This is a genomic window from Simplicispira psychrophila DSM 11588, from assembly GCF_000688255.1.
Taxonomy (GTDB): Bacteria; Pseudomonadota; Gammaproteobacteria; order Burkholderiales; family Burkholderiaceae_C; genus Simplicispira; species Simplicispira psychrophila.
Map to the genome: position 1 here is coordinate 111,279 of NZ_JHYS01000008.1, position 55,509 is coordinate 166,787.

Below are 55,509 nucleotides of genomic sequence, written 5' to 3' on the forward strand. Positions count from 1 at the left end.
CGCCGACCACTGGTTGCTGCGCGTTGAGCGCGAGTCGCTTAACCAACCGACGGCACGCGAGCGCTTGCGCACCGCGCTGGAGGCGGCGGGCCACACAGCGCAGATCCAAATTGAGATCGGGCCGGTCACTGACAGCCCGGCGCGGCGCAATGCGGTGGTCGAAAAGGAACGCCAGCGCAGGGCACATGAGACCGTCATGAACGACCCGTTTGTCCAGGCCATGGTGCAGGCGCACGACGCTAAAGTGGTGCCCGGCAGCATTAAGCCACCGCCTTTGCAAGCCTTGCCCCGCTGAATACGGGCAGAGATTTTGATATTTCCTATTTTTTCTTCTCCCACACGAAAGGTGACACATGTTCAATAAAGGACAACTCTCTGGTCTCATGAAGCAGGCCCAGGCCATGCAGGACAACCTGAAAAAGGCGCAGGACGAGCTGGCCACCATCGAGGTCGAAGGCGAATCCGGCGCCGGTCTGGTCAAGGTGCTGATGACCTGCAAGCACGACGTCAAGCGCGTCACCATCGACCCCAGCTTGCTGGCCGAAGACAAAGACATGCTGGAAGACCTGGTCGCCGCCGCTTTCAATGCCGCCGTGCGCAAGGCCGAGGAAACCTCCTCGGACAAGATGGGCAAGATCACCGCGGGCATGCCCGGTCTGCCCGGCGGCATGAAATTTCCGTTCTGATTTTTCTCCACGGCACTTTCAGACCGAGCCCTCGCCATGTCCAGCACCGATTCGCTTGACGCCCTGATCCAGGCGCTCAAGCGCTTGCCGGGGGTCGGCGTCAAATCGGCGGCGCGCATGGCGTTCCATTTGCTGCAGCGCGACCGCGAAGGCGCGCTGGTGCTGGCGCAGGCGCTGGCGCGGGCGGTGGACACCATGCAGCACTGCGCGCGCTGCCATACCTTTACCGAGGGCACGGTGTGCGCTGTGTGCCTGGACCCTGAGCGCGACGCGACCCGCCTGTGCGTGGTGGAAACCCCGGCCGACCAATCGGCGCTGGAGCGCACCAGCGCGTTTGACGGTCTGTACTTTGTGCTGATGGGGCGCATCAGCCCGCTCGACGGCATCGGGCCGCACGATATTGGGCTGAAAAAACTCTTGGAGCGTGCCTGTGATGGCGTGGTGCAAGAAGTGATTCTGGCCACCAACTTCACCGCCGAGGGTGAAACGACGGCGCATATCGTCAGCGAAGCCCTGAAAAGCCGGGGTTTGCGCGTGACGCGCCTGGCGCGTGGTGTGCCGGTGGGCAGCGAGCTGGAGTACGTCGATCTCGGCACCATTGCCCACGCGCTGGCGGACCGGCGCTAGTCGGTATTAAATATTTTTTGATAGCTTGAAGCGCTTATCTGGTAAGTGCTAGAGGCATAAAACACTGTCAATAAAGGACTGGGGCCATGGCACATTTCACGATCGCTTACGGGACTATTCTGGTGGCGGCGTTGCTGCCCATCGTCTGCGCCGGGCTGGCCAAGCGCGGTGGCTTTGGCCAGTCGCCCAAGGACGGCGGTTACGACAACCACAACCCACGTGCCTGGCTGGCGCACCAGGACGAGCGCAGTGCGCGCGCCAATGCGGCGCAGGCCAACAGCTTTGAAGCGCTGCCTTTTTTTATTGGCGCGGTGATCATGGCGCACCAACTGGGTGCGTCGCAGACGCTGCTGGACGGGCTGGCTGTTGCGTTCATCGCGCTGCGGGTGGTTTACATCGCCTTGTATGTGGCCGACCGGGCTGCGGCGCGCAGCATGGTCTGGGCGGTGGCGTTGCTGCTGAACATCGCGATTTTCTTCATCGGTTTTCGCTGACCAAGAGAACCTCCTTTTGGGCTACGTAAAAACACCTCAGGGAATGCACCGAGTGCGGTGCGGTGCAAGCTGCGGCACTATTGCTGCACTGCATCATTTCGTGTCGTCCCGTGCTCTCTTTGTTCTCTGCTTCTTTAACTCGTCGCCACGCCCTGGGGGCTGTGGGGGTGCTGGGCGCCCTGGCCGCGCCAGGCATGTGGGCGGCCTTGCCGGCCAGCGCGCCCGGGCGCGTCACGCTGGCCGTGGGCGCGCGCGCGGTGTTTGCGTTTCGTCACCTGCCGCTGACCATTGCCGAGCAGCTTGATTTTTTTGCCGCTGAGGGACTGCAGGTAACGCTGCAGCCCTACGCCAGCGATGCCTTGGCGCTGCAGGCCATGCGCGACGGGGTGGCCGATGTCTGTGCGCTTGATTTCGAGCAACTGCTGCGCCAGCCCGAGACCAGCGCCGGTACTGCGCGCTGCTTTGTCGTGCAGGGCCGGGCGGCGCAGGTGGCGTTGGGAGTTTCGTTGCGCTCCTTGCCGCGTTTCAAAACGCTGGCCGATGTGCGTGGTCGCAAGGTAGGGATTTGCGCACTGGGCACGCAGTCGCACACCGTGGCCTGCCTGGCGCTGGCGCAGGCCGGTTTGACGCCAGCGGACGTGACTTTTGTGGTGGTCGGTGAGGATGCCCAGGCGGCTGACGCCTTGCGCACTGGGCGCGTGCAGGCGCTGTGCCATGGCGATCCGCTGATGACGCAGCTGGAGCACCAGGGCGAAGTGCGCATCGTTGGGGATGCACGTACCTTGAGCGGTGCCCAAGCGCTGTTTGGCGACAGCGTGCCGGGGGGCTGTCTGGTGGCGCCGGTGGCTTTTTTACAGCAGCGTGCCCCGCAGGCGCAGGCTTTGGCCAATGCCGTCGTACATGCGCTCAAGTGGTTGCAGACGGCCGGCCCGGCAGACCTGGTCAAGGCGCTGCCGGCCAGCAGTTGGGGACAGAAGCGCAGTGTCTATCTGGCGGCGTTTGCGCGGGGGCGCGAAACCCTCTCGCCCGACGGCACGATGCCCAGCAACGGCCCGGCAACGGCCTTGCGGGCGCTGGCGCTGGCCGCACCCGAGGCGGTGTTGGCGCGGATCGATGCCGGACGCACCTTCACCCCTGAATTCGCACGCAAGGCCAAGCTCAAGTTCAGTGCCTGAAGTGCGCCGCCGCAAGCGGGGCGCGTTGACCGCGCCCGCTGGGGTCAGCGTTTGGCGACTTTTTTCGGTGTGCCGCCGCGGCTGCTGGTCTGGGTTGTGCGCTGCGCGGCACGGGCGGTCTTCTGGGGAGCTGATTTTTTGTCAACGCTCTTGTTTTTATGAGTGGCCTTGGCCTGGCGCCCGCGCCCGCTGGTGCTGTCGGTGTCCTTGGCCTGGTGGATACGTCCTCCCGCGTTGCCGGTCTTGACTTGCAGGGGCAGGAACAGCACCACCTGCTGGCCGGCCTTGAAGGCCGCGGCCGTCTTGGTGTTGTTCCAGTCGGCAATGCTGTTGGCGCTGAGGTGGTAGCGGCGTGCCATGCTGGCAACGCTGTCGCGCTTGCCGGCGCGCACGGTGGTACGACGGGTGATGATTTCAGGCGTCAGGGCCATCTGGCCGGTGTCGGCCACATGCTCGGTCACATCCTGGTGTATGGCGGTCGAGCGCGGCACGATCAGCGCGGAGCCGGCCTTGATCAACATGCGCGGCGGAATGTTGTTGACGCTGCGCAGGTCGCTCTCACCCATGCCTACGCGCTGGGCCACTTCTGCCACGCTCATGGTGCTGGGCAGCGTCCAGACCGTCCAACTGGCGTATTGGTTTTCCTTGTGCGCCAACAGGTTGCGCTCGAATACCTGGGCGTTGTCCCAGGGCAGCAGAATTTGCGGCGTGCCGGCCGCCAGAATGACCGGTTTGTGCAGCGAGGGGTTGAGCGCCTTGAAGTCGGACACCTGCACATCCGCCAATTTGGCGGCCAGGGTCACGTCGATGTCGCGGCCGATGTCCACCGTCTGAAAGTACGGGTGGTTTTCAATCAGCGGCAGTTCGGCACGGAAGGCGCCAGGGTCGGCCACGATATTTTTTACTGCTTGCAACTTGGGCACGTACAGGCGCGTTTCGGCCGGCAAGTTCAAGTCGGTGTAACGGATGCCCAGGCCGGCTTTTTGGTTGCGTGCAATGGCGCGGCTGACGCTGCCCTCACCCCAGTTGTAGGCGGCCAACGCCAAGTGCCAGTCGCCAAACATGCGGTGCAGTTTTTGCAGATAGTCCAGCGCCGCGCGGGTGGAGGCCAGCACGTCGCGCCGGTCGTCGCGAAAGGCGTTCTGCTTGAGGTCGAAATAATTGCCGGTGGCCGGCATGAACTGCCACATGCCGGCGGCTTTGGCGCTGGAGACGGCTTGCGGGTTGAAGGCGCTCTCAATGTAGGGCAGCAGCGCCAGTTCGGTCGGCATGTTGCGCCGCTCGAGTTCTTCGACAATGTGGAACAGGTATTTGCTGGAGCGCTCGGTCATGCGCTGGATGTAGTCGGGCCGGGTGGCGTACCACTGCTCGCGGTCCTGCACCAGGTCTTGCTCCAGGTCAGGCATGGCAAAGCCGCGGCGAATGCGCTCCCACAGATCGGCCGGTGGCGACAGCGAGACCACCTGGCCGCTGGAGGCCTGCGCCGCCGTGATCGGGCGCAAGGCCACCTGCGGCGTGCTGGAGGTGAAGTAAGGCTCTTTTTTCTGTTCGCTTGTCAGCGGGCTGGAGGGATCATCCGTGCTGGCTGCGGGGATGGAGCCATTGGTGGCGCAACCGGTGAGCCACAACATGCCCGTCAAGCAGGCAACATGCAAAATTTTCATCAGAACTCGTTTTTCCATTCACGCAACGCCGCAAATACAGTGACAGCGTCGGTGGGGTCGATAGAAGGATCGAAACCGCGTGCAGCCTCGATGACGGCGGCGACGTGGGTGCGCAAGAAAGGGTTGATTTGCCGTTCCAGCGCGATCGTCGATGGCAAAGTGGGCTGCTGCTGGGCGCGCAGGCGCTCACACAACGCGCTGTGGTGGAGTAGGGCGGCGTTGTCAGGTTCCACCGCCCGGGCAAATTTCAGGTTGGAGAGGGTGTATTCGTGGGCGCAGCAAACCTGGGTCTCGGCTGGCAGTGCGGCCAGCGCCTGCAGGGAGGTGAGCATTTGCGCTGGTGTGCCTTCAAAAACACGCCCGCAGCCGCCAGAAAACAGCGTATCGCCGCAAAACAGCAGCGGCGCACCGTCTGCGGGCGTGCCGTAATAGGCGATATGGCCGGCGGTGTGGCCGGGAATGTCGAGCACGCGCAGCGACAAACCCAGGACTTGAATCTGGTCATCCTGCTGCAAGGGCACAAACGGCTGTGGGATACGCTCGCGCGCTGGCCCGTAAATGACAGCGCCGCTGGCCTGGCGCAGGGCCGCTACGCCGCCAATATGGTCGGCGTGGTGGTGCGTGACTAGAATCGCTTGGAGTGTGACGCCGAGCCGGTCCAGTGCCTGAAACACGGGATCTGCAGCGCCCGGGTCCACCACGATGGCAGCATGTCCATCGTGCAGCATCCACACGTAGTTGTCAGAAAAGGCAGGCAGTGGCAACAGATTCATGAGCGCTCAAAATACAAGTTTGCACCATTGGTTTGATTCTCCGCCGGGTCGCTACCTGCTGGAGTGGGAGCAGGCACGTTTTGACGAAGCCGTAGCTGACGTTTTTGGCTATTACAGCCTGCAGCTGGGGATGCCGATGTTACCGGGCTTGCGCGCCAACCGGATGCCGCACCGCTGGCTGGCGCTAGGCGAAGGCCACGATGCACCGCTGCAAGCCCCGTCGCCGTGGTCACCGCACCTGCTGGCACACGCGGTGGCGCTGCCGTTTGCCGATAACAGCCTGGATCTGCTGGTGCTGCCGCACACGCTGGAACTGAGCCATGACCCGCACACTGCCCTGCGCGAGGCCGCCCGGGTGCTGGTGCCTGAGGGACGGGTGGTCATCAGTGGTCTGAACCCGGCCAGCCTGTGGGGGCTGCGCCAGCAGTGCGCCCGTCTGCAGCAGCGCGGGGCCAGCGCCGAGCTGTATTTACCCGAGCGCGGGCCGCTGATTGCGCCGTGGCGCTTGCGCGACTGGCTGCGGCTGCTCAATTTTGAGGTCGAAGAAGCCCGCTTTGGCTGCTACCGCCCCGCCGTGCGCACCGACCAATGGCTGCAGCGCTGGGCCTGGATGGACCGCGTGGGCGAGCGCTTTTGGCCGATACTCGGGGCCGCCTATTTTGTCGTCGCCATCAAGCGGGTGCATGGACTGCATCTGCTCAAGCCGGCTTGGCAGACAGCGGCACCGCGCGCGAGTGCGGCCGCCCCGGTCACCAGTTTTAATTCCCCGAGACAGGACCTGTGAGTGAATGAAGTTGTGATTTATACCGACGGTGCCTGCAAGGGCAACCCCGGCCCCGGTGGCTGGGGCGTGCTGCTGCGCTCCGGCGCTACCGAAAAAGAACTGTGCGGTGGCGAGTTGGACACCACCAACAACCGTATGGAGTTGACCGCTGTGATCGAGGCGTTGGTGGCCCTGAAACGCCCCTGCGCCGTCACTTTGTTCCTGGACAGCGAATACGTTCGCAAGGGCATTACCGAATGGATCCACGGCTGGAAAGCGCGTGGCTGGCGCACGGCGGCCAAGCAGCCAGTGAAGAACGTCGAGCTGTGGCAACGCCTGGATGCGCTGGTTAGCAGCGGCGGGCACCGCATTGACTGGCGCTGGGTCAAGGGCCATTCGGGCGATCCCGGCAACGAGCGCGCCGATGAGCTGGCCAACCGCGGCGTGGAGATGGCCCTAGGGCGTGCCTGAAAATGTGAGCTGGTAGCGCTTGATTTACAATGCTTTCAGGGTCTTTTGATGCTGAAGTTCAATGAATACAAGCGCTAGTAGCTATTTTTTTAATAGTAATTATTAGCCGTTATGCAACGCCACTGGTCGCCCTTTGCCTGGGTTTGTTTTGCGATGTGCGTCGGCGTCATGGGAACGGCGCTGGCCAGCCCGCTGTATCCGCTGTACCAAGCGCGCTGGGACTTGCTGCCCAGCCACATCACCGGCATTTATGTCGCCTACATGCTGGGCGCTCTGGCCAGCCTGCTGTTTCTGGGGCGTTTGAGCGATCGCTTTGGCTTTTTTCTCGTCCTGCGCAGCGGCCTGATGCTGGTCACCGCCGGGGTACTGCTGTCGGCGCTGGCGTGGAACGTGCCGTCGTTTGTCGTCAGCCGCGTGGTCATTGGCATGGCCTCGGGAATGATCACCACCTCGGCCTCGGTCGGCCTGACGCAACTGAGCCGCAGCGGCAACGTGCAGCACGCCTCGGCCATGACCAGTTTTGCCATGTCGCTGGGTTTTGGTCTGGGGCCGCTGGTCGGCGGGGTGCTGGCACAGTGGCTGCCGCAGCCCTTGGTGACGGCCTATGTGCCCAGCGTGCTGCTCGGCGCGCTGGCGGTGTATGCGCTCTATCAGGTGGAGGTGCCCGTGCCCGTGCCGACCGGTGCGGCGCAGCGGCTGCGCGACTGGCTGCCGCGCATCACCTTGCCGCTGCCGGCGTTGCGCCGGCCGTTTTTTATCGCCTGCTTCGGCGCGTTTGGCACCTTTGGCATTTTTGGCCTGTACGCCTCGCTGGCGCCGAGCTTCATGGGGCAGATGCTGCCCTGGCATGGGCCGGCCGTCAGCGGCCTGTCGATTGCCTTGATTTTGTTTTTATCCGCCGGCGTGCAGTGGCTGGCCCGGCCGGTGCACACCAAAACCTGCATTCTGTGGGGGCTGTGCCTGCTGGCGGCGGGCAATGGGTGGCTGATGGCCACCACCTATAGCAACTGGCCGCTGCTGTTTGTTTTCAGCCTGCTGACCACGGCGGCAGGGCACGGGCTGGTGAATCTGGCCGGCATTGCCATCGTTAACAAGGTGGCGCGCCCGGACACCCGCTCCGGGCTGCTGTCCACCTATCTGGTGGTCGGTTATCTCGGTACCATTGCGCCGATTTTGGGTGTGGGTTGGTTGTCTGACCATGTTGGGTTGCCGCTGGCCATCGTCACTTTTTGCGTTGGCATGGCGCTGTTGACCAGCAGTCTGGCCTGGCTGGCCTACCGCACGCCGGTGATCGAGGCGGCTTGAGGCGGCCTCAAGCGTCGCGCGAGGTTGCGGGCGCTGCGCTTTGCAAGGCCTGGGTGATGCTGGCGGCGTTGGCCGGGCGCACCAGCCGCGCCACTTCCTGACCGTGTTGTAAAACCACCAGTGTCGGCCACAGGCGCACGCTGTAACTGCGCCCCAGCGGCTGGCCTTTGCCGTCTTCCACCTTGACGTGTGCCACGTCGCTGTGCTGCTGCAAGGCTTGTGCGATCAGCGGCTGCGCGCCTTGGCAGTGGCCGCACCAGGGGGTACCAAATTCCAGCAAGGTGGTACCGGGCAAATGCTCGATGTCGGCGCGACTGGGTGTCTGCGCCAGGTGCTGTGCGGTGTAGGGCATGGAACAAACTCCGAAAAAAATTCATTCTGCGATCGGCTGCGGCGCTGGCGCGTCAGATAACGCCGTCAAATAGCATCACGCTGACCATCTCGCCTACAGCCACTGCGCCTTGCTCGTGCGCCAGCACGATCAGGCCATTGGCTTGCACCATGGAACTGAGCACGCCCGAGCCTTGCGGGCCGGTGGTACGCACCTGCAGCGTGCCGTCCGACGCGGTGCTGACCCAGCCGCGCTGGTATTCAGTGCGGCCGGGGTTTTTGCGCAGCGCCTCGGTGCAGACGGCGCGTAGCAGCGGCGGCGGTGCCTGCGTGCAGCCCATCAGGCGCAGCAGGGCCGGGCGCACAAACACCAGAAAGCTCACCATCGCCGCGACCGGGTTGCCGGGCAGGCCAAACAGCAAGGGGCCATTGGGGGGGGTAGAACTATTGTTTTTATAGCTATTAGCGCTGGATGCATAAGCGCTAGAGCCTGATTTCACTGTTATTTTGCTGGCGTCGATGCGGCCCACCGCCAGCGGGCGGCCGGGGCGTATGTTGATGCGCCAGAAGGCAGCATCGCCCAGTGGTGGCAAGGTGCTGCGCAGGTGGTCGGCTTCGCCAGCGCTGGCGCCGCCGCTGGTGATGATGGCATCGGCCTGGTTTGCGGCCTGCACCAAGGCGGCCTCCAGTTGTGCCGGTGCATCCGGCACCACGCCCAGGTCAATCACCTGCACGCCCAGGCGCGTGAGCAGGCCAAACAGGGTGTAGCGGTTGCTGTCATACACCGCGCCGGCGCGCGGCGGCTCGCCCAGACTCAAAATTTCGTTGCCAGTCGAAAAATACGCCACGCGCAAGCGCCGCACCACCGCAACGGTGGGCAGGCCCAGGCTGGCGATCAGCCCCAGCGCCGCGGGCGTCAGCAGCGCGCCTTGCTGCAGCGCCACACCGCCTTGCACCAGGTCTTCGCCTTGGCGGCGGCGGTTGTCGCCGCAGCGCAGCAGGTTGGCGGCGAGGGTGATGTGGTCTTTTGTGTCGGAGCGGGTCAGTTCTTGCGGCACCACGGTATCCAGCCCGGCAGGCAGGGCGGCACCGGTCATGATTTTTATGCACTCACCCGTGGCCACTGGGCCAGTCCAAGTGGCGCCGGCCAGCACTTTGCCGACCACGCGCAGTGTCAACGGCGCGCTAGCGACCAGCTGATTGCCAGCAAAGGCATAACCGTCCATGGCCGAGTTGTCGTGTGGTGGCACGTTCAAAGGCGACACCACATCGCACGCCAGCACCCGGCCCAGTGCCTCAAACATGCCGACGTCTTCACTGGCGGTGAGGGGTTGGACGAATTGCGCCAGCAGCGCGGTGACCTGGTCGGCGCGCAGGTGGAGGGGGTCGCAGGGCAAGGCGGCGGCCAGATCGGCCAAAGAGGGGGGCGTCATGCTGATTGTTCCAAGTGCTGCAATTCAGCCAGCGTGTTGGTGTTAAAGAAGGCGCGTGCACCGTCGCCGGGCTGGTCAAACGCCACTACCGAGCAGCGCTGCGCTAAAGCCCAAGCCTGAATTTTGCGACCGCCGTCTGTGGTGAAGTGCTGCAAGCTGGCCAGCAAGCGGACGTTGATCAGGCTGAAAACGGGTTGCGGGCGCACGCGCACGCCACCCGCACCGTCGTCTTGCGGTGCCGTGGCCATGGCGAGGTCGCTGCCGTCGCGTGTGGCGGCAGCGGCCAGGCGCACCACCAAGTCGCGCGGAAACAGTGGTGTATCGCACGGCACGGTCAGCAGCCAGGGGGTTTGGCAATGCTCCAGCCCGGTCAAAAAGCCCGCCAACGGCCCGGCGTAATCGGCCAGCCCATCGGGCCAGACCGGTGCGCCATGCGCAGCGCCCAAAGCTTCGTAGGTTGCTAGATTACGGTTGGCGTTGAGCACCAGCGTGCCGACCTGCGGCGCCAGTCGCTCCAGCGCGTGCTGCGCCAGTGGCACGCCGTGAAAGTTTTGCAGGCCTTTGTCCATGCCGCCCATGCGCGCGCCGCGCCCGCCGGCCAGCACCAAGCCGGTAATGTGTGAGGTGTCGATCATGGGGTGAAGGTGGCGCGCTCAGCCTCCGATGTAACTCATCTCGACCCGGCGCAGACCAGGGCCAGCGTCTGCTGCCAGTGTGCTGCGCAGCTCGGAATAGCGGTCGCTGCGGCCTTGCCAGATGGCAGCGATGGCGCTGGCGATCGCTGTGTCATCGGCACCGCCCCGCAACAAGCTGCGCAGGTCGTAGCCCTGGCCGGCGAACAGGCACAAAAACAATTGCCCTTCGGTGGACAGGCGGGCGCGGTTGCAGTCGCCGCAAAAGGCTTGGGTGACGCTGCTGATCAGGCCAATCTCGCCCAGTGCCGAGTCATGCACGCCGGCGCTGTTGGCCCAGCCCCAGCGCGCAGCGGTTTCGCCGGGAGCGCTGGGTGCCAGTGGCACCAGCGGCAGTTCGGCCTGCAGGCGCGTGAGCAGTTCGGCGGATGGCAGCACTTCGTCCATGCGCCAGCCATTGGTGGCACCGACGTCCATGAATTCAATAAACCGCAGCGTGACACCACTGCCGCGAAAGTGCCGCGCCATCGGCACGATTTGCTGGTCGTTGGTGCCGCGCTTGACCACCATGTTCACCTTGATCCCCGACAGGCCAGCGGCGTGCGCTGCCTCAATACCGGCCAGCACCTGCGCCACCGGAAAATCGACATCGTTCATGCGCCGAAACACCGCATCGTCCAAGCCATCCAGGCTGACGGTGACACGGTTCAGGCCGGCATCTTTCAGGGCGCGCGCCTTGCGTGCCAGCAGCGAGCCGTTGGTGGTCAGCGTGATGTCGGGGGCGGTGCCGTCGACGGTGCGCAACTGCGCCAGCTGGGCAATGAGTTTTTCGAGGTTCTTGCGGAGCAGTGGTTCGCCTCCGGTCAGGCGAATTTTGCGCACGCCGTGTGCTAGAAACAGCCGCGCCAGTCGGCTGATTTCTTCAAAACTGAGCAGGGCGTGGTGCTGCAGGTAGGCGTGGTCTTTGTCAAACACTTCCTTGGGCATGCAGTAATTGCAGCGAAAGTTGCAGCGGTCGGTGACGCTGATGCGCAGGTCGCGCAGCGGGCGCCCCCGAGAGTCCGACAGCAGGCCGGTGGACGCCAGGGGCTGTGGCACAGGGGGCAGGGCCAACCGGGCGTTGCGCTGCTGTACGAGAGGGATGACACGTTCAAGCATGGCGCGATTTTGCGCCACGACTGGGGGCGTGAAGAGGACCTTCGTGACTCCTTGAATTGATAGGGGTCAAGTTGCAGCGCTTCTGGGGCGGTGCGTGCCGTTGTCCTGCTTATTGACATGTGTCAGGTTGTGTCATGGCGCTTGGACCAAAATCAAACGCTCTTCCATCATCCGTTCTGATTAGTTTGTTGATTAATGAAAATACCAGTTTGTTCTTCCGACCGTTCTGCGACGCGTCGCACCCTACTGCAGGCCATGGCCGCCGCGCTGTTGGTGCCTACCTGGCAAACGGCGCAGGCCCAACTGGTGCTTTCTACCGCCATCAACCGCACGGCACGTTTTCGGGCGCTGTCGCAGCGCATGGCCAAAGCGTATTGCCAAATCCACCTGAACGTGCTGCCCGAACAGGCCCGCACTGTGCTGGTCACGGCACGCCAACTGGTGCACTCCGGTTTTGCCGATCTGGCCCAGGCGCAGTGGCCGCAGGACTTGGCGGAGCAATTGGCACAGGTACAAAAACTGGCGCTGGGTCTGGAGGCACTGCTCGATCAGCCGCCCAGCAAAGAGGCGGTGGCGGCGGTGTCCGTGCAAGCCGACAAAATGCTGGCCAGCGCCGATAACGCGACCCAGACCCTTGAAAAGCTATCTAAAACCAGTACGGCACGCCTGGTCATCACGGCGGGGCGCCAACGCATGTTGTCGCAGCGCTTGGCCAAAAATTACAGCCTAGCCGCGGCCGGCTTCAACAACCAGGCGGTGGCCAATCAGATGATCTCGGACGCGACCGAGTTCAAGCAGGCGCTGGTCATTCTGGGGGCTGCGTCCATTTCTTCGGCCGGTATTCGCAACGAGTTGGGCTTGGGCGCGTCGCAATGGATCTTTTTTGATGCGGCTCTGCAGCGCCAGCCTGATATGCGCGGCCTCCAAGCCGTGGCCACCACCAGCGAGCGTTTGCTCGAAGTGATGGACAAGCTCACCGGTTTGTACGACGTGGCCCTCAAGGAAGAGCTGGGATAGTCCGGCACGCCCTGGTTGCCTTGCGATAAAGTGGCAGCTCGCCACAATGCCTCGTTTCCAGGAACCCTCCCATGCGCGCTGCCGTCGGAATTCTTTCTCTGCTGCTGGCGCTGGCCGCTGTCGGCCTGTTAACCAAGAAACAGCTGGCGAGTACGCCCCTTGCGGTGCCCGCAGCCAGTGTGCGTGCGCAAAGCCAGCAGGTGCAGCAGGCCGTCGAAGGACTGATGCAGCCACGTGCCATGCCGGATACTGATCAATAAAATAGAGGTAAAAATGGCCTGTAACGCTTATGTAGCAAGCGATGATAGCTATCAAAATAATATTGCATGAATGAATCTGCCGACGGGCACTGGATGCGCTTGGCACTCGCCCAGGCGCGTGCGGCGGCGCAGGACGGTGAGGTGCCGGTGGGCGCCGTGGTGGTGCACCAAGGCCAGCTGATTGCCACCGGGCGCAACGCCCCGGTACAGGGACACGACCCGACCGCGCACGCTGAAATCGTCGCCCTGCGCGCCGCAGCGCAGCACCTGGGCAACTACCGGCTGCAGGACTGCACGCTCTACGTCACGCTGGAGCCCTGCGCCATGTGCAGCGGCGCCATGCTGCACGCCCGTGTGGCGCGGGTGGTGTTTGGCGCCGCCGATGCTAAAACCGGCGTCGCCGGTTCGGTGCTGAATCTGTTTGCCCAACCGCAGTTGAACCACCAGACCCAGGTGCAGGGCGGCGTATTGGCCGAGGAATGCGCAGCGCTGTTGGGTGCATTTTTTCGTGCCCGGCGCTGCCAGCAGCGCGCCCAGGCCATCGCTCGGCATCCGTTGCGCGACGACGCCTTGCGCACGCCGGAGGCGCGTTTTGCCGACTTGCCCGATTACCCGTGGGCGCCGCACTACGTCAATGACTTGCCGGCGCTGGCCGGCCTGCGTTTGCACTATCTGGATGAAGGGCCGCGCGAGGCTTCCCATACTTCTATCACTTGGCTGTGCCTGCACGGCACGCCGGCTTGGAGCTATGTCTACCGCCATTGGCTACCGGTGTTGACCGCTGCTGGCCACCGTGTGGTGGCGCCAGATCTGATTGGTTTTGGTAAGAGCGACAAGCCCAAGAAAGACAGTTTTCACACCTTGCAATGGCACCAACAGGTGCTACGCGAATGGGTCGAGCGGCTGGACTTGCAGCGCGCTGTGCTGGTGCTGCACGGCAATGCAGGTGAGTGCGGTGCGCAGCTGCCAGTGCAAATGCCCGAGCGCTTTATGGACACGCCTGATGCATCGTTACCCGCTGACCTCTCCCCCTTAGAGGTGTTGCCCGAGGGCGCGGCCTGCGATGCGCCCTTCCCCGACCGGGGCAGTCGCGCCGCGCTGCGCGCTTTTGAGCGGGTGCTGAGAGAGCGCAAAAAGCTGTGAAATACTTCAGCCCCTGATTTTTTCATTCCTTGTACGGAGCGGGCCGCAGCACGGCCCGAGCGCTTTGTCTTCTGACCACGACACCTGCCACTGCGGCCACGATCACGATCACCACCATGATCACGGCGCCAAGCACATCTACATTTATTCGCCCTCCAGCGCGGTGCGCGACAAGGCGGCGTTTCGGCGCGGCGTCAAGCGCCTGCAAAAACTCGGCTACGAGGTCGAAATTGATGTGGATGCTCTGTCCAGCCACACCCGTTTTGCCGGCGACGACGCCACGCGCTTAGCGGCTATCCACCGCGCTGCGGCTAGCGGCGCCGATGTGGCTTTGATCTCGCGCGGCGGTTATGGCCTGACGCGCATCCTGCCGGGCATTGACTATGCGGCGGTGGCGCGTGCTATCGATGGCGGACTGCGCTTTGTCGGTGTCAGCGACTTCACCGCTTTTCAGAATGCCGTGCTGGCGCAAACCGGCGCCGTCACCTGGGCTGGCCCGGCGCTGTGCCCGGACTTTGGCACCCAAGAGCTGCCCGACGACATCATGGAGGCCTGCTTTGACGATTTGATCTGTGGCCACGGTGAAGGCGCCGGCTGGCGTTTGCCGCGCGCCAAGCCGGTCACAGGCGCCGCGCCTGAAACACCCGCTGCCCCCGTCGAATTTGACATCCCTGCTGCGCGCCTGTGGGGTGGCAACCTGGCTGTCCTGGCTTCGTTGGTCGGCACGCCCTACCTGCCGCAGGTGCCGGGCGGCATCTTGTTCATTGAGGACGTGAACGAACACCCTTACCGTGTCGAGCGCCTGCTGACGCAACTGCTCTACGCCGGCGTACTGGCACAGCAGCAGGCGGTGATTTTTGGCCAGTTCACCAGCTATACCCTGGCGGCGCACGACAAGGGCTTCAAGCTGCAAAGCGTGGTCGATTGGCTGCGCCGCCAGATCACCACGCCGGTGCTGACCCAGTTGCCGTATGGCCACGTCGAGACCAAGGTGTGCCTGCCAGTAGGCGCGCAGGTGGAATTGTCCGTGCAGGGGCGTGATGCGCTACTGTATTGGGGTCATCCGTAAAGACGCAGCAAAAAACCAGCAACTGGCCCGGCGCCCGCCTTGAGCGCCTGCGCCATCAGTGCAGGTCGCCAGGATCGGTGGCCAAGTCGGTACGGGGCTGCGCCGCATACAGGCCCAGGCGCACCATGGTGCGGTGGTTCAGTTCGACCGCGACGGCCGCGCGTGTCAGCGCCGACTGGATGCGCGGCTTGCCACTGCTGGTGCGGTGCAGGCGCGGCTCGTTCAGCGGCTGGCCGGTGTCGTCGAGCAGGCTGGCTACCAGCGGTTGGTTGTGTTTTTCGCTGCGGCGCAGCACGATGGCGATGTCACCGTTGTCCAAGCGCACAAAGGTGCCCGGTGGGCACAGACCGACGCTGCGCACCAGCATGTAGCCGACCTCATCGCGCTGATCCACTTCTTTGCCCACCAGAGCACGCACCGAGTCGGTGGCGCTGCGCCCGGGGCGTGATTTGCGCGGGCTGATCATGGCGGCATAGCGGTCAATGGCGCCCAAAATGCGCGTCAGCCGGTCTTGCACGGCCAGGCTGGCCAGGGGGATGCGTTCCCCCAGAATGGTGTGGTGCTGGCCGACCACCTCCAGCCACAGGTCGTCGGTGATGTGCAATTGCTCCAGCAACTCTTGACTGTGCAGGGGGTGGTGCCGGATGGCCTCTTGCTGCCCGGCACTGGGTTTTTCGCGCTGATCGGCCAATGTGTCCTGCAGCGCGGTCATGCCAATATTCATGGTGAAGGCAGCCCGCACCAGTGCGTTGCGTTCGTGGCTGGGCAGTTCGAACTCGCGCGCCATCAGGTGGCACAACGTGGCGCACACCAGCGCGTGCGAGGCGCTGTAGCCGACGGTGGACGTGGCGGCGAGCTGGAACATCAGGTAGAGCGCAGCGTCTGTGTCGTGCGCCACCAGTTCTTGCAGCCACTGGTCGAACTGGCGCACCTTGGCCTGAAAGCTGCGTGCCTGCGTCGGGCGTGCCAGCAACACCGACAGCGCCGACTCCAGGTCGCCCCACAGGCTGAGCAAGTCTTCATATTCTTCGTTGTGCGCCGTGCGCGCCAGGGTAGGGGAGTGCATGGCAGGGTTCAAGGGTGCTTTTCCAGTATCAGTTGCTCGTTATTGCAGTGGCTTGCATTTGCGCAGTGGCACGGGATGTCGCACAGGCACAGAGTACGGCGGAGCTCAGTCGCGGAAGTTGTTGAACGACAGCGGCATGTCGGCAATGTCCTTGCGGATCAGGGCCATCGCCGCTTGCAGATCGTCGCGCTTGGTGCCGCTGATGCGCACTTTTTCTTCCTGGATGGCGGCCTGCACCTTGATCTTGCTGTCCTTGATGAGTTTTTGCAGCTTCTTGGCCAGCTCGCTCTCGATGCCGTTGCGCACCTTGATGACCTGCTTGACCTTGTCGCCGCCGATTTTCTGCGACTTGCCGATGTCCAGAAAGCGCACATCGACGTTGCGTTTGGTCAGCTTGTTGCGCAGCAGGTCTTCGACTTGGGTGAGCTGGAATTCGGCGTCACCGTACATGGTGATTTCCTTGTCCTTCAGCTCGACGGCCGCAGACGTGCCCTTGAAGTCAAAGCGCGTGCCGATTTCCTTGGCGGCGTTTTCAACGGCATTTTTCACTTCGACAAAGTCGGCTTCACAAACGGTATCAAAAGATGGCATGGTGGGTTTACTCTTCAAAAATCGCGTCGCACCAAGGGCCGGTGCGACAATCGGGTCGATGTTAGTCGAGAAAAACGCCTCCCTCCAACCCTACAACACCTTTGGCATCATGGCCCGCGCCGACACCCTAGTGCGCGTGCGCTCCAGTGCCGATATCGCTGCGCTGCGCGCCGACCCCGTGCTGGGTACCGCCCCGGTGCTCATCCTGGGCGGTGGCAGCAACGTGGTGCTGACCGGCGATGTCAGGCCGGTGGTGCTGAAGATCGAAATCAAGGGCCGCCGCCTGGTGCAGGAAACGGAACGCGCCTGGATCGTTGAGGCCGGCGCAGGTGAATCCTGGCACGACACTGTGGCCTGGACGCTGGCGCAAGGCTGGCCGGGCCTGGAAAATCTGGCGCTGATCCCCGGCACCGTCGGCGCCGCACCGGTGCAGAACATCGGCGCCTATGGCGTCGAGCTGCAAGACCGCTTTGACTCGCTGGATGCGGTCGATCTGCGCACTGGCCAGCGCTTCACGCTGGATGCGGCGCAATGTGCTTTTGGCTACCGCGACTCGGTTTTCAAACATGCGCCAGCTGCACCCCAAGCCGGCGAACAACTGCCGCGCGGCATGGGTCTGGCCGGGCGCGCGGTCATCACGCAGGTGCGGTTTCGCCTGCCCAAGCGATGGAAGCCTGAACTGGGCTACGTCGAACTGGAACGCCGTGCTGCCGAGGCTGCTGACGCCGGTGTGGTACCGCCCACGGCGCAGCAGATTTTTGACTGGGTTTGCGCCATTCGCCGCGCCAAGCTGCCCGATCCTGCGGTTATTGGCAACGCTGGCAGCTTCTTCAAAAACCCCACCGTCACGCCCGAGCAGTGCGCCGACATCATTGCGCGCGAGCCTAAAATTGTGCACTACCCGCTGGACGATGGCCGTATCAAGCTGGCCGCCGGCTGGTTGATTGATGCCTGTGGTTGGAAGGGCAAGACCGTCGGCCAAGCCGCGGTCTATGAAAAACAGGCGCTGGTGCTGGTCAATAAAGGACGCGGCGAAAGCAGCGTGACTGGTGGTGAAGTCATGACTCTGGCGCGCGCCATTCAGACCAGTGTGTATGAGCGCTTTGGTATCCGACTGGAGCCCGAGCCGGTAGTGGTCTGAGATAGAAATTATATAAATCGCGGACTATGACAATAATGAATTTAAAGCATTTAACAAAGTCCATTTTCATGGCCTTGGCGATAGCAATAAATACCGTTTCAATGGCGCAAGATAGCAGGCCTGCCCTGCCAGATCGCGAGAATGCTGATTACAGCACTGGGTTTGCTGGGTTGAAAAAATTAGCGGAAAAAGGGAATGCTGAAGCGCAGTTTCTTTTGGGAGAGATGTATTCCAAGGGAAAAAGCGTTCCTAAGGATGAGCGACAGGCGGTCGATTGGTATCGAAAAGCAGCTCAGCAAGGCAATGCCAGTGCGCAATCTAATCTGGGTTTCATGTACTCCAGTGGACTCGGTGTTGCCAAGAACGATCAGGAAGCTGCAGCCTGGTATCAAAAAGGGGCAGAAAATGGGGATAGCTATGGCCAGTTCACCCTTGCCAGCCTGTATTTAAAGGGCCTCGGTGTTCCCAAGAATGAGCAACTGGCGGCTGCCTGGTATCAAAAAGCGGCACAACAAGGCCACGCCAACTCGCAATTTCATTTGGGCACTCTGTATGAGCATGGCATAGGGGTTGCCAAGGAGACGCGCCAAGCGGTGGTCTGGTATCGAAAAGCCGCCGAAAAAGGCCAGGCAGAGGCGCAGTTGGCGCTCGCTAAAATGTATAAAAATGGAATTGGTGTCGCCAATGATCCGCAGCAAGCTCAATATTGGTATACAAAAGCTGCCGAGCAAGGCAGTTCCGAAGCCGCGATGGCTTTGGACGTGAAGTAAGCGCTGCAGCAAAAATCATCAACTGAAGATCACTCTGACCCTCCACAGGCCCCGCCTGCCTTCGGTCGATTCCTGCCAAGCGCGTGGCAGCAAATAGGCGCCCAGTGCGGCAGCGGTCAGAACTACGGGCGCGTGCGGCTGTCGCAGCTCACCAAGAATAAAAAAACCGCCCGATCGTGTGAGCGGGCGGTTTGCTGAGGTGGGGAGCTCAAATACTATTGTTTTTATAGCTATCAGCGCTTGCTAAGAAAGGGCTAGAGGCTGTTTTTACTCTGTATTTTAGCGCGCGCTCGGTCTGTGCTCTCAGCGCTTGCTGTCATCCGACAGGTGCGCTAGTGCCGCATTGCCGCCCAGTGACAGCAGCCCGGCGTTGGCGTAGATCCCCAGTTTGGCACGCGTATCGACGATATCGAGGTTGCGCATGGTCAGCTGGCCGATGCGATCGAGCGGCGAGAACGGTGCGTCTTCGACCTTTTCCATCGACAGGCGCTCGGGCGCGTAGGTCAGGTTCGGGCTTTCGGTATTCAGCAGCGAGTAATCGTTGCCGCGGCGCAGCTCCAGCGTCACGGTGCCGGTGACGGCGCGGGCAATCCAGCGCTGGGCGGATTCGCGCAGCATGATGGCTTGCGGGTCAAACCAGCGGCCTTGGTACAGCAGGCGACCCAATTTGAGGCCGTTCATGCGGTACTGCTCGATGGTGTCTTCGTTGTGGATGCCCGTCACCAAGCGTTCGTAAGCGATGTGCAGCAGCGCCAAACCGGGGGCTTCGTAGATGCCGCGGCTCTTGGCTTCGATGATGCGGTTTTCGATCTGGTCGCTCATGCCCAAACCGTGGCGGCCGCCGATGCGGTTGGCTTCCAGGATCAGTTCGACCGGGTCGTTGAATTCAACACCGTTCAGCGCCACCGGCTGGCCTTCTTCAAAGCGCACCGAGACTTCCTCGGCTTTGACGGCGACGTCTTCTTTCCAGAAAGCCACGCCCATGATCGGGTTGACGATGCGGATGCCGCTGTTCAAAAACTCCAGGTCTTTGGCTTCGTGCGTGGCGCCGAGCATGTTGCTGTCGGTGCTGTACGCCTTTTCGGCGCTCATCTTGTAGCCAAAGCCATGCTCGGTCATGAAGGCCGACATTTCAGACCGGCCACCCAGCTCGTCAATGAACAGCTGGTCCAGCCACGGCTTGTAGATTTTGAGCGCCGGGTTGGTCAGCAGGCCGTAGCGGTAGAAGCGCTCGATGTCGTTGCCCTTGTAGGTGCTGCCGTCGCCCCAGATGTTGACGTCGTCTTCCTTCATCGCGGCGACCAGCATGGTGCCGGTGACGGCGCGGCCCAGCGGCGTGGTGTTGAAGTAGGTGGCGCCGGCGGTGCTGACGTGGAAGGCGCCGGCTTGCAGCGCGGCAATGCCTTCGTGGGCGAGTTGCGTGCGGCAGTCGATCAGGCGGGCTTTTTCCGCGCCGTATTCCATCGCTTTGCGCGGGATTTCGTCGTAATCGGGCTCGTCGGGCTGGCCGAGGTTGGCGGTGTAGGCGTAGGGCTGTGCGCCCTTGAGCTTCATCCACAGCAAGGCGGCGCTGGTGTCGAGGCCGCCCGAAAAAGCGATGCCGACTTTTTGACCGATGGGGAGGTTTTGCAGAATAGTGGCCATGAGGTATCTCTCAAAAATGATAGCTGCTTACGCTTGCCTGGTAAAGGCTAGAGGCTGAAAATACGTTAAATTTCAACCGAAGTGGCAGATGTAGTGGTAGGCGTCGGTGACACGGATGTCGAATTTGGAGTTACCGGGAATGCTGAATTGCTCGCCCGGTGTGCTGGTCAGCCAGGTGTCTGAACCGTCTAAACGGTATTCGCAACGACCGGCCACGCATTCCATGATTTCGGGCGCGCCGGTGTTGAAGGTGAGCGCGCTGGGCAGCACCACGCCGACCGATTTTTTCGTGCCGTCGGGGAAGGTGATGCCATGGCTGACGCACTTGCCGTCAAAGTACACGCTGGCCTGGGTGGTGACGGAGACGCCGTCGATTTTTTCGGTGGTCATGGAAGAGGGTGTTTCTACAAGGACAAACCGGCAATTTTAGGCCACCGGCTGTCTGGTGTTGCGCACTCAGGCTATGGGCGCAGGGCGCAAAAAAGAGCCCCGAAGGGCTCTTGGCGATCAGTGGATCAGTGCGTGTCGTTTTCAGCGCCAGCGGTGGCGAGGTGCGTTGCCGCCACGGTAGTAGTAGTCGGATTCAATGATGACCGGCGTCACGTACTGCGGCTGCTGCTGGTACGGCGGCGGATAGGGGTTGTCTTGGATAACTACGCCGTTGGGGTTGTAAGGGTTGGACTGCGTTGAGTAGGTGTGCCCATACGGATAGGGCATACCGTTGCTGTTGCTGTTGCTGTTGCCGTTGGCGTTGCCCAGTGGCTGTACCTGCACGGGGATCGTGCGGCCAGGGTCGGTTTGCGTCTGCGTGGTGTATTGGCGTCCGGCGTATTCATACACCACGGTGTAGCCGACGGTGCGGTTTTCGTAATAGGTCTGGGTATTGCAGCGCTGCACGTTCTGGTAGGTGGGCCGGCCGTTACCCTCGATCTGATTGCCCAGTAGCGCGCCACCGATCACGCCCAGTGCGGTCGCTGCCGCGCGGCCACTGCCGCCGCCAATGGCATTGCCCGCGGCGCCACCGGCAAGAGCGCCCAGCACGGCACCGCCGCCCGTGGTCTGTTGGCCGGTGTAGACGGTCTGGTTGTCGCACACCTGCTGGGGTACGGCCACTTGTTGCACGACGGGCGTGGCCGAGAGCACACGTGCCTCCTCCTGTGCATTGGCCAGCGTGGCTGCGCCGGCGAGGAGAGAGAAGAGTGCGATTTTTTTCATGGAGAAATCCCTTTCGGATTTGGCGAAATTGAACCGCTTCTTAACGCGCCAGACCCACATAAAGTTTATGCGCCAGCTGCAAAGGGGGTGCTGGGACACCGTAAATCTGCGTAAAGATACGGCAAGGGTGGTGGGACAGTTGATTTGCATCCGTCAGCCTGCGCCGTGCAATAGCTGTGTCCACAGGGCTGCATCGAAGCCTACGGTGGTGCGAGTTTCGGCGCTGCGACGCCATTCGACCACCGGGCGCTTGATGGCGCTGGCGTGCGCCTGCAGCAAGGCGTTGGCGCTGGCGGCATCACATACGGCGGCTTGGGTGGCGGTGTCCAGCTTGCGCCAGGTGGTGCCCTGGCGATTCACGAGCTTTTCCCAGCCGACGGCAGCCATCCACTGCGTCAGCCGGTCAGCAGGCACGCCGTGTTTTTTGAAATCGTGAAATTGGTACTCTAGCCCTTGGGCGCTGAGCCAGGCACGGGCTTTTTTTACGGTGTCGCAGTTGCTGATGCCGTACAGGGTGATGTCAGGGGTAATCATGTTGGGCATCATGCGGCAAGCCCGCGCTCGGCGACAATACCGCCCTGTATGCACACTACTATTGACACCTTGGAAGGCTGGCTGGCACATTGCGAGCGCCTGCATCCGCACCCCATCGAGATGGGACTGGAGCGCGTCAGTGAGGTCGCGCGCCGCATGGCGCTGCGCTTTGACTGCCCGGTCATCACCGTCGCTGGCACCAATGGCAAGGGTTCGACCTGCGCCATGCTCGAAGCCATTGCGCGTGAGGCGGGTTACCGTACCGGGGTGTATTCCTCGCCGCATCTGGTGCATTTCGAGGAACGCTGCCGCCTGCGTGGTGAGGCGGTCGATGCATCTGATTTGATCGCGCATTTCGCCGCTGTGGAAAGCGCCAGAACCCAAAATAGCGCGGAGATTTCGCTCAGCTATTTTGAATTTACCACCCTGGCCATCCTGCACCTGATGAGCCAGGCGTCGCTGGATGTAGTGATTCTGGAAGTCGGTCTGGGCGGGCGGCTCGATGCCACCAACATCATCGACGCCGACTGCATGGTGATCACCAGCATTGATGTGGACCATGTGGAATACCTCGGCCCCGACCGCGAAAGCATTGGCCGCGAAAAGGCCGGCATCATGCGCACCGGCAAACCGGTCATCGTCAGTGATCCCATGCCGCCGCAAAGTGTGATCGACCATGCCCGCGAGATGGGGGCCGATCTGTGGCGCTTTGGCGAGGACTTCAATTTTTCTGGCGACAAGCAGCAGTGGGGCTGGGCCGGGCGTGGGCGGCGCTATGCCGGGATGGCTTATCCGGCGTTGCGCGGTGCCAATCAGCTGATCAATGCGTCGGGCGCGCTGGCGGCGCTGGAGGCGTTGCGCGATCGTATTCCGGTAACGGCCCAAGCGGTGCGCAATGGTTTGTCGATGGTCGAGCTGCCGGGGCGTTTTCAAATCATTCCCGGGCAACCGGCGCTGGTGCTGGATGTCGCGCACAACCCGCATTCGGTGGCGGCACTGACGGCCAACCTGGATGCCATGGGCTACTTTCCGACCACACACGCCGTGCTCGGCGCCATGGCCGACAAAGACCTTGGGCCGATGTTGGCCAAGGTGGCGCCGCTGGTGGATCGCTGGTATTTCACCGATCTACCGACGGCGCGCGCGGCCACTGCAGCTGGTTTGCAACAAAAATGGAATGCTTGGCAAATGGTGGCCGGTGGCCGGCGCACCGTGCCCACGGCGACCTTTGCCAGTCCACAAGCAGCACTCGATGCTGCCGTGGCCGCAGCCGCCCCCACTGATAGAATCGTCGTCTTTGGCTCGTTTTACACAGTGGGCGGCGTTTTAATCAACGGGACGCCGCGCCTGCACTCGAAGCACTTGGGCTGACAGGCACGCACGGGTTTTTGCAACTTCATGGCATTTTTCAAGTTTCGCTGGCCGGGTCAAAAGCGGCAAGACGATAAGTCGACAAAACCTTCGCGTGAGCAGCGCACCGAGAACATCGATGTGATGCGCCGGCGCGCCCGCCATCGCCTGATCGGTGCCGGGGTGCTGGTGCTGCTCGGTGTCATCGGCTTTCCGATGTTGTTTGATACTCAGCCACGCCCGATTCCTGTCGATATCCCTATTGAAATCCCTGACCGCAACCGCGTAGCCCCACTGGTGGTGCCTGATGGCGCGCCTGCAGCCGTGGCGCCAGCGCCGGCCAGCCGTGCCGCAGCGGTGGCCAGTCTGTCTGACGGCGAAGAGGTGCTGGAGTCGTCTCCCGGACGCAAACCTGCTGCCGCTGTAGCCCCTCTGGTGCCAGCCAAGTCAGAGGTGCGACCTGAGCCGAAACCAGTGCCTAAGCCTGAGCCGAAACCAGTAGCCAAACCCGAGCCCAAGCCGGAGCACAAGCCCGATCCCAAACCAGTGCCTAAGCCTGAGCCCAAGCCTGAGCCAAAACCAGTACCCAAGCCTGAGCCCAAGTCTGAGTCAAAACCAGTACCCAAGCCAGAGGCGCCCAAGCCGGCACCACATAACGATGATGCTGCACGTGCGCGTGCGCTGCTAGAAGGGCGTTCTCCGCCACCGCAGTCCCCCGCTGCAGTTGCATCTATAGGGGCACAAGAGGGACGTTTCATTGTGCAGATTGGCGCTTTTGCTGATGCCGACAAAGCCCGTGAAGCACGCCAGAAAGTCGAACGCACCGGACTCAAGACTTATACCCAGGTGGTGGAGACCAAGGATGGCAAGCGTATTCGGGTGCGGGTCGGGCCGCTGGTGAACCGAGCCGAGGCAGAAAAAGCAGCTGCGCGCATCAGGGCTCTAGATTTGTCTGCCTCTATCCTCACCTTATAGAGCGTATGTGCCCGCCATGGCTGCGCTGGATTTGATTTTTGTCGGGGTATTACTGGTGTCGATGCTGATCGGCGCTTGGCGTGGATTGGTATTTGAATTGTTGTCTGCATTGAGTTGGGCTGCAGCGTTTGTGCTGGCGCAGTGGTTTGCTGCCGACCTGGCAGCGTTGCTGCCGCTGAGTGGATGGCCCAGTGCGGGACGCTATGCGGCAGGTTTTGCTGTCGTATTTGTGCTGGCCTTGTTTGGCTGTGGCATGGTGGCCGCGTTGGCCAGAAAATTGGTCGAGGCGACGGGCTTGCGTCCTGCCGACCGTGCACTGGGGGCGCTGTTTGGTGTCGTGCGCGCTGGGGTGCTGCTGCTGGTCATGGCCGTGCTGGCCCAGCTGACGCCTTTGCACGAAAGCGACTGGTGGCATGAATCGAGCGGTGCGCCCTGGTTGTCAGTGGCCTTGAAAGAGCTCAAACCGGCATTGCCGGAAGAATTTGGCAAGTATCTGCCGTCATAAATAAGAACGTGTTCACGATTTAAGGATTGGCGGGAGGGTATCGGCTGTCGGCCGAGCTTCTTGCTCAAGGTATGCGGGCCTGGCCCCGCGAATCAACGAGAGTCAACTATGTGCGGAATCATTGGCGTTATCAGTAGCGCCCCGGTCAACCAACTGATTTATGACGCGCTGTTGTTGTTGCAACACCGTGGGCAGGATGCTGCCGGCATCGTCACCCAGCAAGGGCGCAAGTTCTTCATGCACAAGGCAAAAGGCATGGTGCGTGACGTGTTTCGCACGCGCAATATGCGCGCGCTGCCCGGCAGTGCTGGTCTGGGGCAGGTGCGTTACCCCACCGCCGGCAATGCCTACAGTGAAGAAGAGGCGCAGCCGTTTTATGTGAATGCACCTTTCGGTATCGTGTTGGTCCACAACGGTAATCTGACCAATGCCCATGCCTTGCGCTCTGAACTGTTTTCTACCGACCATCGCCATACCAATACCGACAGCGACTCTGAAGTGCTGTTGAACGTGTTTGCCCACGAGCTGGAGCGCTCCACGCATGGCGTTCCGCTGCGAACCGAGGACGTGTTTACTGCCGTAAGCGCGGTGCATCGCCGTGTCAAGGGTTCGTATGCAGTGATCGCCTTGATTGCTGGCCACGGGCTGGTAGCGTTTCGCGACCCGCACGGCATTCGTCCGCTGGGCATGGGCCGCAGCCAAGACGGCACCGTGATGGTGGGCAGTGAGTCGGTAGCGCTGGAAGGCACAGGCCATGTGTTCGAGCGCGATATCGCGCCAGGCGAGGCGGTATTCATCACGCTCGACGGCCAAGTGCATGCGCGTCAGTGCGCCGAATCACCCAAGCTGCAGCCGTGCATTTTTGAATTTGTCTATCTGGCGCGGCCCGACTCGGAGATGGACGGCATCTCGGTGTACCAGGCGCGCCTGAATCTGGGTGCATCGCTGGCCAAGCGGGTGGTGTCCACCGTGCCACCCAACGAGATTGACGTGATCATTCCGATTCCTGAGTCTAGCCGCCCCAGCGCTACCCAGTTGGCTCATCTGTTGGGTGTGCCGTACCGCGAAGGTTTCGTTAAGAACCGCTATGTCGGTCGCACTTTCATCATGCCGGGCCAGGGCGTACGCAAAAAATCAGTGCGCCAGAAGCTCAATGTCATTGCCAGTGAGTTCAAAGGTCGCAATGTGCTGTTGGTGGACGACTCTATCGTGCGCGGCACCACCAGCCGCGAGATCGTGCAGATGGCGCGCGATGCGGGTGCGCGCAAGGTCTATCTGGCCAGTGCCGCGCCGCCGGTGCGCTTTCCGAATGTGTATGGCATCGATATGCCTACCAGCGGTGAGTTGGTGGCCCATGGCCGCACGGTCGAAGAAATCCGTCAGTCGATTGGCTGCGATGCCTTGATCTATCAGGACGTCGAAGGCATGAAAAAAGCCATTGGCTCCCTTAATCCAAAGCTCGATGGTTTTGATGCTTCCTGCTTTGATGGCGTCTACGTCACTGGCGACATCACCGCCGAGGACATCGAGCGTCTGAATGAAGGCCGCGTGGGTGTGCAAGAGGACGAAGAAGATACCTCGCGCCTGGCATTGCCCAATGCCCAGGAGGCGTAAGGCGTGATGCCCAGCATGAACCACCAACTTGCCCCCGGTCTGCACCCCGATACGCTCGCGGTGCGCCAGTCCGTGCCGCGCAGCCAATACGGCGAGCACTCCGAGGCCCTGTACCTGACCAGCAGTTTTGTACAGCCTGATGCTGCCACGGCTGCACGCCGTTTTGCTGGCGAAGAAGACGGTTACACCTATTCGCGCACCGCCAACCCGACGGTGACAGCCTTTGAGCAGCGCTTGGCGGCGCTGGAAGGAACTGATTCGGCGGTGGCGACGTCCAGTGGCATGTCGGCCATTTTGTTGCTGTGCCTGGGCTTGCTTAAGGCGGGTGACCATGTGGTGTGCTCACAGTCGATGTTCGGCTCGACCATGCGGCTCATCGGCACCGAGTTTGCGCGCTTTGGCGTGCAGTCCACCTTTGTGCCGCAAACCGATGCCAGCGCTTGGCAGGCCGCCATGCGCCCCGAAACACGTTTGCTGTTTGCCGAAACGCCCACCAACCCGCTGACCGATTTGTGCGACATCCAAGCGCTGGCCGACATCGCCCACGCGGCCGGTGTGCTGCTGGCAGTGGACAACTGTTTCGCCTCGCCGGCCTTGCAGCGCCCGACAGCCTTCGGCGCCGATCTGGTGATTCACTCCGGCACCAAGTTTCTCGACGGGCAAGGGCGCGTCATGGCTGGAGCCGTGTGTGGCCCGCGCGCGCTGATCGACAACATCCTGGCGCCGCTGATCCGCAGCGCCGGGATGAATCTGTCGCCGTTCAACGCCTGGGTGGTGCTCAAGGGAATGGAGACGCTGTCGATTCGCATGAAGGCGCAAAGCGCGACAACGCTGACGCTGGCGCAGTGGCTGGAGGCGCACCCCGCTGTAGCGCGCGTGTACTACCCCGGCCTGCCATCGCACCCGCAGCACGCACTGGCCATGCGCCAGCAGTCGGGTCTGGGCGGCGCGGTGCTGGCGTTTGATGTACGCGCCAGCGATGCTGTGGATGCGCGCAGCCGCTCTTTCCATGTCATAGACAGCACGCGCGTGTGCAGCATCACCGCCAACCTGGGTGATACCAAAACCACCATCACCCACCCTGCCAGCACCTCGCACGGGCGCCTGAGCGAAGCGCAGCGCCAAGCCGCTGGCATCGGTCAAGGCCTGATCCGCGTCGCCGTGGGCCTGGAATATATTGACGATTTGAAAATCGACCTCGCACGGGGTCTGGATACCTTGCCATGACAGAAAAAAATACTTCGGCGCCAGTGCATGTGCGCACGCGCTTTGCGCCGTCACCCACGGGTTTCATCCACTTAGGCAACATCCGCTCGGCGCTGTATCCATGGGCGTTTGCGCGCGCCACGGGCGGCGATTTTATCTTGCGTATTGAAGATACCGATTTGGAGCGTTCGACCCAGGCAGCAGTGGATGTGATTTTGGAAGGCATGAGCTGGCTGGGCATGGATCCCGACGAAGGGCCGTTCTACCAGATGCAGCGCATGGATCGCTACAAAGAAGTGCTGGCACAACTGCAGGCTGCTGGTCATGTTTACCCGTGCTACACCAGCATGGCTGAACTCGATGCCCTGCGGGAAGCGCAAATGGCCGCCAAAGAAAAGCCGCGCTACAACGGCACTTGGCGCCCTGAGCCCGGCAAAATTTTGCCTCCGGTGCCCGCAGGCGTACCACCGGTGCTGCGCTTTAAAAACCCGCAAGGCGGCGTGGTGGCGTGGGACGACAAGGTCAAGGGGCGCATTGAGATCCGCAACGACGAACTCGACGACTTGGTGATTGCGCGGCCTGATGGCACACCGACCTATAACTTCTGCGTGGTGGTAGACGATATTGACATGGCCATCACGCATGTGATTCGCGGTGACGACCACGTCAACAACACGCCGCGCCAGATAAACATCTTTCAAGCGTTGGACAAAGTACCGCCGATCTATGCCCACCTGCCGACCGTGCTGAACGAGCAGGGCGAGAAGATGAGTAAGCGCAACGGCGCTAAGCCGGTGACGCAGTATCGCGACGAAGGCTATCTGCCCGAAGCCATGGTGAACTATCTGGCCCGCTTGGGCTGGAGCCATGGTGATGACGAGATTTTCAGCCGTGAACAATTCCTGGAGTGGTTCAACTTGGATCACCTCGGTCGCAGCGCCGCGCAGTTTGACGAAGCCAAGCTGCGTTGGGTGAATGCCCAGCACCTTAAAGCCATGGACGACGAGGCGCTGGCGGCGCTGGTGGCACCGCAACTGGAAAAGCGTGGCATGGCCGCTGCTGATATAGCGGATGGTCGTCTGCCTCGCATTTGTGCGCTGTTCAAAGACCGCTGCGATACCACGGTCGCGCTGGCCGATTGGGCGGTGGTGTTCTATGGCGACACGGTGCAGGCGGTGCAGGAAGAGCGCGACAAGCATGTCACACCAGCCGCCGGCCCAGCGCTGGCTGCTTTGGCCGAGGCGTTGCAAGAAGGCGCTTGGGATAAAGCGTTTATTGCTGCTGCCATCAAACAAGTGCTGGCCGCACAGGGACTGAAAATGCCCCAACTGGCCATGCCGGTGCGCGTGTTGGTGGCAGGTACGGCACACACGCCATCTGTGGATGCGCTGCTGGAATTGATGGGCAGAGAAAAAGTTATTGCAAGATTGAAAAATCGCTAAAAAACCTGTCTATAATTCAAGGCTCAGGTGGTGACGATAAAAACATAATATGTGTTGTCATTAATGGGGGTATAGCTCAGCTGGGAGAGCGCTTGCATGGCATGCAAGAGGTCATCGGTTCGATCCCGTTTACCTCCACCAAGATTTTTGTCAGTCGGAAGTTCCAAGGTTTTGACCCCATCGTCTAGAGGCCTAGGACACTACCCTTTCACGGTAGGTACCGGGGTTCGAATCCCCGTGGGGTCGCCAAGTTGTAGCGCTTGGTTTGCATGAAGATGCAAGCAAAAGCTGCCTACCAGGAGTGGTAGTTCAGTTGGTTAGAATACCGGCCTGTCACGCCGGGGGTCGCGGGTTCGAGTCCCGTCCACTCCGCCAGTTAAATGTTGGTCATGCCAAGGGCAAGCCAACCAGTGGGGGTATAGCTCAGCTGGGAGAGCGCTTGCATGGCATGCAAGAGGTCATCGGTTCGATCCCGTTTACCTCCACCAAGATTTTTGTCAGTCGGAAGTTCCAAGGTTTTGACCCCATCGTCTAGAGGCCTAGGACACTACCCTTTCACGGTAGGTACCGGGGTTCGAATCCCCGTGGGGTCGCCAAGTTGTAGCGCTTGGTTTGCATGAAGATGCAAGCAAAAGCTGCCTACCAGGAGTGGTAGTTCAGTTGGTTAGAATACCGGCCTGTCACGCCGGGGGTCGCGGGTTCGAGTCCCGTCCACTCCGCCAGTTAGAAACCGCTGTAGTCGAAAGGCTGCAGCGGTTTTTTTATTTCTGATCTATGGTTATATGCCCACAGAGTAGAAAATTCCACTGGTGCAGACGAACACTGTGGTGGAATTTTTGGTCCAAAAGGCCGCTAATCCTTACGGATTCTGCGCTTCAAGCTCTATTTTTTGATGTGCAGATTTACTTCGGTGCCATACGAATAGCACCATCAAGGCGAATCACTTCGCCATTCAGCATGTCGTTTTCAAAAATGTGCTGCGCCAGTTTGGCGTAATCCTGGGGCGTGCCGAGGCGGCTGGGGAAGGGGACGCCAGCCGCCAGTGCGTCCTGCACTTCTTGTGGCATACCAAACAGCATCGGGGTGCCAAAAATACCGGGGGCGATGGTCATGTTACGGATGCCGCTGCGCGCCAGTTCGCGCGCAATCGGCAAGGTCATGCTGACGATACCGCCTTTGGAGGCCGCATACGCGGCTTGGCCGATCTGGCCATCGTAGGCCGCGATGCTGGCGGTGGAGATCATCACGCCGCGCTCGCCCGTGGCCTCGGGATCGTTCTTGGCCATGGCTTCAGCGGCCAGACGCATCATGTTGAAGCTGCCGATCAAATTAACCGTGATCGTCTTCCGGAAGGAATCCAGCGCGTGCGGGCCATTTTTACCCACGACTTTTCCTGCGGGCGCAATGCCGGCGCAATTGACCAAGCCCATTAGCTTACCCATCGATACCGCCCGGGCTACCACGGCCTGGCCGTCAGCTTCACTGCTGACATCGCAGCGCAGGAACACGCCGCCCATGTCTTTGGCAACCGCTTCGCCTTTTTCTACCTGCATGTCAGCGATGACCACCTTGCCGCCGTGTGCTGCCAGCATCCGCGCTGTGCCTTCACCCAGGCCCGAGGCCCCGCCGGTGACGATAAATATCTTGCCTTGAATATCCATGCCGTGTCTCCGATGTATGACGTTAACGTAAGCGTCAATTATGCGGGATGCCTATGCGAAAGCACTTAAAAAAAAGCCCGGCAGGTCCGGGCAGAGGAGACGGGTCGTGTTCAGGTGCGGAGCATTATTTAAAACCGACGCGATCAAGCATTTGCTGCACCTTGGTGGTGTTGGCACCCACCGCGCTGATGTGGATGGTTTCGCTCTTGAATGGCGCGTTTCCGGTCATGGCCTTCAGGGCGGGGTTGGCAATGGTTACACCTTTGGCGGCAGGCCACTCGTTATTACCGTTAGCAAAGTAATTTTGTGCCTCTGGGCTGGCCAGATATTCAAGGAATTTAACCGCATTAGCCTGATTTTTGGCATATTTGGCGACAGCGCCGCCGGCAATGTTCATGTGTGTGCCCCAGGACTGCTGGTTAGGGAACACTACGCCGACTTTGTTAGCCACCGCCACCTCTTCCGGCTTGGACGAACGCATCAGGCGTGCCAGATAGTAGCTGTTGGTGACGGCAATGTCGCATTCACCCGAAGCCACGGCCTTGATCTGGTCGGTATCTCCACCCTTGGGTGAGCGCGCCAAGTTGGCGACCATGCCCTTGAGCCATTCTTCGGTTTTTTGCTCACCCAGGTGCTCCGTCACGGCACCAAACAGGCTCAGGTTGTAGGGGTGCGAGCCGGAGCGAATACACAGCTTGCCTTTGTTCTTCGGGTCACCTAGCTCTTCATAAGTGTCCACGTCTTCCTTGTTGACCTTGACCTTGTTGTAGACGATGACGCGCGCACGGGTAGAAAAACCAAACCATGAAATACCGCCGTCAGCCTCTGGCTTGCTGCGCAGATTGGTCGGGATGGCTTCGTTCAGTGTCTTGGACTGGATCGGCTGAAACAGGCCATCTACTTCGCCGCGATACAGCCGCGCTGCATCCACCAGCAAAATTACATCGGCCGGCGATGCTGCGCCTTCGGCCTTCAGCCGGGCCAGAATGCCGGCATCGTCTGCATCGACACGGTTGATTTTGATCCCGGTGGCCTTGGTAAAGCCGCTGTAGAGCGCTTCGTCGGTCGAGTAGTGGCGTGCCGAATATAAATTGACGACACTGTCCTGGGCTTGCGCCTGCGTGACGCTGACGGCTGCCAATAGAGCGAAGGTGGTCAAGGCCGCGGTTATTTTTTTCGACATGGGTGAAGTGCTCGGATAGTGAAACAATTTTTCATCATAATTTAAACGCGAATTATTCGCAATCATCCAGTGCTTCTCAAGCGGATTAGCAGCTGTCAGACAGCCTGTAGAAAAATAACAGGCAAAAAAAAGCCCGGTGGGCACCGGGCTGTAAGGGATCTTTGAAACGGATGTTTCCAGAGGATCCAAGGAGACAATCTGTCGCTGACGGGCTGAGCGTTGGCGATAACTTGGCAGTTATGGCAACGACTCACCCGAAGCGTGTTCTGCAAGCAGCAGGAGAGGGCGCTTTTGCCCTCCACTGCATTAACGCTTGACGGTGGTGCGCGCCACAGCCGATTTGGCTGCTTCGTTGGCGGATTCAGCAGCAGCGCTGAAGTTGGCTTCTGCGGCTTCCGTGGCTTGCTTGACGGCTTTTTGCACGGAATCGAAAGCATTGGAGGCCACCGAAACAGCGTTCTTCATGGCTGCGACAGCGCTTTCAGAGCCGGCGGGTGCGTTCGCAGAAGCGGTGTCCACCAGGGAGACAAAATTCTTTTGTGCTTCAGCAGTCTGGGCTTCCAGGGCTTTGGTGAATTCAGCGCTGGCACCGGTAGCGATTTCGTACAGGTGACGGCTGTAGGAGGCTGCTTTTTCGGCCAGAGGCTGGAACAGGCTGGCTTGCAGTGCCATCAATTCTTGCGCATCTTTAGCGGCGAATGCGGCCTGCGCATTGCTGGCAGCTTCGTTCAGCGCAGTGCGTGAAGCGGTCAGATTCAATTCCACGAGCTTCTCAACGCCTTCAAAAGCCTTATTGGTCAAGCCAAACAGCATTTCGATGTTTGCTTTGTGTGCGGCCAGAAGTTGTTCGTTGGTCAGAGACATTTAATCACTCCAAAAATTAAGTTGAAAAAAACACGTGGTCTACAGTTAGCTGCTGTGACTTGATCAGCCTCATGTTGCACTGCAGCATAAAGAAGATTCTAAGTAGATAGGCAGTAAATGCAAGACTTTTATATTGCATTGCAGTCATTTAGAGGTATCTATTGGTATCTTTTATGCGCAAGCGCAGCAACCTTATGACGCAGTGCCCAGTCCTTCTTGTCAGCGCGCTTGCGATAGGGCCTGGCTGAACTCCATGACCGATGCGGTGCAGCATTAATATGCTATATAAATAGTAGCTTCCACTGCAAGCTCAGTAAGCTTGTAATACATTTTTGACGGTATGTTTACGGCCATGCTGAGAAGGCAGATCGTCGCCTCTGCTGGGTGCGCGCATGGCCTACACTTTGGCGCGGGCCTCGGGTACCGTGTTTTTACGGGGAACTTGCGTAGTTTCCACCTCATTTTTAAAAATTGCCAGGGAGATACGCCTATGAAACCGATGCATTGGCTGGTGGCGGCTGCGCTTTGGGCGTTGCCCGGTTGGGCGCTGGCCGCCGATATGGACGGCAGTGCCTTGCCGTTGTGGTGGGGCGTGCCCTTTGCCGGTATTTTGTTGTCGATCGCGTTGATACCGCTGCTGGCGCCGATTTTTTGGCACCACCATTTTGGCAAGGTGATTGGTGCCTGGGGACTGGCGTTTTTGCTGCCGTTTGCGGTGGTTTTTGGTCCTGGGGCGGCAGGCGTGAACTTGGTACATGCATTGATGGCGGAATACGTTCCCTTTGTCGTATTGCTCACGGCACTGTACACAGTGGCCGGCGGCATTTACATCCGTGGCAACTTGAAGGGCAGCCCGGTGCTGAACACCACGTTGCTGGCCCTGGGGGCTGTGCTGGCCAGTTTCATGGGCACGACGGGCGCCTCGATGCTGTTGATTCGCCCATTGATCCGTGCCAACGACAACCGCAGGCACAGCGTCCACGTGGTGGTGTTTTTTATCTTCATCGTTTCCAACGCCGGCGGTTCGCTGACGCCGTTGGGCGATCCACCGCTGTTTTTGGGCTTTTTGAAGGGCATTGATTTCTTCTGGACCGTGGCCCACATTTACCAGGAAACCCTGTTCCTGGTGGTGGTGCTGTTGGGGATTTTCTACGCCATTGACAGTTGGTATTTCCGCCACCCTGAGGACTTCCGGCGCGTGGACCCGACGCCGACCACGCTCAGCATCGGTTTTGATGGCAAGGTCAACTTTGCCTTGTTGGGCGTGGTCGTGGCGCTGGTGCTGCTGAGTGGCTTCTGGAAGTCGCCGGTGGTGTTTGACGTAGCCGGTACGCCGGTTGGTCTGCCCGGGCTGGTGCGCGATGTCGGTCTGGTGCTGGTGACGCTGGCCTCGCTGGCGCTGACGCCGCCCAAAGTGCATGTGGACAACCAGTTTGGCTGGGCGCCGATGCAAGAGGTGGCCAAGTTGTTTGCCGGCATCTTCCTGACTATCATTCCCGTCATTGCCATGCTTAAAGCTGGCGTCCATGGGCCTTTTGGCGCCATTGTGTCGGCCGTCACGCGGACCGACGGTACCCCTGACCCGGCAATGTATTTCTGGGCCACGGGATTGCTGTCCTCGTTCCTGGACAACGCACCGACCTATCTGGTGTTCTTCAATACCGCCGGCGGTGATCCGGTGACGCTGATGACGGCGCTGGCGCCTACCCTAGCGGCCGTGTCGGCGGGGGCGGTGTTCATGGGTGCCAATACCTATATTGGCAATGCACCGAACCTGATGGTGAAGGCGATTGCCGAAGACCGGGGCGTGCGTATGCCCAGTTTCTTTGGTTACATGGTGTGGTCGTGCGGAATTTTGCTGCCGTTGTTTGTCATCATGACCTTCATCTGGTTTCGCTGATTGAGCGCGCACGCTGCACACATAAAGGAAAACCTGCCATGCACAAGCCCCGCATCCTGATTGCCCGCGCGATTTTTCCGGAAGTGGTCGAGCGCCTGTCGCAGCACTTTGAGGTGGAGGCCAACCCGCAAGATGTTGTTTGGACGCTGCCCGAGCTGCTGGCGCGTCTGGCCGACAAGGACGGCTTGTTGAGCACCGGTAGCCAGCGCATCGACTCGGAGCTGATGGCGGTCTGCCCGCGCCTGAAGATCGTTGCCAATATGGCCGTGGGTTACAACAACTTTGATATTGAGGCCATGACCGCAGCCGGTGTGCAGGGCACCAACACCCCCGATGTGCTGACCGAGACCACAGCTGATTTTGGTTTTGCCCTGCTGCTGGCAGCCGCCCGGCGGGTTTCTGAAGCCGAGCATTACCTGCGCGCCGGCCAATGGCAGAGCTGGCGCTACGACCTGTTTGCCGGTGCTGAAGTGCATGGCAGCACGCTCGGCATCATTGGCATGGGCCGCATTGGCCAAGGCATTGCGCAGCGCGGTGCGCTGGGTTTTGGCATGGAAGTGATTTACCACAACCGCACGCCGCTGGAGCCCGCCGTCGAAGCCCAGTGCCAGGCGCGCTACGTTGGCAAGGAAATGTTGCTGCGCAGCGCCGACCACGTGCTGCTGGTGCTGCCCTATACCGCTGAATCCCACCACACCATCGGCGCGCCCGAGCTGGCACTGATGAAACCCACGGCCACGCTGGTGAACATTGCACGCGGCGGCATTGTGGACGATGCGGCGCTGGCCCACGCGCTGCGCACGCGCCAAATCGCTGCCGCTGGCCTGGACGTCTTTGAGGACGAGCCGGCGGTACACCCTGATCTGTTGGCACTGACCAATGTGGTGCTGACACCGCACATCGCCAGTGCTACCGTGACCACGCGCCTGGCTATGGCGAACCTGGCGGCCGACAACCTGATCGCCTTTTTTGCTGGCCGGGGAGCGCTCACGCCAGTGAACCGGGTGGTGGATTGAAAATCGGTATTTTTAGAGTAAAACAGGCCTTAAGCCCATACGGGATATGCGCTTCAAGCTATTAAAATAAGAGTGAATTGTCCATGACGACAGATGCCCTGGTACTCGCCGGTCTGCTGGTGCTCGTATTGATTTTGCTGGTGCTGCTGCTGTGGCGCCGTCCACGCGTCGATATGCCGGCCGAATGGCGCGAGCGCTTGCAGACACTGGCCAGCACCGCACAGGCGACGCAGCTGGCGGTAGCCAAAAACGATGGCGCGCTGGCGGGCATGGGCCAGCAACTGCGCAACCTCAGCCAAGCCGTGGAAGAGCGCCTGGGTCAGGCGGTAGCCGAGTCGCGCACCAGCCGCACCGATGCGCAGGCCACCCTGAGCGTGCTGGAGTTGAAGCTGGAGCGGCGCCTGCTGGGGCTGGAGGGCGCGACACGGCAAACGCTGGATTCGCTCAAAGGCGACATCCACAGCCAGTTGGTCAGCATGTCCAGCGCTCTCAAAGACCAGTTGCAGGGCCACGGCGCCCAGTTGCAGAACCAGTTTGCGGTGCTGCAGGATGCCGTTTCGCAGCAGCTGTCCGGTCTGGTGCAGGGCAGCCAGCACAACGCTGAACAACTGCGCACAGCGCTGAACGAGCGCTTGGCCGCCATCCAGATGGACAACGCGACCAAACTGGAAGAAATGCGCCGTACCGTGGACGAAAAACTCCACGCGACGCTGGAGCAGCGCCTGGGCGACTCCTTCAAGCTGGTCAGCGATCGGCTGGAGCAGGTGCACAAAGGCCTGGGCGAGATGCAGACGTTGGCCGCCAGCGTCGGCGACCTGAAGCGCGTGATGACCAACGTCAAGTCGCGTGGCACCTGGGGCGAGCTGCAATTGGGCGCGATCATCGAGAACGTGCTCACGCCCGGCCAGTACGCGCGCAACGTCAAGACCGTGCCGGGCAGCGCCGAGCTGGTTGAATTTGCCATCCGCTTGCCGGGCCACAGTGAAGATCAGCCGGTGTGGCTGCCGATCGATTCGAAATACCCGGTGGAGTCCTACCAGCGCCTGATGGACGCGCACGACAGCGCCGACAAGGCCGCTGTGGCAGCGGCCGGCCATGCGTTCGAGACCTCGATCAAGCTCGAAGCGCGCAAGATTTATGGCAAGTACGTCTCGCCGCCGCACACCACCGACTTTGCCGTGCTCTACCTGTCCACCGAGGGTCTGTTTGCTGAAGTGATGCGCCGCCCCGGTCTGGTCGAGGCGGTGCAGAACGACTGCCGCATGATGATCACCGGCCCGGCCAACTTGGCGGCGATGCTCAGCAGCCTGCAAATGGGCTTCAAGACGCTGGCGATTGAAAAGCGCTCGTCCGAGGTCTGGAACATGCTCGGCCAAGTCAAGACTGAATTTGCCAAGTTTGGCGAGGCCGTCGATGCGACGAAAAAATCCATCGACGCAGCGGCGAAGAAATTTGACGAAGTCGGCGTGCGCACGCGCGCTATCCAGCGCAAGCTGCGCGACGTCGAGGCTTTGCCGGCCTCCGACGCTGTGGCTGAGGTGGTGTTGCTGCCCGTGCCCGAGGAGGAGTGAGGGCGCGGCTGGCTTCTTCTGTCAGGGGCCGAGGTGGTAAAAATCGCGCACCAGGTGCCATGCCTCTACAGCAGTATCCACGTAGTGGAACAAGGACAGATCCTTGGCTGAAATGGTGCCTTCTTCGACCAGCATTTCAAAGTTGATGAAGCGCTTCCAGTAGTCGCTGCCAAACAGCACGATAGGCACCGGCTTGGCTTTGCCGGTTTGCACCAGCGTGAGCACTTCAAACAACTCGTCCATGGTGCCAAAGCCGCCTGGAAACGCCACCAGCGCCTTGGCACGCATCATGAAATGCATCTTGCGCAGTGCAAAGTAGTGGAATTTGAAGTTCAGCGTGGGGGTGATGAAACGGTTGCCGTTTTGCTCATGCGGCAGCACGATGTTCAATCCCACGGTCGGGGCGCCCTCGTCATGGGCGCCGCGGTTGGCCGCTTCCATGATGCCGGGGCCGCCGCCGGTGCAGATATACAAACAGTTTTCCGAGGTTTGGCGGTTGCTGTGCTGGGCGACCAGGCGTGAGAACTGGCGTGCCTGGTCGTAATAGTGGGCATTGCGCACGGTGCGTTCGGCCCGCGCCAAGCCCTCGGCATCGCCGTTGTTCTGGGCTTGTGCCAGCAGCGCGGCTGCTTCGTCGGGGGCGATAAAACGGGCGCTGCCATACACCACCACGGTGTGCTCTATGCCTTGTTCGACTTGGCCTAGTTCGGGTTTGAGCAGTTCGAGTTGAAAGCGGATACCGCGGGTCTCGCGGCGCAGCAGAAATTCGGGATCGGCAAAGGCCAGCCGATTGGAGTCGGCTTTCAGCGCGTTGCCGTTGATCGACTGCAGGTGCAGTTCTTGCCAGGCGTCGGCCAGTCGGCTTTCATTGAGTTGGGTGTTGGCTTCCATGGGGTGTCAGGTATCGCGGCGCAAGGGCCCTGAAAAATGTTGCGGCAGAGCCGCTGCACCGCAGGCGCCAGCCTGATTTTTTGCAGCGGAAGTCGCCATTATGCTTTCTGCTCATGCGCTGGCAGCTATGGAAAAGAGAGTGTTTCCCCTGACTGTGCTTGTATCCGTTTCGGGAGTGGCGGGGCACACCAGCGCTCAGGAATTGAGGTGCAGCACCAACGCCACCGATTGCAGCCCCAGATAGGTCAGCAGTAGCGAGCCGCCCAGGTGCAAGCTGGTGCTGCCCAGGGCCAGCAGGTAGCGTTGCTGCTGCAGCAAGGTGATGATTTCGGCAGAAAAGCTGGAAAACGTCGTCAGCGCACCTAAAAATCCGGTGATCAGCGCCAGCCGCCAGGCCGGGTCCAGATGCGGCAAGTTGTGCAGCAGCGCCAGGCCGACGCCGATGGCATAAGCACCAATCCAGTTGGCCGCCAGCGTGCCCCACGGCAGTGCGCCGCCAGGGCTGAGCCACAGCCCCAGACCCCAGCGGGCCAGCGCGCCCAGACTGGCGCCGCAGCAGATAGCAAAAACATTCAGCATGGGTGGTGATAATAGGGTCAAATGGCCTTCAAGCGCACTGTATATATGCGCTAATAGCTCACTTTTTAATAGTATTAAAAGCCTATGACTTCCCCCCATTTTGCCCGCTGGCAGTTCTGGATTGACCGTGGCGGTACTTTTACCGATGTCGTCGGGCGCCGACCGGACGGCACGCTGGTCACGCACAAGCTGCTGTCCGACAACCCGGAGCAATACCGCGATGCGGCGGTGGCCGGTATGCGCCACCTGCTCGGGCTGGCGCCGGATGCGCCGATCACGCCGGAGCGGGTGGAGTGCGTGAAGATGGGCACCACCGTGGCCACCAATGCCCTGTTGGAGCGCCAAGGCGAGCCAACCCTGCTGGTGACCACGGCGGGGTTTCGGGACGCGCTGCGCATTGGCTACCAAAACCGCCCACGCATTTTTGACCGCCATATCGTGTTGCCCGAGCTGCTGTACCAGCGCGTGATTGAAGCCCAGGAGCGCATGGGCGCGCACGGCGAGGTGGTGCAGGCGCTAGAAGAAGAGTCGCTGCGCGAGCGTCTGTGGGCCGCCTACGATGCGGGTCTGCGCAGCGTGGCGATTGTTTTCATGCACGGCTACCGCTACGCCGCGCATGAACAGGCGGCTGAGCGCCTAGCGCGCGCAGTCGGCTTTACGCATGTCAGCACCTCGCATGGCACCAGCGCGCTGATGAAGTTTGTCAGTCGGGGTGATACCACGGTGGTGGATGCCTATTTGTCGCCGCTGCTGCGCCGCTACGTCGATCAGGTGGCGGCCGAGCTGCCGGGCGTGCCGCTGTTCTTCATGCAATCGTCGGGCGGACTGGCCGATGCGCAAGCGTTCCAGGGTAAGGATGCCGTCTTGTCTGGCCCCGCCGGCGGCATGGTCGGCATGGCACGCACGGCGCAGTGGGCCGATCAGGTGCAGGTGATTGGTTTTGACATGGGCGGCACCTCGACCGACGTCAGCCACTTTGCCGGCGCGCTGGAGCGCGAGTTCGAGACCCAGGTGGCGGGCGTGCGGATGCGCGTGCCGATGCTGGCCATCCACACCGTGGCAGCGGGCGGCGGCTCGCTGCTGCGCTTTGACGGCGCGCGTTTTCGCGTCGGCCCGGACAGCGCCGGCGCCCACCCCGGCCCGGCCAGCTACCGGCGCGGCGGGCCGCTGACGGTGACCGATGCCAACGTGATGGTCGGCAAACTGCAACCGGCGCACTTTCCTCGGATCTTCGGCCCAAGGGCCAATGAGGCGCTGGACGCCGACGCCGTGCGCGCGCAGTTCACCGCGCTGGCGCAGCAGACCGGGCGCAGCGCAGCGGCGGCAGCGCACGGTTTCATCCAGATTGCCGTGCAGCAGATGGCCCATGCCATCCAGAAAATATCGGTGGTGCGGGGTTACGACGTGACTCGTTACACGCTGCAGTGCTTTGGCGGCGCGGGTGGCCAGCACGCCTGTCTGGTGGCCGATGCGCTGGGCATGGAAAGCGTACTGGTGCACCCGCTGGCGGGGGTGTTGTCGGCCTATGGCATGGGTTTGGCCGACCAGAGCGTACTGCGGGAGCAGGCGGTGGAAAGTCCATTCAGTGCGGCCCTGTGGCCGGAGATGACGGCGTGCTTGCAGGCATTGCAGGTGGTTGCGCAAGGCGAACTGGAGCGCCAACTGCACAGCGCGGGCACAGCGCTGGAGTCGTTGCGGGAGAACGTCCAGACACACCAGCGCATCCATGTGCGCTACGCCGGCACCGATACGGCGCTGGTGGTGCCGTTGGGTGACCCTGGCGCCGTGCTCGCCAGCTTTGAAGCCGCTTACCGCCAGCGCTTTGCCTTTTTGATGCCGGGCAAAGCACTGGTGGTGGAGGCGATTTCGGTCGAAGTGGTGCTGCCCGGCGCCGCGCCACACGAGCCGCAGCACATGCTGCAGCCACTGCGCGACGTGCCGCGCCGGGATACGGTGCCGATGTACACCGTCGGCACCGATGGCGTGGCTGCTTGGCACGACGCGGCGTTGGTGGTGCGCGCCGACCTGCGCCCCGGCGATGTGCTGGCCGGCCCGGCCATCGTCGCTGAGCCGCACGCCACTACTATTGTTGAGCCCGGTTGGGTGGCCACGGGGACCACCCTGAACCACCTGTTGCTGCAGCGGTGCGTGCCCCGCGCCCGGCTGCAGGGGGTGGGTACACAGGTTGATGCGGTGCTGCTGGAGGTGTTCAACCACCGCTTCATGCACCTTGCCGAGCAGATGGGGCTGCAGCTGCAAAACACCGCCAGCTCGGTCAACATCAAAGAGCGGCTGGACTTCAGTTGTGCGCTGTTCGACGCCCAAGGCCAGCTGATTGCCAACGCGCCGCATATCCCCGTCCATCTGGGCTCGATGGGCGAGAGCGTTCAAGCAGTGATGCGCGCCCACGGTGCCACCCTGCAGCCGGGCGACGTGTTTGCGCTCAACAACCCGTACTGCGGCGGTACGCACCTGCCTGATATCACGGTGGTCACACCGGTGTATGCACCGGGCGCCACGCAGCCGACGTTTTATGTCGGCAGCCGCGGCCACCATGCCGACATTGGCGGCAGTACGCCGGGCTCGATGCCGCCGTTTTCCACGCGCATTGAAGAAGAGGGCGTGCAGATCGACAACCTGAAACTGGTCGATGCAGGCCGGCTGTGCGAGGCTGAAATTTTGGCCCTGCTGGGCCGTGGCGCCTATCCGGCGCGCAATCCGCAGCAAAATTTGGCCGACTTGAAAGCACAGATCGCCGCCAACGGAAAAGGCGCGCAACAGCTGCAAAAAATGGTGCAGGACTTTGGCCTGCCCATGGTGCAGGCCTACATGGGCCATGTGCAGGACAACGCCGAAGAGTCGGTGCGCTGCGCCATCGCCCGACTGGCGGGGCGTGTACCCGACGCACCCTTCACGCTGGCGCTGGACAACGGGGCGCAGATTCAGGTGGCCGTGCGTATCAACGCTGCCAGCCGCAGTGCCGAGGTGGATTTCACTGGCACCAGCGCGCAGCAAGACAACAACTTCAACGCCCCGACGGCGGTGTGCATGGCGGCGGTGCTGTATGTGTTTCGCTGCTTGGTGGACGACGATATTCCGCTCAACGCGGGATGTCTCAAGCCGATCACGGTGATCATTCCGCCCGGTTCCTTGCTCAGCCCGCAGCCGCCGGCAGCGGTGGTGGCGGGTAATGTCGAGACTTCGACCTGTATCACCAACGCCCTGCTGGGCGCTTTAGGTGTGCAGGCGTCCAGCCAGCCGACCATGAACAACTTGACCTTTGGCAATGCGCAGTACCAGTACTACGAAACCATTGCCGGTGGCAGTGGCGCTGGTGGCGTGTTTGATGACAGTGGCGCGCTGGTCGGCGGTTTTTCTGGCACCAGCGTGGTGCAAACCCATATGACCAATTCGCGCCTGACCGACCCGGAAGTACTGGAGTGGCGTTTTCCGGTGCGGTTGCTGGGCTACGCCATCCGCAACTATTCAGGCGGCGCCGGGCGCTGGCCGGGCGGCCATGGCGGCGTGCGCCGTTTGCAGTTTTTGCAGCCAATGACAGCGGGCATTTTGTCCAATGGGCGGGTGCATCCGGCCTTTGGTTTGGCCGGTGGCCAGCCGGGCGCGGTGGGCATCAATCGCGTGGTGCGGGCGGATGGACGGGTGCAGTTGCTCGGGGCGATGGGGCAGGTGGAAATGCAGCCCGGCGATGTGCTGGAGGTGCATACGCCGGGGGGCGGCGGCTGGGGGCAGTGTGATTGCGGCCGCCGTACCGGGTAAGGGCGCTGGAAGCCCTTCAAGCGCCTGGGCGGCGCCGGCGCGTCGCCACGACACCCAGCAGTCCCAGGCTCAATAGCGCTACGGTGGCAGGCTCGGGCACGTCGCTGGTCGGTGGTGGCACCGAAATACCCGGTGCAAACGTGGCGCCACCGAAGGTGAAATAGCTGTCCGCATTGGAGCCTCCGCCCAGCATGACCAGGAAAGGATGGGCCGCGCTCAAGTCAAACAACCCCAGGGGCAAGTCCACTGACCCGCGGCTATAGGCGGTGCCGGCAATCGGCGTGAAGCCAAGGGTGTTGGCGCTCACGCCATCAAGCATCAGCGATGCCAGATCGGCTGTGCCAATCACCAGCGAGGCATAGTTTTCAACAAATGCCTGAGAACCGCTGGGGGTGGCCAATCGGTAACTTTTCAGCCACGTGTCGGCTCCCGGCACCAGCGCCAGGGCCGGGTCGGTATTGGCACCTTCTCCTCCCTTAAGGTACTGCGCCACCATCACGGGCGCAGATGCATCCACCGTGCTTCCGCTGTTTTGACCCAGTGAAAACTCATAGACCTCGCCGGTATTCAGCGTGGCCACGACCGCGCCATTCACCTTGACTTCAGTGTTGTCTGCAGTGGCTATCACACGCACCAGATCACTCAGGGTGGAGGCCTTTGAAGCGCCCTCCGACGCGGTGAGCAAATAGGTTTTGGACAGTTTGTCGGTGGCAATCATTTGTTCAGTCAGCGTGTCGCAGTAGGCAGTGCCAATGGGCACCTGTGCGCATTCGTGTCCACCAAAAACCGCCACCGCTTGGCTGGCAGTCACGGTGGAGCCTGTCAGGTCGGTATTGCCACCGGCGTATTTGTAGGTTTCTCCGGCGTTGAGCGTGACGTTGATGGGCGCACCCCCTTTGGGGGTGAAAGTGACCGCTGTGCTGTCCGCAGTGGCGTGAACCATCACTTGGCTGCCTTCGCCAAAACCACCGCCCTGGCTTGCCACCACGTAATTCTTGCCCAGCGCAGTGGCGTCTTGGACATAGGTCATATCGGTGGAAAAACTGGCACGGTTAACGAAATAACCTGCCAGCGGGTTCGGCGAAACCACGCGAAAGCCGGTGTTGGTGGTACCGGTGCCGCTTTGCTGGTAAGCGTTGGGAATGGCCAGATTGAAAAATCCGTTGGCGCCCAGCGTGACGCTTTGGCTAAAGCCCGCCAGATTATCCACTGTCGCTGTTTGCCCGCTCGCGCCAAACAGGAAAATCGAGGCATCAGGCGGCACGGCATTTCTATTGAAATCAAAATATAAAACGCTGGCGTGAGCAGTGCCGGCCACCAAGCTTCCCAATGCAAGCCCCAGGGCAGCGAGGGACGGTTTGAGGTGTCGCGCTGTGGGGTTCCAGAAATATTTTTTCATGGTACGAGCTCCTTAAAAAGCGGGCGAAATGCCTGCTTAAAGCAGTTGAGCAAGAAACATTCCAGACCCCCCTTGGGAAAAAAAATGTTTTTAAATCAATGGTTTAAGTAGATTTTGCATCTTGCAAAATCACCGTTTCTGTGTTCCTTGTAAGAAAGGCCGACACGGATGCGTGGGGTGCTGCAGTGTCGCAGCCTGCCACTTGAAAGGGGACTGCTATCGAAGCGGAGTGGGTAGGGGGTACCGCCCCCACCAGACATTCAAAAACAATAGCTTATACCGCTTGTATTTATTAGATTTCAGACTGTTTTGAGGCTGAAATTCAATCAACACGAGCGCTGTATGCTCACTTTTTATTTTTAGTGCGGGTCAGCGGTTGGCTTTTTGCGTGCTGTCAGTGGGGGTGCTGAGACTGGGCGGGACGTTTTTACCCATCTGGCGGGCGCGGAACAGGCTGGCGCGCATCAGAAAGATGGTGGTGATGGGCACGGTGACGGCGATGAAGGCGGCGATCAGCAGCAGGTGCACGGCCAGCCCCTGGCCGCGAAACGAAAAATACAGCAATGCGCCATACATCACGCACCAGCAGCCCAGCGTGGCGATGATCGCCGGGGCGTGGATGCGCTCAAAAAAGTTGCGCAGGCGCAGCAGCCCAAACGAGCCGAGCAGCGCTATCAGTGCGCCGCTGAGTACCAGCACAGCTACGCTGATTTCGGCCCACAGTGGCAGCAGGGGCGGGAGATCGCCGGTCATTCGATGACCTCGCCGCGCAGTAAAAATTTGGCCATGGCGGTCGAACCGACAAAGCCGAGCACTGCGATCAGCAGCGCCGCTTCAAAGTAGTTGCTGCTGTCGTCCATCAGGGCCAGCACCAGCATCGCGAGCATGGCGTTCAGGTACATGCAGTCCAGCGCCAGCACGCGGTCTTGGGCGGCGGGGCCGATCAGCAGACGCATCAAGGCCAAGGCCATGGCCAGCAGCAGGATGAACAGGGCCAATGGCAAGGCCCAGGACAACACCGGCGTCATTCAAAAATCTCCATCAGCGGGCGCTCGTAGCGCTGTTTGATGTGCGCGGCCACCGCTGCGGCATCGTCCACTTCCAGGACATGCAGCAGCAACAGGCTGCGGTCGAGCGAGAGTTCCGCCCACACCGTGCCGGGCGTGATGCAAACAATGGTGGCCAGCACCGCCAGGGCGTTGGGGTCGCGCAGTTGCAAGGGCACATGGACAAAGTTGGCCGGGTGGCGCGGCGCGCCGGGCGTGAGCAGCAGGCGGATGACGCCGAGGTTGGACTGCACCGTGTCCGCCGCCACTGCCAGCATCAGCCGCAGGATGACACCGGGGCGGCGGATGCGCACCGGCAGCGGCCGCAGGCCAGCGGTGAGCAGCGGAATGGCGATGGCCAGGATCAGCGCCAGCAGCAGGTGGCCCAGGCTCAGGCTGTGGTTCAGCAGCAGCCACAGGCACAGCAGCGCCACCGACAGCAACGGGGTAGGGAGCAGGCGTTTCATGGCGTGTCTCCTGGGGCGGACGGGGCTGGGATCGGCGCCACCGGCTGGGCCGACAAGATGGCGCGCACGTAGGTGCCGGGTGCGTGCAGGGCGTTGGCCGTGGCCTGGGTGAAGCGCATGGCGGGGGCGGCGGCGAAGGTCAGGGCCATACAGGCGGCCAGCAGCGCGGCAATCGGCAGGCCTTCAATCATGCGCAGTTGCGGTGCGGGTCGGTCGTGCGCTGCCCAGAAATGGCGGATGCCGGCGCGCGAGAAAGCGATCAGTGCCAGCAGGCCCGAGGCAATCAGCAGTGCCATGAAGGTCCAGCCGACCCAGCCTGGCTGCAGCCCGGCAGAAGACCCCAGGCCGAGCGGGTTGAGCAGCGCCGTCAGGAGGGCGACCTTGCCGACAAAGCCGGACAACGGTGGCAGTCCGGCAATCAGCAGCGTACAGACCATGAAGGACAGGCCGACAAAGGCGGCGGCGGCCGGGATGGCGCGCCCGACTGGCGCTGCCTCGTCGGCATCCAGATTTCTGCTATCGGTGGGTACCAGTTCGGCGTTCAAAAATGGCGCGGCGTCGGCGCGTGGCTCGTAAGGGTCGGCGCTCTCGTCGCTGCTGCGCCAGCGGTCGATGACATCGCTGAGCAAAAACAGCGCGCACACCGCCAGTGTCGAGCTGGGCAGGTAGTACAGCAGGCCGGCGGTCAGACCGTTTTGGCCAAAGCCGATGGCGGCCAGCAGGGTGCCGGACGACACGATGGCCGCATAACCCGCCAAGTGTCCGAGCCGCTGTGAGCCGAGCATGCCGATAGCGCCAAAGGCCATCGTCACCATGCCGCCGCCGATCAGCCACAGGCCGCCAAACAGCGCCGAAGGGCCGGCCTCGCTGCCAAAGACCAGGGTCCATAGCCGCAAGATGGCGTAGATCCCGACCTTGGTCATGATGGCAAACAGCGCGCCCACCGGGGCGGTGGCGGCGCTGTAGGCCGGCACCAGCCAGAAATTCAGCGGCCAAACAGCGGCTTTGATCAAAAATGCCGTCGCCAAAATGCCAGCCGCTGCGTGTAGCAAGCCGCGGTCGGCTTCTTGCACATGGACCACGCTACGCGCCAAATCGGCCATATTCAGCGTGCCGGTCAGGCCATACAGCATCGAGACACCAATCAAAAACAGCGACGACGCGGCCAAATTAATCGCAATGAAGTGCAGTCCGGCCTGCACCCGTGCCCGCCCTGAGCCGTGCAACAGCAGGCCGTAAGAAGCGGCCAGCATGATTTCAAAAAACACGAACAGATTGAACAGGTCCGCGGTCAAAAAAGCGCCGCTCAGACCCATCAGCTGAAACTGGAACAGCGGGTGGTAATGCACCCCGGCGCGGTACCAGCGCGCTGAGCCGTACAGGGCAGCGGCCAGGCCGACGGCGCTGGTCAGCACCAGCATCAGCGCGGACAGCCGGTCAAGCGCCAGCGCAATGCCAAACGGCGCTGGCCAATTGCCGGGCAAGTAGACGCCCATGGTGGCTGGCTCGCCTTGCTGCTGCGCCCATACCAGCAGGGCGCTGGCTAGGGTCAGGCCGAGCAGGGTGGAGGCCAAATTGAGCACCAGCTTGGCGCGGTGCTGGTCTTCGCGCAGCAGCAGCATGATGGCGGCGGTCAACAGCGGCAGCATGATCGGTGCCAGCATCAGGTGTGGCATCCAAGCGGTGAGAAAAGTGTGGTCGCTCATACCAGGTCGCGTGGGTCTGGGGGCTCATGGCCATCGACGTGGTCGGTGCCCGACAGCCCGCGCGAGGCCAGCAGCACCACCAGAAACAGTGCCGTCATGGCAAAGCCAATCACGATGGCGGTCAGCACCAGCGCTTGCGGCATCGGGTCGGCGTAATGCACTAGATCTTGCACCACGCCGGCTTGCAGCACCGGCGCTTTGCCGGTCGCCAGCCCCAAGCGGCCCATGCTGAAGATGAACAGGTTGACGGCATACGACAGCAGCGCCAGTCCCATGATGATTTGAAAAGTGCGCGGGCGCAGCAGCAGCCACACGCCCGAGCCGGTCAACACGCCAATCGCCAGCGCCAGTACCAGTTCCATTACAGGCGTCCTTTTTCAGCGTGAACAGGAAGAATCGCGGAGGCGGCGACAGCGGCTTCTTCGGCCAAACGCGCATGAAAGCGGTGGCCGCGCACCGATTGGTGGGCGAGAGAGGTCAAGATCAGCAGCGTTGCGCCGACCACCAGCAGGTAGACACCCAGGTCAAAAAAAGTGGCGCTGGCAAAGTGGATTTCGCCAATCAACGGTAGCGTGACGTGCGCAGTGTGGGTGGTCATGAAAGGGTAACCGAAAGCCAGTGAACCAAAGCCAGTGAGCAGCGCGCACAGCATGCCGACGGCTATCCAACGCCGGGGGTTGAGGGGTAAATGCGCCTCCACCCACTGCGTGCCCGAAACGATGTATTGCAGCAGCAGCGCCACCGACAGCACCAGCCCCGCAACAAAACCGCCTCCTGGCTGGTTGTGGCCGCGCAGAAACAGATACACCGACAGCAGCACGGCAAACGGCAGCAGCAGCCGCACCAGCACGGCGGGCACCATCAGGTAGCCGATGGCGGTGTCCGCAGCTTGGCGTGGGGTGATCAGGTCGGTCACCAGGTCGGCTGGCAGGGCGCGCTGTTGCTCGGGCAAGTCCATGATTTCAGGCGCCGGGCGAAAGCGCCGCAGCAGCGCATACACCGTCAGCGCGACAACGCCAAGCACGACGATTTCGCCAAAGGTGTCAAAGCCGCGAAAGTCCACCAGCATCACGTTGACCACGTTGCTGCCACCGCCGCCGCTGAGGGCGTTTTCCAAGAAGAAGGTCGAAGTGCTGGCTGCAAAAGGCCGGCTGAGCATGGCAAACGACAGCAGTGCCATGCCACCGCCGGTGACCAGCGCCAGCAGCAAGTCGCGCAGGCGCCGCGCCTTGGTGCTGCGTTTTTGCACGGCAGCCCAACTGCTGCGCAAGTCTTCTTTGCGCTTGGGCAGCCAGCGCAGGCCGAGCAGAATCAACACGGTGGTGACGATCTCTACCACCAATTGTGTCAGTGCCAGGTCGGGTGCAGAGAACCACAAAAACGTTACGCAAGTCACCAGACCCGCGCCGCCCATCAGTGCCAGCGCAGCCAAACGGTGGTATTTGGCTTGCCAGGCCGCCGCCACGGCGCAGACCATGCCAATGCCCCACAACAGTACAAAGCCCCACGACATCGGCAATGCGGTGCGGTCGCCAATGTACAAGCCGCGCGCCCACAGCGGCATGGCGGCAGCGGCCACGCTGGCGCAGACCAGCCACAGCATTTGCCACTGCAAACGCTGTGTGCCCAGTAAGCGCCGACCATGGCGGCCCAGGTTGGAGAGGGCGGTCAGCGCCACTTCAAAAGCACGCTGGCCGCTGAAGTAACTCACCAGCGGTGCCATCTGTAGTTGGCCGCGGGTACGCTGCCAGCGCAGCAACAGGTACAAAGTAATGCCACCCAGCATGGCTGCCACGCTCATGGCGAACGGCAGATTGAAGCCATGCCACAGGGCCAAGCTGAACGTGGGCAACTCGCCGCCGACGACAGGACGTGCCGCTGCATTCAACGCCCCGCCTACGGCCCAGGCCGGAAAGATACCTACCACCAGGCACAGGAGTACCAGCAGCTCCACGGGTACGCGCATCCAGTGCGGTGGCTCGTGCGGTGCCAACGGCAGATCGGTGGCCGGTGGGCCCCAGAACACATCGAGCGTGAAGCGCAGCGAATAGGCCACGCTGAACATGCCAGCCACGGTGGCAACCAGCGGCAGGGCGATTTGTAGAAAATCATTGGCGTCCAGAAACACCGTTTCGGCAAAGAACATTTCTTTGGATAAAAAGCCGTTCAGCAACGGCACGCCGGCCATCGCCGCCGCCGCCACCATTGCCAGCGTGGCGGTGATCGGCATCATGTGGCGCAGCCCAGACAGGCGCCGAATGTCGCGCGTGCCGCTTTCGTGGTCAATGATGCCGACGGCCATGAACAGCGAGGCTTTGAAGGTGGCGTGGTTCATGATGTGAAACACGGCGGCGACGGCCGCCAGCCGACTGTTCAGGCCCAGCAGCAGCGTGATCAAGCCCAAGTGCGAAATGGTCGAATACGCCAGCAAGCCTTTCAGGTCATGCTGGAACATGGCGACATAACCGCCCAGCAGCAAGGTACAAGCCCCGGCGCCACCGACCAGCCAGAACCATTCTTCGGTGCCACTGAGCACCGGCCACAGACGGGCCAGTAAAAACACCCCGGCTTTGACCATGGTGGCCGAGTGCAGATAGGCTGACACTGGCGTCGGCGCGGCCATGGCGTGCGGTAGCCAAAAGTGAAACGGAAACTGCGCGCTTTTGGTCAGCGCGCCGAGCAAAATCAACACCAATGCCGGCAGGTACAGCGCGTGGGCGCGCACCTGCTCGCCGGCGGCCAGCAGGTGGTCCAAGTCATAGCTGCCGACGATGTGGCCGAGCATGAACATCCCCGCCAGCAGGCACAGCCCGCCACTGCCAGTCACCGTCAGCGCCATGCGCGCGCCGCGCCGCGCATCCTTGCGGTGGTGCCAGTAGCCAATCAGTAGGAACGAGAACAGACTGGTCAGCTCCCAAAAAAATGCCAGCTGCAACAGGTTGCCCGACAGCACCACGCCCATCATCGCGCCCATGAAGGCCAGAAAGAATGAGAAAAAACGCGGCACCGGATCGGCCGGCGACATGTAGTAGCGCGCATACAGCACCACCAACGCGCCAATGCCCAGCACCAGCATGCAAAACATCCAGGCGAACCCATCCATCCGCACGACGAGGTTCAGCCCCAGCGCCGGCAGCCAAGTCAGTTCTTGGCGCAGTACTCCGCCATCGGCAATCTGCGGAAACAGCAGCGCCACCTGCACCACACAGCCCAGCGCAATCAGCCCGGCCAGCGTGGACTCGGTATTGCGCGCATTCGACGGCAACACCGCAGCGACCAAGCTGCCTAGAAAGGGCAGGAGGATGAGGTAGATCAGGGGCATGAGTGGAGGATTTTACCGACAAGGCTGCAATTGCTATGAGAAACTGAGCTTATTGCGTAGTTCAGACGTGGCTTACAAGGGTTTTAGACGTAAAAAACCCGCCGTAGCGGGTATGTGCAGGAAGGCGGGAAGCGGTTATTTTTTCGCTGGACCTGCCGCCCCAGGGGCGGTCACAGCCGCTTCTTTCTCGCTTGCGGATTTTGCGGCGCTGGCGGCGGCTTTGCTGTCTGTGGTCAGCTTGCCCTTGGCTGTTTTGTCGCTGGCTTTGGCTGCTGGAGCGCCGCTGTAGGCGCTACCGTTGACAGTCAGGCCTTGTGCAGAAAACTTGGCAGCATTCTTCTCGCCCAATCCATTGACGCGGGCAATAAAGTCGTTCCAATCTTTGAAGTTACCTTTTTTGCGCTCGTTTAGCATCTTGCCCGAAATAGTCGGGCCAATACCCTTGATGCCATCGAGATCAGCCGCGCTGGCTTGGTTGACATCGACCGCTGCAAACGAGACAGCGGCATACAGCAAAGTGATCAACATCAGAAATTTCTTCAGCATGGAAAGGCTCCTGGATGGTTCATAGGCGGCGAAGATGCCGCAAAAACATCATAGGGGGTAGTGCCTTTTTTGCGTGCCTTGGAATATCAAGAGTTGCTTAAAGTTCCTCGACGCGGCGGGCGGGATAGCTGTCCCACGTTTGGCAGCCGGGGCATTGCCAAAAATGCTGGCGTGCTTCAAAGCCGCAGGCGGCGCAGCGGTAGCGCGTCAGTGGCGCGCTGGCACGGTCCAGGGCGCGTTGTACTTGCGGATGAAACTCCTCGTGCTCCAGCTTTTCGGTGGCCAGCCACTTGGCGGCTGCTACCAGCGACGGTTCGGTCTCCAGATGGCGCACGTACCATTCGCGTCCGGCGCCTGGTAGTGCGGTGCCTGCGGCCTCCAGCGCCACGATGCCTTCCAGCACGTCCAGCGAGGGTGAGGCGTGGTAGTGCTGTTGCAAGGCCTGCATCACCGGTGCCGTCTGGCCGGCGGCCTGCCCAGCTTGTACCAGCAGCGCCGTGGCCAGCGGCAGCGCCGTCGGGGTGGCGGCATTCATGGCCAGCAGCGTGGCCACAGCCGCGCCCGATTGGCCTTGTTGTTGCTGCAGTTTGGCCAGCTCGATGCGCGGCCGGGCGGCGTGGGGTGCCACTGCGGCGGCCTGTGCCAGGCGCGTTTCGGCGGTTATCAAGTCGCCCTGTGCGATCAGCGCCAGGGCCTGCTCACACAGGTAATGCGCTTGGCGCGTGCTGAAGTCGCCTTGCTGGGCGGCGTGCATTTTTTGCGTGATGGCAGCGGCGTTGGGCCAGTCCCGTGAGCGCTCGTAAATGGCCAGCAGTGCTAGCCGTGCCTGGGCTTCAAACGGCGTTGCTTCGAGGCGTGCCAGCGCCTCTTCTGCGCGGTCGAGCAAACCGGCTTTGAGAAAGTCCAGCGCCAGCGCGTGTTGCGCACGCTCCCGATCCACTTGGCCCAGGTCACCGCGCGAGAGCAGGTGCTCGTGTACACGCACGGCACGGTCGTATTCGCCACGTCGGCGAAACAGATTGCCCAGGGCAAAGTGCAGCTCCGAGGTGTCGGGGTCGCTTTGCACGGCTTCAATGAAGGCGTCAATGGCTTGGTCTTGTTGCTCGTTGAGCAAAAAATTCAGCCCCTTGAAATAGGCCTTGGGGACGCGGCGGTTTTCAAAACGTAGTTGGCGCAAGTCCAGACGCGACGCCAGCCAGCCGAGCAAAAAGGCCAGCGGCAGACCAAGCAAAATCCAGCTGAGATCAAATTCCATGGGGTGGCGCAACCTCAGCACCTGCTGGTGCGGCGGGGACGGGCGGGTGCGCAGACAGATGCGCGTTGCGATGACGCCACCAACGCGGCACCATGCCCAGCACGCCAATGGCCACGCCGCAGGCGAAGGCGCTGAGCACCACCAGCACCAGCGGCGCGCGCCACTGCGTGCCAAAGAAAAAGTGCACGGTGGCCTCTTGCTGGTTGTTCAGCGCAAAAGCAAACAGAGTAAAAAAAATGGCTGCTTTGAGCAGCCACAGGAGGTATTTCATGCGTCCCCTTGGTGATGGGGAGATTCTATCGAGGCTAGGTCGCCGGGTTTTCGAGAATTTGCAGTTCTGCCGTGCGCTTGTCCACGGCTTCGCGCAGGGCTTTGCCGGGTTTGAAATGGGGTACGCGCTTGGCTGGAATGGCGACGGCTGCGCCACTGCGCGGATTGCGACCCATGCGCGGGGCGCGGTGGTTGACGGAAAAGCTGCCAAAGCCGCGGATTTCAATGCGATTGCCGCGCACCAGTGCTTCACCGACGGCATCTAGCAGAGTTTTGACAGCGTACTCGGCGTCGCGGTGCGTGAGTTGGCTGAACCGGGCAGCCAATTCTTCGACAAGATCGGATCGGGTCATGGGCGTGTGTCTCATAAAAATGGCCGGGCGGGTGCTGTGCGCACCTGCCCGGCCAGGATCAAACGGTCAAGAGCCTACAGAGCTTACTTGTCCGAATTGTCCAGCTTGGCGCGCAGCAGGGCGCCCAGGCTGGTCGTGCCGGCGCTTTCGCGGCTGGACTGTTGGCTCAGGTTGGCCATGGCGCCTTGCTCGTCAGCCATGTCCTTTTGCTTGATCGACAACTGGATGTTGCGCGTCTTGCGGTCCACGTTAACCACCACAGCGGTGACTTCGTCGCCTTCTTTGAGTACGTTGCGGGCATCTTCGACGCGGTCGCGCGAGATTTCCGAAGCACGCAGGTAACCGAGGATGTCTTCACCCAGGTCGATTTCAGCGCCACGGGCGTCCACGGTCTTGACCTTGCCGGTCACGATCTGGCCCTTGTCGTTCAAGGTCACGAAGGTGGTGAACGGGTCGCCATCCAACTGCTTGATACCAAGTGAGATGCGTTCGCGGTCCACGTCCACGGCCAACACCAGAGCTTCGACTTCTTGGCCCTTCTTGTAGTTGCGCACGGCGGCTTCGCCGGTTTCGTTCCACGACAGGTCAGACAGGTGCACCAGACCGTCGATGCCGGCAGCCAAGCCCACGAACACGCCAAAGTCGGTGATCGACTTGATCGGGCCCTTGACGCGGTCGCCGCGCTTGGTGTTTTGCGCGAAGTCTTGCCAAGGATTGGCCTTGCACTGCTTCATGCCCAGGCTGATACGGCGCTTGTCTTCGTCGATTTCCAGAACCATGACTTCGACTTCGTCACCCAGCGTGACCAGCTTGGAAGGAGCGATGTTCTTGTTGGTCCAGTCCATCTCGGAGACGTGCACCAGGCCTTCAATGCCGGGCTCCAGCTCAACAAACGCGCCGTAGTCGGCAATGTTGGTGATCTTGCCGAACAGGCGGGTGCTTTGTGGGTAGCGGCGCGAAACGCCCATCCATGGGTCGTCACCCATTTGCTTGAGACCCAGCGAGACACGGTTCTTTTCGGTGTCGAACTTGAGGATCTTGGCCATGATTTCTTGACCAGCGGTGACCACCTCGGAAGGGTGGCGAACGCGGCGCCATGCCATGTCGGTGATGTGCAGCAGGCCGTCGATACCGCCCAGGTCCACAAATGCACCGTATTCGGTGATGTTCTTGACCACGCCTTGAACGATGGAGCCTTCTTTCAGGGTTTCCATCAGCTTGGCGCGCTCTTCGCCCATCGAGGCTTCAACCACTGCGCGGCGGCTCAGCACCACGTTGTTGCGCTTGCGATCGAGCTTGATGACCTTGAATTCCATTGTCTTGTTTTCGTACGGCGTCAGATCTTTGATCGGACGGGTATCGATCAGCGAGCCGGGCAAGAAGGCACGGATGCCGTTGACCAGAACGGTCAGGCCGCCCTTGACCTTGCCGCTGGTGGTGCCGGTGACGAATTCGCCGGATTCCAGGGCTTTTTCCAGGCTCATCCACGAAGCCAAACGCTTGGCGGTGTCGCGCGACAGGATGGTGTCGCCGTAGCCGTTTTCAATCGAGCCGATGGCCACGGAGACGAAATCGCCTACCTGGACTTCGACTTCGCCCTTGTCGTTCTTGAATTCTTCCAGCGGTACGTAGGCTTCAGACTTGAGGCCAGCGTTCACGACGACGAAGTTGTGCTCGACGCGCACCACTTCAGCAGTGATGACTTCGCCAGGGCGCATTTCGGTGCGTTGCAAGGATTCTTCAAAAAGGGCGGCAAAAGATTCAGACATGTATTTCCTTACCACTCACAGGTTTACGGCGGCGCGATTGCCGCTGTTTCAAAGACTGCCAGTGGTTGGCTGTGTGGCGGATGCCACGGGTTACGTTAAAAAAGAACCATATTGCCTAGCGCTGCTGTGCAACGCAGGCGGTATGGGCCTGGGTGGGTCTGGAGAGACCCGGTCAGTCAGCCTGGCACGCGGGGCGTGAAGGGCTGGCGCTGTTGCCACAGGTGCAACACTTGGCTGACGGACTGTTCGATCGTCAGTGCAGAGTTGTCCAGGGCAACAGCGTCTTGTGCTGGCATCAAGGGTGCAGTGCTGCGGGACATATCCCGGGCATCGCGCGCCTCTAAGTCGGCAAGAAGGTCGGCTATTTTAGCGGATAAGCCTTTGGCTATCAACTGTTTGTAGCGGCGCTCAGCGCGGCAGGCAGCGCTGGCGGTGAGGTAGAGCTTGAGCGGCGCCTGCGGAAAGATGACCGTACCCATATCGCGCCCATCGGCTACCAGACCGGGCAGGCGTTGAAAGCTGTGTTGCAGCGCCACCAGCGCCGTGCGCACAGAGGCCAAAGCGGATACGCGCGAGGCGTTCATGCCGGCTTCTTCGGTGCGAATAACGTCAGTGATGTCTTCGCCTGCCAGCAGTACGCGCTCGCCCTCAAAACGCACCTCCAGTTGCTCGGCCAAACCGGCGATAGCGCTTTCGTGCGCCGTGTCCAGCTCTAGTCCAGCGCGCAGGGCTGCCAGCGCGGTGATGCGGTAGAGCGAGCCGGAGTCGAGAAACACATAGCCCAACTGCTGCGCCACCGCAGCGGCCAGAGTGCCTTTCCCGGACGCGCTCGGGCCATCCATGCAGATCACCGGGATGTGTTCAGGCGCTGTCTGCACGAC

At 61.5% G+C, this 55,509-nt stretch carries 53 protein-coding genes, 6 tRNA genes and 1 pseudogene (2 of these 60 running past the window's edge); 30 read left to right on the top strand and 30 right to left on the bottom strand.

What is annotated here, in order from left to right; genetic code table 11:
- The 5 genes from dnaX to Q390_RS0110085 form a co-directional block, all read left to right on the top strand.
- On the top strand, positions 1-295 hold the 3' end of the coding sequence (gene dnaX / locus Q390_RS0110065; protein WP_027995944.1) for a DNA polymerase III subunit gamma/tau. The gene continues 1,565 nt to the left of window position 1, outside the view; only the last 295 of its 1,860 coding nucleotides appear in the window; its start codon lies off the left edge, out of view; it ends in the stop codon at positions 293-295.
- Positions 296-353: 58 nt separating this feature from the next.
- Positions 354-686 carry a YbaB/EbfC family nucleoid-associated protein gene (locus tag Q390_RS0110070; protein WP_027995945.1) on the top strand — a complete coding sequence of 111 codons (333 nt, stop codon included), beginning with the start codon at positions 354-356 and terminating at the stop codon, positions 684-686.
- Positions 687-722: 36 nt separating this feature from the next.
- Positions 723-1,313: a recombination mediator RecR gene (gene recR / locus Q390_RS0110075; protein ID WP_027995946.1), complete on the top strand. Its 591-nt coding sequence runs from the start codon at positions 723-725 to the stop codon at positions 1,311-1,313.
- Positions 1,314-1,399: 86 nt separating this feature from the next.
- Positions 1,400-1,807: an MAPEG family protein gene (locus Q390_RS0110080; protein WP_027995947.1), complete on the top strand. Its 408-nt coding sequence runs from the start codon at positions 1,400-1,402 to the stop codon at positions 1,805-1,807.
- A 110-nt stretch (positions 1,808-1,917) separates the two neighbouring features.
- Positions 1,918-2,982: an ABC transporter substrate-binding protein gene (locus Q390_RS0110085; protein ID WP_027995948.1), complete on the top strand. Its 1,065-nt coding sequence runs from the start codon at positions 1,918-1,920 to the stop codon at positions 2,980-2,982.
- Between the two features lie 44 nt (positions 2,983-3,026).
- Here the strand turns inward: Q390_RS0110085 and Q390_RS0110090 are convergent, their stop codons facing one another.
- Together Q390_RS0110090 and gloB are read right to left on the bottom strand one after the other, a co-directional pair.
- Entirely contained in the window at positions 3,027-4,646 is a 1,620-nt protein-coding gene (locus tag Q390_RS0110090) for a transglycosylase SLT domain-containing protein (protein WP_027995949.1), read from the bottom strand.
- On the bottom strand, positions 4,646-5,419 hold the full coding sequence (gene gloB / locus Q390_RS0110095) for a hydroxyacylglutathione hydrolase (RefSeq protein ID WP_027995950.1): 774 nt from the start codon (positions 5,417-5,419) through the stop codon (positions 4,646-4,648). Before gloB ends, Q390_RS0110090 begins: the two co-directional genes overlap by 1 nt.
- Here gloB and Q390_RS0110100 point away from each other — a divergent pair.
- From Q390_RS0110100 to Q390_RS0110110, 3 genes are all read left to right on the top strand, one after another.
- A complete protein-coding gene (locus Q390_RS0110100) occupies positions 5,418-6,203 on the top strand; it encodes a class I SAM-dependent methyltransferase (protein WP_027995951.1) in 786 nt (261 codons plus the stop codon). The two genes, gloB and Q390_RS0110100, sit on opposite strands and share 2 nt — an antisense overlap.
- A complete protein-coding gene (gene rnhA, locus Q390_RS0110105; protein ID WP_027995952.1) occupies positions 6,204-6,653 on the top strand; it encodes a ribonuclease HI in 450 nt (149 codons plus the stop codon).
- A gap of 111 nt (positions 6,654-6,764) precedes the next feature.
- Complete coding sequence (locus Q390_RS0110110; protein ID WP_245606897.1) at positions 6,765-7,958, top strand: MFS transporter; 1,194 nt, start codon at positions 6,765-6,767, stop codon at positions 7,956-7,958.
- A 7-nt stretch (positions 7,959-7,965) separates the two neighbouring features.
- On the opposite strand, the gene Q390_RS0110115 is transcribed toward Q390_RS0110110, so the two are convergent.
- From Q390_RS0110115 to moaA, 4 genes are read right to left on the bottom strand one after another with little or no spacing between them, the layout of a single operon-like run.
- Positions 7,966-8,310 carry a thioredoxin family protein gene (locus Q390_RS0110115; protein WP_027995954.1) on the bottom strand — a complete coding sequence of 115 codons (345 nt, stop codon included), beginning with the start codon at positions 8,308-8,310 and terminating at the stop codon, positions 7,966-7,968.
- Positions 8,311-8,362: 52 nt separating this feature from the next.
- Positions 8,363-9,721, bottom strand: a complete 1,359-nt coding sequence (gene moeA, locus Q390_RS0110120) for a molybdopterin molybdotransferase MoeA (RefSeq protein ID WP_027995955.1) — start codon at positions 9,719-9,721, stop codon at positions 8,363-8,365.
- Entirely contained in the window at positions 9,718-10,356 is a 639-nt protein-coding gene (mobA, locus tag Q390_RS0110125; protein ID WP_027995956.1) for a molybdenum cofactor guanylyltransferase MobA, read from the bottom strand. Before mobA ends, moeA begins: the two co-directional genes overlap by 4 nt.
- A gap of 18 nt (positions 10,357-10,374) precedes the next feature.
- Positions 10,375-11,511 carry a GTP 3',8-cyclase MoaA gene (moaA, locus tag Q390_RS0110130; RefSeq protein ID WP_027995957.1) on the bottom strand — a complete coding sequence of 379 codons (1,137 nt, stop codon included), beginning with the start codon at positions 11,509-11,511 and terminating at the stop codon, positions 10,375-10,377.
- A gap of 255 nt (positions 11,512-11,766) precedes the next feature.
- Between moaA and Q390_RS0110135 the strand changes: the two genes are divergently transcribed.
- From Q390_RS0110135 to Q390_RS0110150, 4 genes and pseudogenes are all read left to right on the top strand, one after another.
- Positions 11,767-12,528 carry a type IV pili methyl-accepting chemotaxis transducer N-terminal domain-containing protein gene (locus Q390_RS0110135; RefSeq protein WP_245606898.1) on the top strand — a complete coding sequence of 254 codons (762 nt, stop codon included), beginning with the start codon at positions 11,767-11,769 and terminating at the stop codon, positions 12,526-12,528.
- A gap of 71 nt (positions 12,529-12,599) precedes the next feature.
- Positions 12,600-12,788: a hypothetical protein gene (locus tag Q390_RS0110140; RefSeq protein ID WP_027995959.1), complete on the top strand. Its 189-nt coding sequence runs from the start codon at positions 12,600-12,602 to the stop codon at positions 12,786-12,788.
- 66 nt (positions 12,789-12,854) lie between these two features.
- A pseudogene (gene tadA, locus Q390_RS18170) lies at positions 12,855-13,907 on the top strand (tRNA adenosine(34) deaminase TadA); the annotation flags it as partial.
- A gap of 88 nt (positions 13,908-13,995) precedes the next feature.
- Positions 13,996-15,000, top strand: a complete 1,005-nt coding sequence (locus tag Q390_RS0110150) for an LD-carboxypeptidase (RefSeq protein WP_027995960.1) — start codon at positions 13,996-13,998, stop codon at positions 14,998-15,000.
- A gap of 55 nt (positions 15,001-15,055) precedes the next feature.
- Here Q390_RS0110150 and Q390_RS0110155 read toward each other — a convergent pair whose 3' ends face one another.
- A complete protein-coding gene (locus Q390_RS0110155; RefSeq protein WP_027995961.1) occupies positions 15,056-16,066 on the bottom strand; it encodes an HD-GYP domain-containing protein in 1,011 nt (336 codons plus the stop codon).
- A gap of 105 nt (positions 16,067-16,171) precedes the next feature.
- Complete coding sequence (locus Q390_RS0110160) at positions 16,172-16,657, bottom strand: YajQ family cyclic di-GMP-binding protein (RefSeq protein WP_027995962.1); 486 nt, start codon at positions 16,655-16,657, stop codon at positions 16,172-16,174.
- Positions 16,658-16,715: 58 nt separating this feature from the next.
- On the opposite strand from Q390_RS0110160, the gene murB reads away from it, so the two are divergent.
- A complete protein-coding gene (gene murB / locus Q390_RS0110165) occupies positions 16,716-17,798 on the top strand; it encodes a UDP-N-acetylmuramate dehydrogenase (protein ID WP_027995963.1) in 1,083 nt (360 codons plus the stop codon).
- Positions 17,799-17,833: 35 nt separating this feature from the next.
- Positions 17,834-18,568 carry a tetratricopeptide repeat protein gene (locus Q390_RS18175; RefSeq protein WP_211250447.1) on the top strand — a complete coding sequence of 245 codons (735 nt, stop codon included), beginning with the start codon at positions 17,834-17,836 and terminating at the stop codon, positions 18,566-18,568.
- A 303-nt stretch (positions 18,569-18,871) separates the two neighbouring features.
- Here the strand turns inward: Q390_RS18175 and argG are convergent, their stop codons facing one another.
- From argG to Q390_RS0110190, 4 genes are all read right to left on the bottom strand, one after another.
- Entirely contained in the window at positions 18,872-20,212 is a 1,341-nt protein-coding gene (gene argG, locus Q390_RS0110175; protein ID WP_027995964.1) for an argininosuccinate synthase, read from the bottom strand.
- Positions 20,213-20,284: 72 nt separating this feature from the next.
- Positions 20,285-20,602 carry a pyrimidine/purine nucleoside phosphorylase gene (gene ppnP, locus Q390_RS0110180; RefSeq protein ID WP_027995965.1) on the bottom strand — a complete coding sequence of 106 codons (318 nt, stop codon included), beginning with the start codon at positions 20,600-20,602 and terminating at the stop codon, positions 20,285-20,287.
- Positions 20,603-20,743: 141 nt separating this feature from the next.
- Positions 20,744-21,427, bottom strand: a complete 684-nt coding sequence (locus tag Q390_RS0110185; protein WP_027995966.1) for a glycine zipper 2TM domain-containing protein — start codon at positions 21,425-21,427, stop codon at positions 20,744-20,746.
- A gap of 153 nt (positions 21,428-21,580) precedes the next feature.
- Positions 21,581-21,961 carry an ArsC family reductase gene (locus Q390_RS0110190; protein WP_037472728.1) on the bottom strand — a complete coding sequence of 127 codons (381 nt, stop codon included), beginning with the start codon at positions 21,959-21,961 and terminating at the stop codon, positions 21,581-21,583.
- A gap of 48 nt (positions 21,962-22,009) precedes the next feature.
- Between Q390_RS0110190 and folC the strand changes: the two genes are divergently transcribed.
- The 12 genes from folC (at position 22,010) to Q390_RS0110250 (ending at position 29,775) form a co-directional block, all read left to right on the top strand.
- Positions 22,010-23,332, top strand: coding sequence for a bifunctional tetrahydrofolate synthase/dihydrofolate synthase (gene folC, locus Q390_RS0110195; protein ID WP_027995968.1), 1,323 nt, complete (start codon positions 22,010-22,012; stop codon positions 23,330-23,332).
- Between the two features lie 27 nt (positions 23,333-23,359).
- Complete coding sequence (locus tag Q390_RS0110200) at positions 23,360-24,286, top strand: SPOR domain-containing protein (protein ID WP_027995969.1); 927 nt, start codon at positions 23,360-23,362, stop codon at positions 24,284-24,286.
- 16 nt (positions 24,287-24,302) lie between these two features.
- Complete coding sequence (locus Q390_RS0110205; RefSeq protein WP_027995970.1) at positions 24,303-24,791, top strand: CvpA family protein; 489 nt, start codon at positions 24,303-24,305, stop codon at positions 24,789-24,791.
- A gap of 108 nt (positions 24,792-24,899) precedes the next feature.
- Positions 24,900-26,405: an amidophosphoribosyltransferase gene (gene purF / locus Q390_RS0110210; protein ID WP_027995971.1), complete on the top strand. Its 1,506-nt coding sequence runs from the start codon at positions 24,900-24,902 to the stop codon at positions 26,403-26,405.
- A gap of 15 nt (positions 26,406-26,420) precedes the next feature.
- The gene (locus tag Q390_RS0110215) at positions 26,421-27,632 is read left to right on the top strand and encodes an O-succinylhomoserine sulfhydrylase (RefSeq protein WP_027995972.1); all 1,212 of its coding nucleotides are present in this window, start codon (positions 26,421-26,423) and stop codon (positions 27,630-27,632) included.
- On the top strand, positions 27,629-29,053 hold the full coding sequence (gene gltX / locus Q390_RS0110220) for a glutamate--tRNA ligase (RefSeq protein ID WP_027995973.1): 1,425 nt from the start codon (positions 27,629-27,631) through the stop codon (positions 29,051-29,053). The genes Q390_RS0110215 and gltX overlap by 4 nt, the downstream gene beginning before the upstream one ends.
- 65 nt (positions 29,054-29,118) lie before the next feature.
- Positions 29,119-29,194, top strand: a tRNA-Ala gene (locus tag Q390_RS0110225).
- Between the two features lie 32 nt (positions 29,195-29,226).
- Positions 29,227-29,302 (top strand) — tRNA-Glu (locus Q390_RS0110230).
- A gap of 49 nt (positions 29,303-29,351) precedes the next feature.
- A tRNA-Asp gene (locus Q390_RS0110235) sits at positions 29,352-29,428 on the top strand.
- Positions 29,429-29,465: 37 nt separating this feature from the next.
- A tRNA-Ala gene (locus Q390_RS0110240) sits at positions 29,466-29,541 on the top strand.
- 32 nt (positions 29,542-29,573) lie between these two features.
- A tRNA-Glu gene (locus tag Q390_RS0110245) sits at positions 29,574-29,649 on the top strand.
- Between the two features lie 49 nt (positions 29,650-29,698).
- Positions 29,699-29,775, top strand: a tRNA-Asp gene (locus tag Q390_RS0110250).
- A 180-nt stretch (positions 29,776-29,955) separates the two neighbouring features.
- Here Q390_RS0110250 and Q390_RS0110255 read toward each other — a convergent pair.
- The 3 genes from Q390_RS0110255 to phaP all read right to left on the bottom strand — a co-directional run bounded on the left by Q390_RS0110255 (position 29,956) and on the right by phaP (position 32,761).
- Complete coding sequence (locus Q390_RS0110255) at positions 29,956-30,714, bottom strand: 3-hydroxyacyl-CoA dehydrogenase (protein ID WP_027995974.1); 759 nt, start codon at positions 30,712-30,714, stop codon at positions 29,956-29,958.
- A 124-nt stretch (positions 30,715-30,838) separates the two neighbouring features.
- Entirely contained in the window at positions 30,839-31,897 is a 1,059-nt protein-coding gene (locus Q390_RS0110260) for a Fe(3+) ABC transporter substrate-binding protein (RefSeq protein ID WP_027995975.1), read from the bottom strand.
- A 306-nt stretch (positions 31,898-32,203) separates the two neighbouring features.
- On the bottom strand, positions 32,204-32,761 hold the full coding sequence (phaP, locus tag Q390_RS0110265; RefSeq protein ID WP_027995976.1) for a TIGR01841 family phasin: 558 nt from the start codon (positions 32,759-32,761) through the stop codon (positions 32,204-32,206).
- A gap of 490 nt (positions 32,762-33,251) precedes the next feature.
- On the opposite strand from phaP, the gene Q390_RS0110270 reads away from it, so the two are divergent.
- From Q390_RS0110270 to Q390_RS0110280, 3 genes are all read left to right on the top strand, one after another.
- Entirely contained in the window at positions 33,252-34,661 is a 1,410-nt protein-coding gene (locus Q390_RS0110270) for a sodium:proton antiporter (protein WP_027995977.1), read from the top strand.
- A gap of 38 nt (positions 34,662-34,699) precedes the next feature.
- Positions 34,700-35,677 (top strand): 2-hydroxyacid dehydrogenase, encoded by a 978-nt coding sequence (locus Q390_RS0110275; protein ID WP_027995978.1) that lies wholly within the window; start codon positions 34,700-34,702, stop codon positions 35,675-35,677.
- 83 nt (positions 35,678-35,760) lie between these two features.
- Entirely contained in the window at positions 35,761-37,248 is a 1,488-nt protein-coding gene (locus tag Q390_RS0110280) for a DNA recombination protein RmuC (protein WP_027995979.1), read from the top strand.
- A 21-nt stretch (positions 37,249-37,269) separates the two neighbouring features.
- Here the strand turns inward: Q390_RS0110280 and Q390_RS0110285 are convergent, their stop codons facing one another.
- Positions 37,270-38,139 (bottom strand): LOG family protein, encoded by an 870-nt coding sequence (locus Q390_RS0110285; protein WP_027995980.1) that lies wholly within the window; start codon positions 38,137-38,139, stop codon positions 37,270-37,272.
- A 195-nt stretch (positions 38,140-38,334) separates the two neighbouring features.
- Positions 38,335-38,718 (bottom strand): fluoride efflux transporter CrcB, encoded by a 384-nt coding sequence (crcB, locus tag Q390_RS0110290; protein ID WP_027995981.1) that lies wholly within the window; start codon positions 38,716-38,718, stop codon positions 38,335-38,337.
- Positions 38,719-38,802: 84 nt separating this feature from the next.
- On the opposite strand from crcB, the gene Q390_RS0110295 reads away from it, so the two are divergent.
- A complete protein-coding gene (locus tag Q390_RS0110295) occupies positions 38,803-42,495 on the top strand; it encodes a hydantoinase B/oxoprolinase family protein (protein ID WP_027995982.1) in 3,693 nt (1,230 codons plus the stop codon).
- A gap of 16 nt (positions 42,496-42,511) precedes the next feature.
- On the opposite strand, the gene Q390_RS0110300 is transcribed toward Q390_RS0110295, so the two are convergent.
- The 13 genes from Q390_RS0110300 to Q390_RS0110360 all read right to left on the bottom strand — a co-directional run.
- On the bottom strand, positions 42,512-43,894 hold the full coding sequence (locus Q390_RS0110300) for an IgGFc-binding protein (protein WP_084153867.1): 1,383 nt from the start codon (positions 43,892-43,894) through the stop codon (positions 42,512-42,514).
- Between the two features lie 369 nt (positions 43,895-44,263).
- Positions 44,264-44,647, bottom strand: a complete 384-nt coding sequence (gene mnhG, locus Q390_RS0110305) for a monovalent cation/H(+) antiporter subunit G (RefSeq protein ID WP_027995984.1) — start codon at positions 44,645-44,647, stop codon at positions 44,264-44,266.
- A complete protein-coding gene (locus tag Q390_RS0110310; RefSeq protein WP_027995985.1) occupies positions 44,644-44,922 on the bottom strand; it encodes a K+/H+ antiporter subunit F in 279 nt (92 codons plus the stop codon). Before Q390_RS0110310 ends, mnhG begins: the two co-directional genes overlap by 4 nt.
- Positions 44,919-45,407, bottom strand: coding sequence for a Na+/H+ antiporter subunit E (locus Q390_RS0110315; RefSeq protein WP_027995986.1), 489 nt, complete (start codon positions 45,405-45,407; stop codon positions 44,919-44,921). Before Q390_RS0110315 ends, Q390_RS0110310 begins: the two co-directional genes overlap by 4 nt.
- Entirely contained in the window at positions 45,404-47,113 is a 1,710-nt protein-coding gene (locus Q390_RS0110320) for a monovalent cation/H+ antiporter subunit D (protein WP_037472676.1), read from the bottom strand. Before Q390_RS0110320 ends, Q390_RS0110315 begins: the two co-directional genes overlap by 4 nt.
- Positions 47,110-47,475, bottom strand: coding sequence for a Na+/H+ antiporter subunit C (locus tag Q390_RS0110325; protein ID WP_027995988.1), 366 nt, complete (start codon positions 47,473-47,475; stop codon positions 47,110-47,112). The genes Q390_RS0110320 and Q390_RS0110325 overlap by 4 nt, the downstream gene beginning before the upstream one ends.
- Positions 47,475-50,435: a monovalent cation/H+ antiporter subunit A gene (locus Q390_RS0110330; RefSeq protein ID WP_027995989.1), complete on the bottom strand. Its 2,961-nt coding sequence runs from the start codon at positions 50,433-50,435 to the stop codon at positions 47,475-47,477. Before Q390_RS0110330 ends, Q390_RS0110325 begins: the two co-directional genes overlap by 1 nt.
- A gap of 135 nt (positions 50,436-50,570) precedes the next feature.
- Positions 50,571-50,981 carry a ComEA family DNA-binding protein gene (locus Q390_RS0110335; RefSeq protein ID WP_027995990.1) on the bottom strand — a complete coding sequence of 137 codons (411 nt, stop codon included), beginning with the start codon at positions 50,979-50,981 and terminating at the stop codon, positions 50,571-50,573.
- Positions 50,982-51,078: 97 nt separating this feature from the next.
- Positions 51,079-52,236, bottom strand: a complete 1,158-nt coding sequence (gene lapB / locus Q390_RS0110340) for a lipopolysaccharide assembly protein LapB (protein WP_027995991.1) — start codon at positions 52,234-52,236, stop codon at positions 51,079-51,081.
- Positions 52,226-52,507, bottom strand: a complete 282-nt coding sequence (locus tag Q390_RS0110345; protein WP_027995992.1) for a LapA family protein — start codon at positions 52,505-52,507, stop codon at positions 52,226-52,228. Before Q390_RS0110345 ends, lapB begins: the two co-directional genes overlap by 11 nt.
- Before the next feature lie 34 nt (positions 52,508-52,541).
- A complete protein-coding gene (locus tag Q390_RS0110350; protein WP_156949881.1) occupies positions 52,542-52,859 on the bottom strand; it encodes an integration host factor subunit beta in 318 nt (105 codons plus the stop codon).
- Positions 52,860-52,942: 83 nt separating this feature from the next.
- Complete coding sequence (rpsA, locus tag Q390_RS0110355; RefSeq protein ID WP_027995994.1) at positions 52,943-54,628, bottom strand: 30S ribosomal protein S1; 1,686 nt, start codon at positions 54,626-54,628, stop codon at positions 52,943-52,945.
- Positions 54,629-54,804: 176 nt separating this feature from the next.
- Positions 54,805-55,509 carry the 3' portion of a bifunctional 3-phosphoshikimate 1-carboxyvinyltransferase/cytidylate kinase gene (locus Q390_RS0110360; RefSeq protein WP_027995995.1) on the bottom strand. The gene runs 1,326 nt beyond the window's last position, so the window shows 705 of its 2,031 coding nt (coding positions 1,327-2,031); the start codon falls outside the window, past its right edge — the gene reads right to left on this strand; its stop codon occupies positions 54,805-54,807.

Coding starts and splice junctions, on each gene's coding strand:
- Q390_RS0110070 (WP_027995945.1), top strand. CDS start 354: ATGTTCAATAAAGGACAACTCTCTGGTCTCATGAAGCAGGCCCAGGCC.
- recR (WP_027995946.1), top strand. CDS start 723: ATGTCCAGCACCGATTCGCTTGACGCCCTGATCCAGGCGCTCAAGCGC.
- Q390_RS0110080 (WP_027995947.1), top strand. CDS start 1,400: ATGGCACATTTCACGATCGCTTACGGGACTATTCTGGTGGCGGCGTTG.
- Q390_RS0110090 (WP_027995949.1), bottom strand. CDS start 4,646: ATGAAAATTTTGCATGTTGCCTGCTTGACGGGCATGTTGTGGCTCACC.
- Q390_RS0110100 (WP_027995951.1), top strand. CDS start 5,418: ATGAGCGCTCAAAATACAAGTTTGCACCATTGGTTTGATTCTCCGCCG.
- gloB (WP_027995950.1), bottom strand. CDS start 5,419: ATGAATCTGTTGCCACTGCCTGCCTTTTCTGACAACTACGTGTGGATG.
- Q390_RS0110110 (WP_245606897.1), top strand. CDS start 6,765: ATGCAACGCCACTGGTCGCCCTTTGCCTGGGTTTGTTTTGCGATGTGC.
- Q390_RS0110115 (WP_027995954.1), bottom strand. CDS start 8,310: ATGCCCTACACCGCACAGCACCTGGCGCAGACACCCAGTCGCGCCGAC.
- moeA (WP_027995955.1), bottom strand. CDS start 9,721: ATGACGCCCCCCTCTTTGGCCGATCTGGCCGCCGCCTTGCCCTGCGAC.
- mobA (WP_027995956.1), bottom strand. CDS start 10,356: ATGATCGACACCTCACACATTACCGGCTTGGTGCTGGCCGGCGGGCGC.
- moaA (WP_027995957.1), bottom strand. CDS start 11,511: ATGCTTGAACGTGTCATCCCTCTCGTACAGCAGCGCAACGCCCGGTTG.
- Q390_RS0110135 (WP_245606898.1), top strand. CDS start 11,767: ATGGCCGCCGCGCTGTTGGTGCCTACCTGGCAAACGGCGCAGGCCCAA.
- Q390_RS0110140 (WP_027995959.1), top strand. CDS start 12,600: ATGCGCGCTGCCGTCGGAATTCTTTCTCTGCTGCTGGCGCTGGCCGCT.
- Q390_RS0110155 (WP_027995961.1), bottom strand. CDS start 16,066: ATGCACTCCCCTACCCTGGCGCGCACGGCGCACAACGAAGAATATGAA.
- Q390_RS0110160 (WP_027995962.1), bottom strand. CDS start 16,657: ATGCCATCTTTTGATACCGTTTGTGAAGCCGACTTTGTCGAAGTGAAA.
- murB (WP_027995963.1), top strand. CDS start 16,716: ATGTTAGTCGAGAAAAACGCCTCCCTCCAACCCTACAACACCTTTGGC.
- Q390_RS18175 (WP_211250447.1), top strand. CDS start 17,834: ATGAATTTAAAGCATTTAACAAAGTCCATTTTCATGGCCTTGGCGATA.
- argG (WP_027995964.1), bottom strand. CDS start 20,212: ATGGCCACTATTCTGCAAAACCTCCCCATCGGTCAAAAAGTCGGCATC.
- ppnP (WP_027995965.1), bottom strand. CDS start 20,602: ATGACCACCGAAAAAATCGACGGCGTCTCCGTCACCACCCAGGCCAGC.
- Q390_RS0110185 (WP_027995966.1), bottom strand. CDS start 21,427: ATGAAAAAAATCGCACTCTTCTCTCTCCTCGCCGGCGCAGCCACGCTG.
- Q390_RS0110190 (WP_037472728.1), bottom strand. CDS start 21,961: ATGATTACCCCTGACATCACCCTGTACGGCATCAGCAACTGCGACACC.
- folC (WP_027995968.1), top strand. CDS start 22,010: ATGCACACTACTATTGACACCTTGGAAGGCTGGCTGGCACATTGCGAG.
- Q390_RS0110200 (WP_027995969.1), top strand. CDS start 23,360: ATGGCATTTTTCAAGTTTCGCTGGCCGGGTCAAAAGCGGCAAGACGAT.
- Q390_RS0110205 (WP_027995970.1), top strand. CDS start 24,303: ATGGCTGCGCTGGATTTGATTTTTGTCGGGGTATTACTGGTGTCGATG.
- purF (WP_027995971.1), top strand. CDS start 24,900: ATGTGCGGAATCATTGGCGTTATCAGTAGCGCCCCGGTCAACCAACTG.
- Q390_RS0110215 (WP_027995972.1), top strand. CDS start 26,421: ATGAACCACCAACTTGCCCCCGGTCTGCACCCCGATACGCTCGCGGTG.
- gltX (WP_027995973.1), top strand. CDS start 27,629: ATGACAGAAAAAAATACTTCGGCGCCAGTGCATGTGCGCACGCGCTTT.
- Q390_RS0110255 (WP_027995974.1), bottom strand. CDS start 30,714: ATGGATATTCAAGGCAAGATATTTATCGTCACCGGCGGGGCCTCGGGC.
- Q390_RS0110260 (WP_027995975.1), bottom strand. CDS start 31,897: ATGTCGAAAAAAATAACCGCGGCCTTGACCACCTTCGCTCTATTGGCA.
- phaP (WP_027995976.1), bottom strand. CDS start 32,761: ATGTCTCTGACCAACGAACAACTTCTGGCCGCACACAAAGCAAACATC.
- Q390_RS0110270 (WP_027995977.1), top strand. CDS start 33,252: ATGAAACCGATGCATTGGCTGGTGGCGGCTGCGCTTTGGGCGTTGCCC.
- Q390_RS0110275 (WP_027995978.1), top strand. CDS start 34,700: ATGCACAAGCCCCGCATCCTGATTGCCCGCGCGATTTTTCCGGAAGTG.
- Q390_RS0110280 (WP_027995979.1), top strand. CDS start 35,761: ATGACGACAGATGCCCTGGTACTCGCCGGTCTGCTGGTGCTCGTATTG.
- Q390_RS0110285 (WP_027995980.1), bottom strand. CDS start 38,139: ATGGAAGCCAACACCCAACTCAATGAAAGCCGACTGGCCGACGCCTGG.
- crcB (WP_027995981.1), bottom strand. CDS start 38,718: ATGCTGAATGTTTTTGCTATCTGCTGCGGCGCCAGTCTGGGCGCGCTG.
- Q390_RS0110295 (WP_027995982.1), top strand. CDS start 38,803: ATGACTTCCCCCCATTTTGCCCGCTGGCAGTTCTGGATTGACCGTGGC.
- Q390_RS0110300 (WP_084153867.1), bottom strand. CDS start 43,894: ATGAAAAAATATTTCTGGAACCCCACAGCGCGACACCTCAAACCGTCC.
- mnhG (WP_027995984.1), bottom strand. CDS start 44,647: ATGACCGGCGATCTCCCGCCCCTGCTGCCACTGTGGGCCGAAATCAGC.
- Q390_RS0110310 (WP_027995985.1), bottom strand. CDS start 44,922: ATGACGCCGGTGTTGTCCTGGGCCTTGCCATTGGCCCTGTTCATCCTG.
- Q390_RS0110315 (WP_027995986.1), bottom strand. CDS start 45,407: ATGAAACGCCTGCTCCCTACCCCGTTGCTGTCGGTGGCGCTGCTGTGC.
- Q390_RS0110320 (WP_037472676.1), bottom strand. CDS start 47,113: ATGAGCGACCACACTTTTCTCACCGCTTGGATGCCACACCTGATGCTG.
- Q390_RS0110325 (WP_027995988.1), bottom strand. CDS start 47,475: ATGGAACTGGTACTGGCGCTGGCGATTGGCGTGTTGACCGGCTCGGGC.
- Q390_RS0110330 (WP_027995989.1), bottom strand. CDS start 50,435: ATGCCCCTGATCTACCTCATCCTCCTGCCCTTTCTAGGCAGCTTGGTC.
- Q390_RS0110335 (WP_027995990.1), bottom strand. CDS start 50,981: ATGCTGAAGAAATTTCTGATGTTGATCACTTTGCTGTATGCCGCTGTC.
- lapB (WP_027995991.1), bottom strand. CDS start 52,236: ATGGAATTTGATCTCAGCTGGATTTTGCTTGGTCTGCCGCTGGCCTTT.
- Q390_RS0110345 (WP_027995992.1), bottom strand. CDS start 52,507: ATGAAATACCTCCTGTGGCTGCTCAAAGCAGCCATTTTTTTTACTCTG.
- Q390_RS0110350 (WP_156949881.1), bottom strand. CDS start 52,859: ATGACCCGATCCGATCTTGTCGAAGAATTGGCTGCCCGGTTCAGCCAA.
- rpsA (WP_027995994.1), bottom strand. CDS start 54,628: ATGTCTGAATCTTTTGCCGCCCTTTTTGAAGAATCCTTGCAACGCACC.